Origin of the sequence: Streptomyces sp. NPDC050738, assembly GCF_040654175.1 — a bacterium.
Classification (GTDB): domain Bacteria; phylum Actinomycetota; class Actinomycetes; order Streptomycetales; family Streptomycetaceae; genus Streptomyces.
The window spans coordinates 165,024-221,413 of record NZ_JBFAHN010000012.1 but is presented as its reverse complement, the minus strand read 5'-3'; the positions used below and the strand labels follow the sequence as shown (position 1 = coordinate 221,413).

Here is a 56,390-nt window from a genome sequence, read left to right as displayed (position 1 = left end):
CGACGACCTGGCGGACGGCGGAGCCTGGCTGTACGCGGAGACCGTGCGCCAGATCCACGCGATGACGTCGGAGCGCGAGGCCGGCCGCACCAAGGTCGAGCTCCTCATCCCCGACTTCAACGCGGTCCCCGAGCAGCTCGCCGAGGTCTTCTCCTCGCGCCCCGAGGTGCTGGCCCACAACGTCGAGACGGTGCCGCGCATCTTCAAGCGCATCCGCCCCGGATTCCGTTACGAGCGCTCGCTCGAGGTCATCACCAAGGCCCGCGAGGCCGGTCTCGTCACCAAGTCCAACCTCATCCTGGGGATGGGCGAGGAGCGCGAGGAGATCAGCCAGGCGCTCCAGGACCTGTACGACGCGGGTTGCGAGCTCATCACGATCACGCAGTACCTGCGCCCCTCCGCGCGGCACCACCCCGTCGAGCGCTGGGTGAAGCCGGCCGAGTTCGTGGAGCTCCAGGAGGAGGCCGAGGAGATCGGCTACTCGGGCGTCATGTCGGGCCCGCTGGTCCGTTCCTCGTACCGCGCGGGCCGGCTCTTCCAGCAGGCGATGGACCGCCGCGCGACGCTGGCCGTGTGAATCGGAGCACAAGCAGTTACCGGCCAGTAATGGCCGAGAAGGCGCGGCTCGTCCAGTCCCCGCAGGTGGGGGCGGTGGACGGGCCGCGTCCGGCATTTCCGGGGCCGCATCAAGGTTTCATTTGCGTTTGACCGACCGGACACGCCTTGGTAACACCAATCAGTGACCCTAGGTTCACGTACAGCTGCACCCCCGCTGTATCCGCCGCCGTCCCGAGGGGGGACCCCACTCATGCAGGCCGCGACTTCGTCCGTCAGCGCCACCGCCATCCCGTCCGTGACCGACGCGCTCCGCGCCGTCGAGTCGCTTCTGCTGAGCCGCGGCCAGCGCACCGCGCGCCGCAACGCCTGGACTTCCGTGCTCGAAGACCGCCGCCGGGCCAAGGATCGGACCGAGGCGCAGCACGTTCTGGAGGCTGTGGCCACCCGGACGTCGTAGTCCACGTCGTAGGCCGCGTAAACTTCTGGCCATGGCGAGGAAGGCAACAGCAGACGCAGAGTCTGAGAACCCCGGGCGACTCAAGCAGATCGCCCTGACCTACAAGATGACCCGCAAGGCGGACCCGAAGGTCGGTCTTGTCGTCGGGGGCTTGGGCATCGTCGTTTTCGGCGTCCTCCTCGGCATCGGCTTCTTGATCGGTCACCCCATCTACCTGGGCATCCTGGGCTTCCTGCTGGCCTTCCTCGCGATGGCGATCGTCTTCGGACGCCGCGCCGAGCGAGCGGCCTTCGGGCAGATGGAGGGCCAGCCGGGCGCGGCGGCCGCAGTGCTCCAGAACGTGGGCCGCGGCTGGACGACGACCCCGGCGGTCGCGATGAACCGCAGCCAGGACGTGGTGCACCGCGCGGTCGGCAAGGCCGGCATCGTGCTGGTGGCCGAGGGCAACCCGAACCGGGTCAAGAGCCTGCTGGCGGCCGAGAAGAAGAAGATGGCGCGCATCGTGGTGGACGTCCCCGTGCACGACATCATCGTCGGGAACGAAGACGGTCTCGTGCCGCTGAAGAAGGTTCGCACGACGATGCTCAAGCTCCCCCGCGTACTGACCGGCGCGCAGGTCACTTCGGCCAACGACCGTCTGCGTGCCATGGGTGATCTCATGTCCCGGATGCCGATCCCGAAGGGCCCGATGCCCCGTAACGGGAAGATGCCTCGGGGCAACTGACCGCACTGAACGCTGCCGACCCCATGCTCCCCGTCATGCTCATGACGGGGAGCATTTCGCTTACGTGGACGGGGACGGTCTCGCACTGCGCAAGGCCGCGCACCACTGCGGCCCACACCCCGTTCCGGTTCCAGCGCTTCCAGTACTGGTGGAAGAAACCACCGCGCAGCCTGTCCAGCGCAGGCCACGAGATGCCCGTCGCCGCCTTGTGAAGCATGGCTTCGACGATCTGCCGGGACCCCAACGCGCCTTGCACGGTCACCAACGGCTCGACCGCATTCCATGCCTCGTCCGTGAGAACCGGCACCTCCCGACCGCATTGCCGAAACCACGTCCCCACGGAACACCTGTCGCCGCCCCGGGGCCGTGGCGGAACGTCGTACACATCGATGCGGATGTCGAGGTAGGCAAACAGTTCGGCGCGCTCCTCCCATGTTGTTTCACCCGGCGTGCCCTTCGCCTTCTCCACCAGCTCGTACGCATGCGCCGTCTGCCCGATGTCCAGTGGCTCATCCTGTTGCCACACCGCCAATTCACCGCGCAGGATCACCATCCTCGCGAGATCGTCGGCCAACAGACGCGCTGCGCTCTCCAGCACAGCAACAGCAGGCGGTCGCACTACGCCCGGGAGATCACGCAGTCGGTCAATCTCCGTGGAGGTGCTGTCGACTGCCTTGCGCTGCTCCAGAATCCGGCGGTCGAGGACCGCAAGACGATCCGGCCCCTGCCGTTGTGTGTCTGCCTGTCGCACTTCAACGCTCACTCCGTCGGCGGCGACATCCGCAAGAGCGGCGCAGATCCGTTCCCACGCCCACTCGTCGACGGCGTTCGCCCGGATCGACCCGCAGTCGCACCTCGGGGCTCCGGTGAACTGTCCGGTCTTGCCCGAGCAGCGGTATTCCGGGTGCCCGCCTTCCGGTGTCCCACCCCTGTACCAGCCGCCGCAAGGCGCCCGAAGGCGCCCGGTCAGTGGATATACCTTCGAGGAGGGGCTCTTCCTGCGGCTACGCGTCGCGACGACTGCGCGCAGCTCGGCAATCTGTTCCGCACTGAAGACCGGGACAAGGTGCAGGACCACGGTGTCCCCGTGCAGCGGCTGCCCGTCGTGCCCGAGCTGCGTACCCCGACCTCCGTTTCTGCCCGGATCGCGGAATACGTAGCGTCCCTCCAGGAAGTCGCTCCCCAGGAGTCGCTTCCGCAGATTCTCGTACGCCCACGGCCCCCCGGACCTGTTCAGAAAGCCCTCGCCGTTCAGCGCGACACATGCCCGCCGTATGTTGCCGCCGTGCTCGACCACCAGCTCACGGGCGCGCCGAAGCACCACGGCCTCGTGAGTCGTCGAGCACTCTCCGTCACGCATCACGACACAGAGCGGGCCACCGTCGCACTCATCGACGACCAACACAGAACCTGTTGCGCTGCCCGGCATCTCCGCGATTCGATATCCGTAACGCAAGGCGCCTCCAGGGTGTCCGCCCTCGAGAGCCTTGGCCTGAAGGCCGCCCTGAGTGCGCCTCCTGACGGCCGCCCATTCCGTTTCGGCGAAATCTGCCTGCTTCAGCAGGCTGTCGGCCGGATCATCGCTGGCGACGACCACGAGGACACCCAGATCCTCCAGGGCCCAGACCGCTTGCCAGAACTCCCGGCCTGCCCGTCCGACAGCCCGCCCCTCCGAGACGACGACCATGTCGAATGGGCACGGCACCGTTTCCGCCTGTTTCAGGAGCTGCGCGAAACCGGGACGCCGCCCTGCGGGCGTACGGCCGCTGAAAGCTAGATCTACGAACTCTCCGACCTGCGCCCAACCGCGTTCCTCAATGAACTCGCTGGTTCGCGCCCGCTGGTACGGAATCCCGAAGCCGTCGATCTGCTGCGGCCTGGACACCCGTAGATAAGAGACGGCCCGTGGCCGTGCCACCGGATCGTCTCCCGCCGTCGCGGGCACAGCGCTACCCTCACCCATGTCAGTCCCTTCAAGACTGGCCAGACCCCGGGACGTTGATAGCGCCGCCGGGGTCATCCATGTAGTGAACGCAAAGTAACCGTGGGCTACGTAGATGCAGGGTGAGTAACTGAGGGGTTCATCAATCCGAGTGGAGTGAACATCGACAAGCTGTACAAGGGCGCTTTGCCGAGTTAATGAACACCGGCCTGCGGACGCCGGGCCGTGGTGACGTTCAGATCCGCACCTGGACGGCGCGCGCGAGCCGGTCGTGCAGGCCGCGCCCGTCCCGGTCCCAGATCAGGGCGGGTACGGCGAGGCAGAGCAGCACGGAGCGCACGAGGGCCCAGCCTGCGCCGAGGCGGCCGCCGTTCTCCGCGACGAGGCGCAGCCCCAGGAGCCGCTTGCCGGGCGTGAAGCCGACCGTCGAGACGGTGAGCACGCTCAGTACGAAGAAGACGAGCAGCGCCCAGTTGCCGGCCGCGTGCTGGTCACCACGTGCGATCAGGCCGTATGCGATCAGCATGCACAGCGCCCAGTCGATGAAGATGGCGCCGAACCGGCGCCCAAGGGGCGCGATGGCGCCCGGGCCCTCCTCGGGCAGCCCGAGGCGCTTGCCCCGGTACCCGAAGTCCCCACCAGCCATGTCCTTGGTGGCCTCGCCCGGCCCGGAGAGCCACGATCCGACTGCTTGCCTGTTGTCCACCCGTCCACGGTACTGCGCCCCCTTTGGCACACTTGCGGGAGGGCCCCGGACGAGCCCGGTCCGGCCAGGGCGGTTAACTTCGCCGAAACAAATGGGTCACGCTTGAGAAATCACGCGTGCCTATGGTCGGGTCCAGCGTGTGCCACCGCACTGGACGCACGCACCACGAGCTGCAACCCCGTCCCGCCCAGGACGGGAGTAGGAGGAGTTGGATGTTCCAGAACGCCGACGACGCGAAGAAGTTCATCGCCGACAACGATGTGAAGTTCGTCGATGTACGGTTCTGCGACCTGCCCGGAGTGATGCAGCACTTCACGATCCCGGCAGCGGCGTTCGACCCGAACGAGGAGCTCGCCTTCGACGGCTCGTCGATCCGCGGATTCCAGGCCATCCACGAGTCCGACATGGCGCTGCGCGCGGACCTCTCGACGGCCCGTGTTGACCCCTTCCGCAAGGACAAGACGGTCAACATCAACTTCTTCATCCACGACCCGATCACGGGCGAGCAGTACAGCCGTGACCCGCGCAACATCGCCAAGAAGGCCGAGGCCTACCTCGCGTCGACCGGTATCGCGGACACCGCGTACTTCGGTCCCGAGGCCGAGTTCTACGTCTTCGACAACGTCCGCTTCGCGACGTCGGCGAACGAGAGCTTCTACCACATCGACTCCGAGGCCGGCGCCTGGAACAGCGGCTCCACGGAGAACAACCGCGGTTACAAGGTCCGCTACAAGGGCGGTTACTTCCCGGCCCCGCCGGTCGACCACTTCGCCGACCTGCGCGCCGAGATCTCCCTCGAGCTGGAGGCCTCCGGCCTGCAGGTCGAGCGCCAGCACCACGAGGTCGGCACGGCCGGCCAGGCGGAGATCAACTACAAGTTCAACACGCTGCTCGCCGCGGCCGACGACCTGATGCTCTTCAAGTACATCGTGAAGAACGTCGCCTGGCGCAACGGCAAGACCGCGACCTTCATGCCGAAGCCGATCTTCGGCGACAACGGCTCGGGCATGCACGTCCACCAGTCGCTGTGGCAGGGCGGCATCCCGCTCTTCTACGACGAGCAGGGTTACGCCGGTCTCTCGGACATGGCGCGCTACTACATCGGCGGCATCCTCAAGCACGCCCCGTCGCTGCTGGCCTTCACCAACCCGACGGTGAACTCCTACCACCGCCTGGTCCCCGGCTTCGAGGCCCCGGTCAACATGGTGTACTCGCAGCGCAACCGCTCGGCGGCGATGCGTATCCCGATCACGGGCTCGAACCCGAAGGCCAAGCGCGTCGAGTTCCGCGCCCCGGACCCGTCGTCCAACCCGTACCTCGCGTTCTCCGCGCTGATGATGGCGGGCCTGGACGGCATCAAGAACAAGATCGAGCCGGCCGAGCCGATCGACAAGGACCTGTACGAGCTGGCTCCCGAGGAGCACGCCAACGTCCAGCAGGTCCCCACCTCGCTCCCGGCCGTCCTGGACGCGCTCGAGGCGGACCACGAGTACCTCCTCGCAGGCGGCGTCTTCACGCCCGACCTGATCGAGACGTGGATCGACTACAAGCGCACGAACGAGATCGCCCCGATCCAGCTGCGCCCGCACCCGCACGAGTTCGAGCTGTACTTCGACCTCTAAAGATCCTCTGACGTAGCGTCAGCAACAGTGAGGCCGCCACTCCCATCGGGGTGGCGGCCTCACTCGTTCAAGGCCTCGGTGAGGGCGCCGAACCGGAAGTCCACGACTGCCGCGTGGATGCGAGCCGCAGTCGGCACCGGGTCACCACTGGGCGATGAGCGGCGTGTCCGGTACATGCTGGCGCCAGGTTTCGACGAGGCGGGCGAGTCGGGTGGGGGCGGCGATGCCGCGCACGGTCGCGATCCTGCCGCCTGTGATGTCGAACGTCACGGCGCCCACGACCTGGTCGCCGACCACGAAGAGGATGGCGGGGGCGCCGTTGACGAGCGCGTAGTGGATGGCGGGCGCGCCGCCGGCGAGCCGCCGTTTCGCGGGCGTGGGTTTGAAACCGCCCCGTGCGACGGCGGCGACGCGCTGCGGGGTGTCGTACCGCAGCAGCTTCTCGGCCAGACCGGCGCCGTCGGAGATCGCGATCACGTCGTCGGTGAGCATCGCCACCAGCCGTTCGGTGCGGCCCGACGTGGCGGCGGCGAGGAATTCCTCGACGATCCGGCGGGCGGATGCCGGGTCGACTTCGCCGTCTCGATGGCGCGCGGCGGTGATCCGGTGCCGGGCCCGGTGGAGGTGCTGCTGGCTCGCGGACTCGGTGATGTCGAGGATCTCGGCCATCTCGGCGTGGCTGTAGGAGAACGCTTCGCGCAGGACGTAGACCGCCCGCTCAAGGGGCGACAGGCGCTCTATGAGAGTGAGCACGGCCAGGGAGACCGATTCGCGTTGCTCGAACGTGTCGGCCGGGCCGAGCATCGGGTCGCCGTCGAGGAGCGGTTCGGGCAGCCAGGCGCCGACGGCGCGTTCGCGGCGGGCTTGTGCCGAGCGGAGCCGGTCGAGGCACAGGTTGGTGACGACCTTGGTCAGCCATGCTTCCGGCACCTTGATCTGCTGCCGGTCGGCGGCCTGCCAGTTCAGGAAAGCATCCTGCACGGCGTCTTCGGCGTCGGTGGCGGAACCGAGGAGGCGGTACGCCAGCGAGGCCAGCCGGTTGCGGCTGGCCTCAAAGCGATCCGTGGCAGTGCTGTCCATGTGGATCACCCTAGGTGGCTACGCAACTGCCTTCACTGCGGGGGCGTTTACGGACGTATCCGGCGCGGCGGCCACGCGGCGCATGCGCGTGGGCATTCCAAGGGTCGGGTGCGAGGTCGCCCACAGGGAGAGCGCGACGAGGCGCACCTTGAGCCGCGCGGACTTCCGGCCGCCCATGTGCTTCGGCTTCGGCTGCCCCTGGTCGTCGACCGACTGCCAGATCGCGTCCTGCCGTCCGAGGCTGATGTGATTGTACGTGTAGGCCAGCTTGGTGTTCGGGATCTTGCGGCCGGTCAGGCGTCCCACGATCGCGGGGATGGCCTGCTGGCTGGTACAGCCGCCCGTTCCGCAGGACATCGGCAGCGGCCGGCCGTTGTCGCCGATGGCGTGGACGCTGTCGCCGATGGCGTAGACGTCCGGGTGCGAGACCGACCGCATGGTGCGGTCGACGACGATCTGACCGCTCTCGGTGACCTCAAGCCCACTGGCGGCGGCGAGGGGGCTGACCGCGAACCCTGCCGTCCACACGGTTGCGTCGGACGCCAGGACGGTGCCGTCGGCACACAGCACCCGCGTCGCTTCGATGGCCTCGGCCTCGGTGTGCTCCAGGACGGTGATGCCCAGCCGGTCGCAGGCCCGGCGCAGGTGGCCCCGGGCTCCTGCGGAGAGCCGGGCGCCCAGCTCGCCGCGGGCGATCAGCGTCACCGACAGACCGGGCCGGGTTTCGGCGATCTCGGTGGCGGTCTCGATGCCGGTCAACCCGTCGCCGACGACCACCACGCACCCGCCGTCGCCCAGGCTGTCCAGGCGCTCGCGCAGCCGCAGCGCCGAGGGCCGGGTGGCGACGTCGAAGGCGTGCTCGGCCGCGCCGGGGAGACCGTCGACGTCGCCGTGGCTGCCGAGCGCGTAGACAAGCGTGTCGTAGCCGAGTTCGCCGCCACCATCGGCGTCGGCCACGGCGACGACCCGGCGCTCGGGGTCGACGGCGGTGACACGGGCCACGCGCAGCCGTATCCCCGTGCCCGCGAACACATCGGCGAGCTTCGGAGCCGTGATCTGCCGGCCGGCCGCCAACTGGTGCAGCCGCATCCGCTCGACGAAGTCCGGCTCGGCGTTGACCACGGTGACCTCGGTGTCCTCCGGGGACAGCCGGCGGGCCAGGTTCCCGGCCGCGTAGGCCCCGGCGTAGCCGGCGCCGAGTACGACGATGCGGTGCTTCATGGGGTGCTCCTGTCGGTTCGCTTGGTCTCGGTGACTTGAGCGGGACAGCACACCGATTGCTGACAGGAACCACATGTGACCTGGGTCACATGACGGCAGGATCACTGAGTGGCACTGACGTGGCGTCAGCAAGCGGATATATCAGGCGACCAGCCGGAGTGGGGCGCGTAGCATCACCGCAGATCAGGCAGGTCGAATACATATATTGCGGGGCACGCATGGGCGGGGACGACGGAACCGGGGTGGCGGCTGCCGTACGGCTGGGTGAAGGGGTGGCGTTGGACGAGGCGCTCGATGTCAGTGATCCTGACGCGTGGCTCGGCCTCGATCTCGGCGTACGGGATCTCGGCTGGTCGCGGCGCGAGTTGCTGCCCACGCGGGCCGAGGTCATCGACGGGCAGGCGACTGGGCTCCTGAGAGGGTTCGCCGCTCGACGGCAGACCCGGGAGCTCGACGACGCCCGGCTCGCGATGGCGCTGTGCCACCCTGACGGGCGGGTGCGGGAGGCGGCCGTGGGCCAGGCAGCGGGGCGGCAGGCCCTGTTGCCGCTCGTCGTCGTCCGATGTGCCGACTGGGTGGCGCCGGTGCGCGAGCGGGCGCGCGAAGTGCTGCGGGCCGGGCTCGACGGCGCGGATGCCACAGGGATCGCGGCGCTGGTCCTGAGGGCTGGACGTCGATACCGCGGGGAGTTCGCGGTCGGACTGTTGCGCGAACTGCTGTGCCGGGCACCGCACGGGCGGCTCGTGCCGCTGCTCACCGACGGGGACCTCTACGTGCGCAGGTTCGCCTATCGCATCGCCGTGGCCGAGGGTCGGCTGTCCCTCCCCGAGCTGGCCCGTACCGCCGCCCGCGACAACGACACGGTCGTCCAGAAGCTGTGCGCCGACGCCTCGCTCGCCGGAGCGTCGGAAGGCGACTACGACGACGTGCTCGTGCCGCTGCTCGGCTCCCGTAATCCTTGGGTGCGGTCGGCCGGTGTGACCGGGCTGCGGCGGGCAGGACAGGCCGGCCGGGCAGAGGGTTTCCTGGTCGACCGCTCGGCGCTGGTGCGGGCTTGCGCGCGCTATGTCGTTCGGCAGGACGGGGTCGATCCGCTTCCGCTGTACCGGGACTGGTGCACGCGCGCCGGCGAGGTGCCGCCGGGGGCACCGGCCGGGCTCGGCGAGTGCGGGGTACGCGCCGATGCCGAGCTCCTGTGGCCGCTGGTCACGCACTCTGTGGCTGCGGTCAGGAAAGGTGCTGTGGTGGGGCTGCGTGCTCGGGACGCGGTGGAGGTGGAACGGCTGCGCGTGCTCCTGGACGATCCGGCACCGGCCGTCGCACGCGAGGCGGCGACCGCGCTGGCCCCGTCAGCAGACCGCCTGGGTACCGACTGGCTGCTCGACCGGCTCGCTCCGGATCGGCCCCGGCACACCCGGCTCGCCGCGTTCAGGCTGCTCGACGTACAAGGTGGAGTGCTCCAACTGCGTTCTGCCGTGGCTCTGTTGAACGACTCGGACGACAAGCTGCGCCGCTGGGCCGAGCAGTCCGTCCAGCGCTGGCAGCCGTCGGCGGACGTGCCGCTCGGGGACGCGGAGGTGGCCGAGCTGCTCGGCCGGTGCGAGCACCTCTTCAGCTCGTACGTGATGAAGCGCCTCAAGCGAGAGGCAGGAATCAGGAGTTGACCGTACGACACGCACTCGGCACCTAGCAGTCGAGTGTGGCGATGTCCGAATCCAGGACCGGATCGGTGGACGTGCCGCCGGGCCGGAACGTGCCGTCTGACCCGTGCCAGTGCAACGTGTACGTTCCGGCGGCGACGGGGCGGTATCCGTCGTCGACCCTCCAAGAGCCCGACTTCCCCCAGGCGATTCCGGTGCGCCCCACGGCGTACACCTCGCCATCGCCGATCACCAGGAAGGATGTCTCCCGCACCACTGCCGTGCAGCCGCCGGGGCCTGCGGGCTGCAGCACCAGGTAGTTCGCGTCGCCCAGGAGGTCGGAGGCTCCGCCGAACGCGACTCCCAGTGCGGCTGCGGCGGCCAGCAGGCCGGGGACGAGCCGGGGCAGGGCTGATCGGCGGTGTGGGGGCGCCAGGGTGGTGGGCGTGCGGTAGAGCGCTGTGTGGACTCTCTTGAAGGTCAGCACCGTGAGGAGCAGCGCCGCGCTTGCCGCCCAGCCCGGGATCACCTGGCCGGCCACGATCAGCAGCAGATCGCTCCAGGACGCGACGGCGGCGAGGAGCAGGGCGGACAGGGCTATGCCCAGGAACGCGTGCTGCTGCGTCACTCCGCCTGTTCGGAGCTGCCCTGTTTTCATCAGCGCACTCTATGGTCACGGCGCTGGTTACCGTTGTGCGCATGACATCGCTCTCGCTTCTGCCGCCCTGCTTCTCTCCGGAGGAGACCGCGGAGCTGGCCGGCCTCTACGCGAGCAACCCGGCTTACTGCCGCGCCTCCGGTGAGTACGACCCGGAGGATGTGCGGGCCGGTGAGGTCGAGGCGGATCTGCGTGCGGAGGCCGGGGGCGAGGGGTGTTCGGTGCTGCTCGCGCGGGATGCGGGTGGGGGGCTCGTGGGGCTGTTGTGTCTGCTCGACCGGCATCCCGTGGACGGACATCCCTGGATCGGGCTGCTGCTGGTGCACGGCAGCCGTCACCGTACGGGGGCCGGGCGGGAGTTGGCCGGTCTCGTCGAGGCGCGGTTCCGTGGGGAGGGGCGGGACGGTCTCCGGCTTGCCGTGCTGGAGAACAATCCGTCCGCTCTGGCCTTCTGGACCTCGCTCGGCTGGTACGAGATCGACCGCCGTCACGACCGGCGGCACGGGCGGGCCTGCATCGTCATGCACAAACCGCTGGTGGCGTGAGCGCCACCCGAATGACCTTGGTCGCGTGACAGCTTCGGCACGTACGTCGTTGAGGGGGAGCCCTGTGCCGGGGCGCTCGACGCATCGGGGGCCGCCGGCGCTTTCCACGCGATCACCGGAGGCTCCGATGACCACTGCCGCCCATGCGCCCCACCCCGAGCACGCCCATCAGCACGGCACGGGCTGCGGGCACGTTGCCGTACCGCATGACGATCACGTGGACTACGCGCACGACGGGCATCTGCACCGTGTGCACGACGGCCACGTCGATGAGTGCGAGCCCGGCGGGCATGCGGCGCATGAGGATCACGCGCACCAGCACGGGGACGGGTGCGGGCATGTTGCCGTGCCGCACGGGGACCATGTCGACTACGTGCACGACGGGCACCGGCACGCCGGTCATGGCGGGCACTGGGACGATCACTGATCCTTGATCGCGCCGCCCGCCCCCGGTCGCGCCCTGGGTCACACGTACGCGAGCAGCGCGTCCAGGGGGCGTGGGACGCGGCTGAGGCTCAGGGCTTCGACCAGGGCGCGGGCGTACTGGGCCTTTCGGCCGCTGTGCGTGCCCATGAAGCGGCGGAGCTGCTGTTCGGGGGTGCGGTCGCGCTGGGCCGGCTGCTTCTGGAAGGTGCGGAGCTGGCGCAACTCGCCTTCGCGGGCGACGACTTGTTCCACCGCGGCGGCGCCGAGGGCGCGGATCAGTTCGTCCTCCAGGTCCGCGTCGCAGACGAAGAAGCCCTGGGGTTCCACTCCGGCGTCCGCCAGGGCGCGGTTGAAGTAGTGCTCCTCCCCCGCGTCGCAGAGGCCGGCCAGTGCGAGGTCCAGGCCCCTGGGGCCGATGAGGTTCAGGAACCTGCTGATGCTCGTGGCGCCGCCGAGCGGGACGACGGCCACGCCCTCCTCGGCCAGGTTCCGGTCGTGGCGTGCGGCGAGCGCTTCCACTGCGGCATGGTCGCTGACGCCCTCGACGAGTACGACCGTACGCAGTGTCTCGGTGGCGGCCAGTTCCTGTGCGGCCGCGGCTGCCGCCGGGGCGTCCGAGCCTCCGGCCGCCCAGGTAACTGCCGCTCTGCTGAACCGGGTTGTCTGATCCATGCGCCCAAGTCTCGCAGGTCCGGGGCGCATTACCTCGGGAGTAATCGACCCTCCTGCCGCGGCCCGGCAAGCTGAAGTCATCCGGAGTCCGGGCGGCGCACTCCGCCCGGACTCCGGAACCCGACGACTCTGGAGGCTGATCCACCATGTCCGTGTCCGAGACCGCTGTCGCCCGTTACTTCGAGGCCTGGAACGCCAAGGGCGCCGAGAACATCGCCAAGGCCGTGGCCGCCGCCTGGACCGAGGACGGCAGCTACACCGACCCGCTGGCCGAGGTCGTCGGCCAGGAAGGGGTCGCCGCCGTGATCGCCGGGGCCCAGGGGCAGTTCCCGGGTTACGAGTTCCGGCAGACCGGGGCCGTCGACGCCCATCACGGCATCGCCCGCTTCGCATGGGAGCTGGTGTCGCTCGCCGACGGGTCCGCGCCCGTCGCCGGATCCGATGTGATCGCGCTCGCCGATGACGGGCGTATTCGTACGGTGCACGGGTTCCTGGACCGGGTGCCGGCCGTCTGAGCGCTGCGATCGCCCGCCCGTCCGCCCCCGGGATATCGGGGGCGGGCACGGTCCTGGTGGTCCTGCGGCGTCCTGCCGGGGCCCCGGCCCTCGGATAGCCTGGGTGCACGATGAACCGTTTGACGACTGCTTCGGGCGACTTCGCCCTCACCCGCTTCCCCGAGGACCCCCGCGATCAGCTGCGGGCGTGGGATGCCGCCGACGAGTATCTGCTGGAGCATCTCGCAGCGCTCGAACTCGACCCGGCCGCGACGGTCGTCGTGGTGGGTGACCGGTGGGGGGCGCTGGCCACGGCGCTCGGCGCCCGGCGGCCCGTGCAGATCACCGACTCCTTCCTCGGGCAGCAGGCGACCCGGGCGAATCTGGCGCGCGCGGGCGTCGGTGAAGGGGACGTGCGGCTGCTGACCACGCTGGATGCCGTGCCGGAGCGGATCGACGTGCTCGTCGTACGCGTACCGAAGAGCCTGGCGCTCCTGGAGGACCAGCTGCAGCGGCTCGCGCCCTCGCTGCACGCGGACACCGTCGTCGTCGGGGGCGGGATGGTCAAGGAGATCCACACCTCGACGCTGAAGCTTTTCGAGCAGATCGTGGGGCCGACCCGGACCTCGCTCGCCGTGAAGAAGGCCCGGCTGATCTTCACCACTCCGGACCTGGAGATCGCGCAGAGCGGGAGTTCCTGGCCTCGTCGATACGTACTGGACGCGGATGCCGGGGCGGGGGCCGGGCTCACGGCCGTCAACCACGCCGGGATCTTCTGCGCCGACCGTCTCGACATCGGGACCCGCTTCCTGCTGAAGCACCTGCCGGCGCGCAGCGGGAGAGGGCGTCTTCTCGATCTGGGCTGTGGCAACGGGATCGTGGGGACGGCGGCCGCGGCCCGGAATCCCGACGCCGAGGCCCTGTTCGTGGACGAGTCCTTCGCCGCCGTCGCCTCCGCCGAGGAGACCTTCCGGGAGAACCTCGGGGCGCAGCGCAAGGCGGAGTTCCTGGTCGGGGACGGGACGTCATCGATTCCGGCCGATTCGGTGGATCTCGTACTGAACAATCCGCCCTTCCACACGCATCAGTCGATCACCGACCAGAGCGCCCGGCGCATGTTCGGCGGGTCGAAGGCCGTGCTGAGGAGCGGTGGCGAACTTTTCGTCGTCGGCAACCGTCATCTGGGGTACCACCAGATGCTGCGGCGGATCTTCGGGAACTGCGAAGTCGTCGCCGGTGACCCGAAGTTCGTGGTGCTGCGGGCCGAAAAGAAGGGCTAGTCCTTCCTGTCCTCGTTCGGCTCAACGCCGCGCGCCCCGGGGGTGTGCGGTCGGTCGGCGCTGCACGGTGGGGCCATGAGCGCCTTCTCCTCCTCCGTTCAAACCGTGACCGCGCTGTGGAACCGGATGCCGTTCGTCGGGCGGGTGGCGAGTCAGCTCACCGCCGTGAACATCTTCGACTCCGCGACCCGGCTGGCCTCGACGACGTTTCTCTCCGCCGTGCCGGTGCTCTTCGTCATCGGCGCCTTCGCCCCGCAGGCCGTACGGGATCAGCTGGTCAACTCGCTGCGCGTGGTGATGGGGCTCGGCGGCTCGACGATCGAGCAGGTGCAGGGGGTGCTCACCGCCGACAGCGGGCACCTCAAGGACACGTCGGGTGTGGTCGGTGTGCTGGTGACGCTGGCGTCGGCGACCGCGTGCAGCAGGGCGCTGCAACGGGTCTGCGAGCGGTCGTGGCATCTGCGGGCCGCCGGGCTGAAGTTGGTGATCTGGCGCTGGGTGGCCTGGCTGGTGGTGCTGCTCGTGGCGCTCATCGCGCAGGGCGCGCTGCACGACGGCTTCGGTACGGGGGCGGCGCTCGGCATTCCACTGTCGCTGGCGGCGAGCGTGCTGCTCTGGTGGTGGACGCAGCATCTGCTGCTCGGAGGGCGGGTGCCGTGGCTGCCACTGCTGCCGGGAGCCCTCCTCACCGGGGTCGCGGTGGTGGCGGTGACCTGGGGTTCGCGGTTGTACGTACCGCGCACGCTGCAGCGGAGTGTGGACCAATTCGGGCCGCTGGGCGCGGTGTTCACGCTGTTGTCGTGGCTCATCGTGTTCTTCGCCTGCATCACCGTGGGGATCGCACTCGGGTACGTCATCGCGCATGAGCAGCCGTTCGACCGGTGGCTGCGGACTTCTGCGGCCACCGGTCGGACGGAGGAACCGGACGCGGAGTCGGGTCAGCGTCCGTAACGGATCAGGAAGCGGACCATCCGGCATGTGGTGTCGGACGGCGGGTGGATTCCGATACGGGCGGCTGTCGACCGTATTTTGATGTTGGGGGCCTGCTCCGGCTGATAGACCCCGGAGTCGAGCAGGGCTATGGCCAGGCGCATCGCCTTGAGCCTGCGGTTGTGGTTGACGTACCACTCGCGCGGCCTTCCGGCGGGCAGTGGCTTCTTGAGGAGAGGCTCCGTCGTGAGTGTGGCTACGGCCATCGGCTACCTCCGAGCGCTGGTGGTGGAACCCTGGCGAACTCCCTCTATTTTACTGCCCACCACTGACAATCGCCGCTGGCCAGACGGGCTTTGGGCGGTACCGTGAGCCCCATGGAGATCTGGCTTAACCCTGCTTGTTCCAAGTGCCGCGGTGCGGTGGATCTGCTGGACGCGGAAGGGGCTTCGTACACCGTCCGCCGCTATCTGGAAGACGTACCGACGGAGGATGAGATCCGGGCCGTGCTGGGGCGCCTCGGTCTTGAGCCGTGGGACATCACCCGGACCCAGGAGGCCGAGGCGAAGGAGCTCGGGGTCAAGGAGTGGGCGCGCGACGAGGCGGCGCGGGGGCGGTGGATCGCGGCGCTCGCGGCGCATCCGAAGCTGATCCAGCGGCCCATCATCACCGCCGACGACGGGACCGCGGTGGTGGGTCGTACGGAGGAGGCGGTACGGGAGGCGATGGGGCGCGGGTCAGAGGGGAACTGAGTACCAGCGGCGGTGGACCAGCGGCGACCTGCAGGACGCCGGCCGCGGCGACCGCTCCCCCCGCTACCACCAGCGGGCGCGGCAGCGTCAGCGGGCCGAGGCCCACGACGACCGCGAGGGTGCCGGCGCGGAACGGCCCCCAGAGGCGAGGCGCGCGACGACCGCCTCCCTGGTGAAGGGGAGGCGGTCGAGGCTTTGCGGGTCGTGGTCGACGACCGGGTCGGAGATCTCCAGCAGCTGCACGCGCGTACGGTACGCGACGTGCGGCGGTGTCAGCGCTCGTCCGTGCCCGCGACCTTGCCGGTCGCCAGGGCGAGCCGGTTCCAGGTGTTGATCGTGAAGATCAGGGCGAGGACCTGGGCGAGCTCCTGCTCGTCGAAGTGGGCGGCGGCCCGGGTGTAGACGTCGTCCGGAAGCCCGGCGTCCGCGATCAGGGTGACCGCCTCGGTGAGCGCCAGGGCCGCCTGCTCCTTCTCCGTGTAGAAGTGCGGGGCCTCGTGCCACACCTGCGTCATGTGCAGACGGTCCTCGCTCTCCCCTGCCTTGCGGGCGTCGTTGGTGTGCATGTGCAGGCAGTACGCGCAGTGGTTGAGCTGTGAGGAGCGGATCTGGATCAGCTCGACCAGCGCCGGGTCCAGGCCTTCGCGAGCCGCCGCGTCGAAGCCGATGAGGGCGCGGAAGGCCTTGGGGGCCGCCTTGGCGAAGTTGATGCGGGAAGCGGTCTTGACCTGCTGTGTCGTCGTCATGGATGTAAATCTACGGCCTCAGGTGACCCCTCACAGGGTGCAATCAGGCCCCGGAATTCAGGGTCAATTCCGCCTCGGCGAGGATCTCCGTGAGCCGCAGCCCGAAGCGCGCGTCGCACGCGTGCGGCTGTCCGCTCCGTACGGAATCGAGCAGCGCGTCCACCGCCGCCGCGAAGGGCGCTCGCGCCCCGTCCCACTCCGGCAGCGTCACCACGCCCTGCTTGCCGCGCAGTTCCACGCGCATGCCGGCGGCGGCGGGCGGTGCGCTCAGCCCGAGGGTGGCGGTGCTGGACGCGCCGGAGGTGTGGCGCAGGACGAGGTGGACGGTGTCGGCGGGGCCCGGGGCGGCCGTCACCCGGGTGACGTCGCCGAGCACGGGGATGAGTACGGAAAGGGCGTGCGGGCCGACGTCCCACAGGCCGCCCTTCTCCTTGCGCCAGGGCGAGTCGGCGAACGGGCTGTCCGCGCCCTCGGAGAACAGGGCGCCGAGCCACTGGGCGGAGGCGGTGAACCAGCCTCCTGCGGCGGCCTGTCGGTCGATCCATTCGACCGGTCCCGAGGCGAAGCGGATCGTGCAGAAGACAACCGAGGCGACGCCAGCCTTGTCCACGGCGTCGGCCACCGCCCGTGCGCCGTCGACCGTCGTCGCCACCGGCTTGTCGAGGAGGAGATGGCATCCGGCGGCAGCGGCCCGTACGGCGAGCGGCGCCTGGATGTCGGGCGGGAGGGCCACGGCGACGGCGTCGCTCGCCGCGAAGAGGGCGTCCACGTCGTCGTATGCGGTCGTGGAGTGCGCGGCGGCGAGCGCGGCGGCCGCTTCGGGGCGCCGGCCCCATACGCCGCTGAAGGTGACGGCGGGGTGGGCGGCGAGGGCGGGGGCGTGGGTGGCGGCGGCCCAGGGGCCCGTGCCGAGGAGTCCGATGCGCAGCCGCGGGACGGCGGGGGCTTCCTGCTCGATCTCCTCCACGATCTGCTCCACGACCTCGGGCGTGGGTTCCGGCAGCGTGCCGGACGTGGGCTCGGGCAGGGGCTCTGGGGCGGTCTCTGTCGTCATGGACTCCAGTGTGCGCCCGCTCACCTACCACGCGGCATATCGCAGGAAACCTGAGAAACAAGCAGTTCACATTCGGGCAACGATCGGGAAATCACATATTGCGAAGCTTCCCCGCATAGACCTGCTGCACCCGCAAAGGATGGCTTCCGTGACGTTCAAGGCTGAGTACATCTGGATCGACGGCACCGAGCCGACCGCCCGGCTCCGGTCCAAGACGAAGATCATGACCGACGCGTCGGCCGAGCTTCCGATCTGGGGTTTCGACGGTTCCAGCACGAACCAGGCCGAGGGCCACGCATCCGACCGCGTGCTCAAGCCGGTCTTCTCCTGCCCGGACCCGATACGCGGCGGCGAGCACATCCTCGTCATGTGCGAGGTCCTGAACATCGACATGACGCCGCACGAGTCCAACACCCGTGCGCTGCTGACCCCGGTCGCCGAGCAGTTCGCGGCCCAGGAGCCGATCTTCGGCATCGAGCAGGAGTACACCTTCTTCGACGGTGCCCGGCCGCTCGGCTTCCCCGTCGGCGGCTTCCCGGCCGCACAGGGCGGTTACTACTGCGGTGTCGGTTCGGACGAGATCTTCGGCCGCGACATCGTGGAGAAGCACCTCGACAACTGTCTCGCCGCGGGTCTGGGCATCTCCGGCATCAACGCCGAAGTCATGCCGGGCCAGTGGGAGTTCCAGGTCGGCCCGCTCTCCCCGCTGGAGGTCTCCGACCAGCTGTGGATCGCCCGCTGGCTGCTCTACCGCACCGCCGAGGACTTCAATGTCTCCGCGACCCTCGACCCCAAGCCGGTCAAGGGCGACTGGAACGGCGCGGGCGCGCACACCAACTTCTCCACCAAGGCGATGCGCGAGGGTTACGACGCGATCATCACCGCCGCCGAGTCGCTCGGCGAGGGCTCGAAGCCGATGGACCACGTCAAGCACTACGGCGCGGGCATCGACGAGCGCCTGACCGGTCTGCACGAGACCGCCCCGTGGAACGAGTACAGCTACGGCGTCTCCGACCGCGGCGCCTCGGTCCGTATCCCGTGGCAGGTCGAGCAGGACCAGAAGGGCTACATCGAGGACCGCCGCCCGAACGCCAACGTCGACCCGTACGTCGTCACGCGGCTGATCGTCGACACCTGCTGCGCGGCCCTGGAGAAGGCCGACCAGGTCTGACCCGACCGCACCACCCCGCGAACCGCGCCGAGGGCGCCCACTGTCACGGTGGGCGCCCTCGGCGTATTCCAGGGCGCGTTGTCAGTGCTGCGTGCCACGCTGGGGTCATGTTGGCGATCAGTGTGACGACCGAGCCCGGCGAGACGTACGAGCGGATTTCCGCGCCCCGGCTCAGTGAGCTGGTGGGGCGGATCGGCCCCGAGGGCGACCAGTTCCTCGTGGTGGAGCGGATACCGCAGGCTCCGGACGTCTTCGTCCAGGTGTGGCACGAGACCGGCGGGGACTATCAGTTGGAGCACCGGTCGGGTGGTCCCGATGCCCACTTCCAGTCCATGGTCGCCACGGCGGATCTGGTCGCCGAGGTCATGGCCAGCTGGGCGCGGGACGTGGAGGGGTGGGATGCGGGCGTCGTCTGGAAGCGCCTGGACCTCGCGGTGCCCGAGATCGAGGACGGGGTGCGCGTACAAGTCGAGGAGCATGTACGGGAGTTGCTGGCCGTCGGGTACCACACCCGCGCGGAGCTCGCCGAGGCGGCCGAGGAGTGGCTGGTCGTGGGGGATCACCGCCCGGTGTCCAAGCAGCAGGCCTGGGCGCTGGTGCACCGGCTCTGGCAGGAGCGCCTGGAGGAACAGGCGGGCTGGGAGGGCGAGACGGATCCCGAGCGGGTCGAGGCCGTCTTCGCGGCACTTGAGGAGGACGGCATCACCGGCCGGGCGCACTTCACCTGCTGCCGCAGTTGTGGTCTCAGCGAGATATGGGGGGCGGGCCGCGAGGACGCCCGCGGATTCGTCTTCTTCCACTCGCAGGGTGCCGGGCACGCGGCGGCCGGGCACGGTCTGACGCTGATGTACGGAGGCTTCGACGGTTCGGCCGAGACCACGGCGGCCGTGGGGCGTGAGGTGGCGGCAGCCCTTGCCGGTGCGGATCTGCCCGTGGAGTGGAACGGCTCTCCGGACGAGTCGATCACGGTGGCGCCGCTGGACTGGCGCAAGCGGCTGGCGGGCTGACCCTGCGCGTCACCGGCGGGCACGGAGGGGCGCACGTCGGCACCTGATGCGCCCCCTTCGCTGCTGCCGGTGTCCAGGATCCGTATCAGCCTGTGAGAGCGGGGGCCCGGCCGGGCAACGCGTCTGCTTCAATGGGGACATGGCCGGATACCCGAACGACACCGCGACAGGTCGCAGCGACCTCGAGCCGTTCTGGCCCTCTCGTCAGCATCACGACTTCGACCGGGTGTGTTGCCGCGCGACGAAAGCGCCGGCCCTCTAAAGCCTCCCTCGTCGAACCACCGTCGAAGGCCTTCGGCCCGCGCGCACGACGTACGTCCACCAGACGACCTCTCCGCGCGAAAGAGCTGACCTCTCATGGCGAACACCCGATCGCTCCCTGTTTCCACCGCTGCGACCGCCACCCCCATCCCCCTCAACCGGCACCGGCTCCGCGCCGTCGACCGGGACGAGGTCGCCCCGCCCATCGATCCCGCGGCGTTCCTGCCGCCTCTGCCGCCCGGCGCCACCTGGCTGCCCGCGCCGCAGCACACCCTGCCCGTCCTGCCCGGACAGCCGCCGATGATCGGCTACCTGGTGCTCGTACCCGCCGATCAGCAGTCCGCGCCCGAAGCGGTGCAGGCCGCCGACGATCTGCCCGTACGGATCGACTCGGCGCAGCGCATCGCCCAGGTCGACGGGCGTCCGCTGGAGCTGACGTATCTGGAGTTCGAGCTGCTCGCCCATCTCGTCGCCCATCCGCACCGGGTGCACACCCGCGACCAGCTGGTGACCACCGTGTGGGGTTACGGGCACGTCGGGGACGGGCGGACCGTGGACGTCCACGTGGCGCGGCTGCGCCGCAAGCTGGGTGCCGCGCACCGGCACTCGATCCAGACGGTACGCAGGGTGGGGTACAAGTACGCCCCGTGATCCCCGCGGGGTGTTGCTGGATACACCCTGGTCCGGGGGACGGACCCAGTGACGTGACTGATCCTCTGCGGCAACACTGGAGCATGGCTCCAGGACGGGGCCGCAGAGGATGGGACGTACAACATGAATGCGACGAGGGCACGCGACGCGGCAGTGGCCGGCGCACAGGGTCTTGCGCTGGCACTGCTCGCGCTGGCCGGTTCGATCACGCTCTTCGTGCTCTCGGTGGTCTCCATCGCGCTGATCCCGATCGGGGTGGGCGTCTTCACCACCCCCGCCGTGCTCTCCCTGGTCCGCGCGCACGCCGCTCAGCGCCGGCTGCTCGCCGACCGGTGGGCGGGCGTGCGGATCCCGGCTCCGTACCGCCCCTTTCCCAAGGACATGCGCACCGGCATCACCGGTCAGGTCGAGCGGTGCACGCTGATGCTCAAGGACGGGGCGACCTGGCGTGACCTGCGGTGGCTCCTGGTCGACATGACCGCGGGTACGGCCACCGCGATCCTGGCGCCCGGGCTCTTCGCCGAAGGGGTCTTCGGCGTGGTGCTCGCGGCCGGGCTGTGGAGTGTGCTGTACGACGCGAGCGACGGCGACTGGTGGTACCAGTTCATCCCCATCCAGGGCTGGGGCACCGCCTTCCTCGCCGGGCTTCTCGGACTCGTCTACTTCGCCCTGGCCCTGTACGTGAACCGGTCCCTGGTCACCACCCACTTCCGCGTCACCCGCGCCCTGCTGGCCCCCGACGGCCGCGCCGAGCTCGTCGAGCGCGTCGACCGTCTCACCGAGACCCGGCACGACGCACTGGACAGCTCCGCCGCCGAACTGCGCCGTATCGAGAGGGACTTGCACGACGGGGCGCAGGCCAGGCTCGTCGCGATGGGCATGAATCTGGGCACCATCGAGGCCCTCGTCGAGAAGGACCCCGCCCAGGCCAAGAAGATGCTGGCCATGGCACGGGAGTCGTCGGCGGAGGCGCTGACCGAGCTGCGCGATCTCGTACGCGGCATCCACCCGCCGGTGCTCGCCGAGCGCGGTCTCGGCGATGCGGTACGGGCCCTGGCGCTGCGGCTGCCGGTCTCCACCGAGGTCGACGTGGAACAGATGGCCGGGCGTGCCGGGGCGCCGGTCGAGTCGGCCGCGTACTTCGCCGTGAGCGAGGTGCTCACCAATGCGGTCAAGCACTCCGGCGCGGACCGGATCTGGGTGGACATGCACCACGCCGAGGGGATGCTGCGGATCGCCGTCACCGACAACGGAAGCGGCGGTGCGAGCATGGCCGGTGGCAGCGGGCTGAGCGGGATCGAACGCCGACTCGGTACATTCGACGGCGTACTGGCCGTCAGCAGCCCCGCGGGCGGTCCGACCATGGTGACCATGGAGATCCCTTGCGAGTTGTCCTAGCCGAAGATCTCTTCCTGCTGCGCGACGGCCTGGTCCGGATGCTCGAAGCGTACGACTTCGAGATCGCCGCGGCAGTGGAGACCGGGCCCGAACTGACCAGAGCCCTCGCGGAGTTGGAGCCGGACGTCGCCGTCGTCGACGTCCGGCTCCCGCCGTCGCACACCGACGAGGGGCTGCAGTGCGCGCTGGCCGCCCGCAAGGCGCGGCCCGGGCTGCCCGTGCTCGTGCTCTCCCAGCATGTGGAGCAGCTGTACGCGCGTGAGCTGCTCGCCGACGGGAACGGCGGCGTCGGCTATCTGCTGAAGGACCGGGTCTTCGACGCGGACCAGTTCATCGACGCGGTACGACGGGTCGCGGCCGGGGGTACGGCCATGGACCCCACCGTCATCCAGCAGCTGCTCTCGCGGCGCGCCGCCGACAAGCCGGTGGGCAGCCTCACCCCGCGCGAGCGCGAGGTGATGGAACTGATGGCGCAGGGCCGCTCCAACGCCGCCATCGCGGGCCAACTGGTCGTCACCGAGCGGGCGGTGGCGAAGCACACCTCCAACATCTTCGTGAAGCTGGGCCTGGAGGTCCACGACGACGACAACCGCCGGGTGCTCGCGGTCCTCGCCTACCTCGACCGGGACGACCGGGGCTGATTGCCTGTTTCGTCGCGGTACATCCGATGTGCGGATGCAGATTTCCACGAATTTCCCCGGACGCTGAACGAACCGCATTCCCCGTCCGTATGGAACGTCGCGCTTCACCCCCGCCGGGATCCCCCATACCCGGATACGAAGCTGAGGAGTTCCATGGGACGCACATCGCGAAAACGATCGACGCTGGCGAACCGGGCGATTGTCGCCTCGGCCGCACTGCTCCTGGGCGGAGGCGGGCTCGCCGGGCTGAATGTGTACGCCTCTGCCGGAGAAACCACTTCGGCCCAGCCGGAATCCGGTCAGAGCTCGAACACATGGCAGCAGATGTCGACCATCAACTGCCCCGATGTGGGCAATCGGTTACCCGAGGTCCCTGATGGGTCCCGTCAGGAAGTGGACACACAACTGGCCACACTCGACAGCCAGATCACCGAGGCGTACAAGCGGTTCGCGGATTCCAGGGACCGGATATCCCAGGACCCCGATCTTGCGCAGAGCTCACTTCTCGGCCCGCTGAAGGACGAACGCCTGGACAGCATCGACCGGATCGCCAATGCCATCGGCGCGAATACCGAGCGGCCCGAGGGACTCGACAGCCTCGCTCCCTGCACCCTGCGCGCCGACGACAACCAGGACGGCAGCCGGCGAGGCGGTCAAGGCGGCGGGAACGGCAACTCCGCATCCCCCTCGCCGTCCTCATCCGCGTCCTCGCCCTCGTCCGGTACGGACAACGGCCAGGTCAAGCAGGGCAACGGCCCCGAGGCCGCCGACTTCGTCGCCATCAGGTCCGTACGCCCCAACGTCAGCACGCCCCGCAGCCGGCGCTCCGGATCGGCCGGCACCTTCACGTCCAACTGCGGCCGCAATCAGAACGGAAAGTTCAATCCGGACAATGTCATCGTCGCTCCCGGTGTGAGCAATGGCGCACACCATATGCACGATTACGTCGGAAACCAGGCGACGGATGCCTTCGCCAGTGACCAGAAACTGGCCGACGGACAGACCAGTTGCCGGAATCAGGGCGACAAGTCCACTTATTACTGGCCTGTCCTGCGCCTGCAGAACGGTCAGGACGCAAAGGATGTGAACACCCCCGGCGGCGGCCAGGACCAGAACACCGGGATCATCCAGACCCCTGCCCAGGTCACCCTGAACTGGGTGGGAAATCCCGTGGCCAAGGTCGTCGCCATGCCGCGTTTTCTGCGGATCATCACGGGCGACGCGAAGGCCTTCACCAATGGTGATGCCAACGCCAATGCCTCCTGGTCCTGCACCGGATTCGAGAACCGCCAGCTCAAGGACAAGTACCCGATCTGCCCCCGGGGCAGCAAAGTGGTCCGCACCTTCCATTTCCAGAGCTGCTGGGACGGCCAGAACACCGACAGTGCGAATCACCGCACCCATGTGGCCTTTGCCGACCGCAACGGTGCGTGCCAGAACGGCTTCAAGGCCATCCCGCAGCTGGTGCAGCGCATCGTGTACGCGGTCCCGCCGGGACCCGGGTTCGCCGTGGACTCCTTCCCCGAGCAGCTCCACAAGCCCGTCACCGATCACGGCGACTTCATCAACGTCTTCAGCGACCAGCTGATGAAGAAGGTGGTCGGCTGCATCAACACGGGCCGTCGGTGCACCTGACCACACCGGGCCGGCTCCGGCCGGCCCCCTGAACCTGCGCGGTCAGCTCGCGTGGTGACCGGAATGCCCGGGCTCGCTCCCCCCACTGCCGCTACTCCCCGAGTGGTGCTGCGAGCCCGCTTCCACCGTCCCGCCGAGCCGGCCGCGCAGCGCTGTCACCACCTTGTCCTCGCCGACCGCGACCCATTTGCGGCCGACCAGGTACGTGCCGCCGTAGTCCTTGGCCCCGTTGATCCACTCGCGCTGGCCACGGTCGGTCGCGAAGGTCGCCAGGACGTAACGCCCGTCCGGTGTCGTGCAGTTGGCCTGCCGCAGCTCCGCCGCGTCGGTGGCGATCTCAGGGGCGCACTTGGCCTTCGCGGCCAGCTGCTCCAGGCTGCCGGTCGCGGTCTTCGGTACGTCGGGGGAGTCGGAGCAGCCCGCCATCAGACCCAGGCTCAGGCCCATGGCCACGGCTGCCACCGCCGTTACCGCTTGGGTACGCATCCGCCCATCGTGCCGCCCGCGGCCCCTTCCGCGCGGGCGAACCCATCACCTCGTACGCACCATTGCCCGTCCCCCTCCTCGTCATTAACGTGCGCTGCGCACGCACCTGTTGTCACACAAGCGGTCACACGAGGAGCGCCCATGCCAGAGCTGTCCAGACGTACGCTGCTGAGCACCGCCGGGGCGATCGGGGCCGGTGCGGCGCTCGGCGTCCACACCCCCGCATCGGCCGCCGAGACCTCCGTATCCGCCGCCACCGCCCCTGACCTGGGGCCCGCCCGCGCCGCCCTGCAGCGCCTCCTCCCCCGCCACGCCGGCCAGTTCCGTCTGACGGCCCTCACCGGCGGCGCCGACCGCTTCCGCGTCTCCGGTGCGCACGGCCGTATCGAGGTCGCCGCGACCTCCGCGGCCACCGCCCTGACGGGCGTCAACTGGTACCTCAAGTACACCTGTCACGCCCATATCTCCTGGAACTCCGAGCAGCTGGACCTCCCCTCCCGGCTGCCCGCGCCCCGCCGCCCCGTCGAGCGCTCGGCGACCGTGCCGCACCGGTTCGCGTTCAACGACACTCATGACGGATACACCGCTCCGTACGCCGACTGGGCGCGCTGGGAGCACATGATCGACGTGCTCGCCCTGCACGGCTGCAACGAAGTCCTGGTGACAGCGGGCCAAGAGGCCGTCTATCACCGGCTGTTGCAGGACTTCGGCTACTCCGACACCGAGGCCAGGACCTGGCTCCCGGCCCCCTCGCACCAGCCGTGGTGGCTGCTGCAGAACATGAGCGGCTACGGTGGCCCGCTCTCCCCCGCCCTCATCGACCGCCGCGCCGACCTCGGCCGCCGCATCGCCGACCGCATGCGCGAGATGGGCATGCACCCGGTCTTCCCCGGCTACTTCGGGACGGTCCCTGACGGTTTCGTGGCCCGCAACCCAGGAGCCCGCGTCGTCCCGCAGGGCACCTGGAACGGGCTGCACCGCCCTGACTGGCTCGATCCGCGCACCCCCGTGTTCCCCGAGGTCGCCGCGGCCTTCTACCGCCACCAGGGCGAACTCTTCGGCGAGGCGGGCCACTTCAAGATGGACCTGCTGCACGAGGGCGGCACCGCGGGGGACGTCCCCGTACCCGATGCGGCACGCGCCGTGGAGACCTCCCTGCAGACCGCACGCCCCGGCGCGACCTGGGTGATCCTCGGCTGGCAGGCCAATCCGCGCCCCGAGCTGCTCGCGGCGATCGACACGAAGCGCATCCTCATCGTCGACGGCCTCTCCGACCTCGACACGGTCACCGACCGCGAGAGCGACTGGGGCGGAGCACCGTACGCCTTCGGGACCATCCCCAACTTCGGCGGCCGCACCACGATCGGCGCCAACTCCGACCGCTGGACGGAGCGGTTCACCGCCTGGCGCGACAAGCCGGGCAGCGCCTGTGTGGGCACGGCGTACATGCCGGAGGCCGCCGAGCGCGACCCCGCCGCCTTCGAGCTCTTCAGCGAGCTCGCCTGGCGCGAGGAGAAGACCGACAGGGCCGACTGGTTCCGTACGTACCCGACCCTTCGCTACGGCGGCGACGACCACGCCGCACAGGCCGCCTTCACCGCGCTCGCGACCTCCGCCTACCGGCTCACCTCCGCCGACGGCCGTCCGGTCGACTCGCTCTTCTCGCGCCGCCCCAGCATCGGCTCGTCCGTCAACTTCGCCTTCGATCCTGCCCAGTTCGACACCGCCTTCGCCTCGCTCCTCGACGTACGAAGCTCGCTGCGCGACTCGGACGCGTACCGCTACGACCTCACCGACCTCGCCCGCCAGGCCGTCGCCAACCGCTCGCGCACCCTGATGGGACAGCTGCGCGCCGCCTACGCGACGAAGGACCTCGCCAACTTCCGCCCCCTCGCGGCCCTCTGGCTGAAGCTGATCCGTCTGGCCGACGACATGTCAGGCTGCCACCGCGCGTTCCTCCTCGGACCGTGGCTGGAGGACGCCAAACGCCTCGCGACCAGCCCGGAGGAGACCATCCAGCTGGAGTGGACGGCCCGCACCCTCATCACCACCTGGGCCGACCGCACCGCCGCCGACGACCTCAGCAACTACGCCAACCGCGACTGGAACGGCCTGCTGCGCGACGTCCATCTGCCGCAGTGGCAGGCGTACTTGGACGAACTGGAGGCGGCGCTCACCGAGGGCAGGGCGGCCAGGGCCTTCGACTGGTACCCGGACGAGGAGGCCTGGACCCACAAGACGGACCCGTATCCGGTACGGGCCACGGGCGACGCCCACCGCACCGCCCAGCGCGTCCACGACACCCTCGCCGCCGCCCCCTACCAGGGCGCCACCACCGTCACCGCCGACCCCGTCGCCTTCACCCCGGGCTCCACGGGCACCGTCACCGCCTCCTTCCGCAACCTCAACGGGCTGCGCGCGACGGGACGCGTCGACCTGACCCTCACCGGTCTCGCCGCGAACCCTCCGGGCGCCGCCACCCTGAAAAGCGTCGGCCCGGGTGCGACCGGCACCGTGTCCTGGCAGGTCACAGCCCCGTCCGACCCGCTCACCGACCCGCTGCGCCCGATGCCGTACAGCCTGCGCACCGACTTCGGGCCGCGCGGCGAGGACCGGGTGGCGGTCACCCAGCAGAGCGCGGTGTACCTGGCGACACCCCTGGAGGCGGGCTGGTCCATGTACACCAGCAATCAGGCCGTCTTCGGGCAGCTCGGCGACCGGATCGCGGTGAACGGCAGCGGGCAGGACCTGTGGAAGGGGACCTCGCAGTTCGGGACGGCCTTCAGGCCGGGCGTGATGCGCGACGGTGTGAGCGTCGTGGTGCGCGTCGACTCCCAGGAGAACACCGGGAGTTGGGCACGGTGCGGCCTCATGGTCCGCAACGCCCTCGGGACCGCCGGCTCCCCCGCCTTCCTGAATCTCGCCGCCACTCCCGGCCAGGGCGTCGTCATGTCGTACGACACCAACGGCGACGGCACCCTCGACACGTACAAGCGCATCACCGGCATCAAGGCCCCGGTGCTGCTGCGGCTGACGCGCGCGGCCGGTGCGTACACCGGTGAGTGCTCGACCGACGCCGGCGCCACCTGGCGGAAGATCGCGACGGTGACCATGCCGCGCACCGCCGAGGTGCAGGACGCGGGGATCTTCATGAGCGCGTGCAACGGCGGCAGCGGCGTGCGCGGCACGGTGGAATTCAGCGGATGGGCCATCATGGGCGGGTGATCGCCCTCACCCCCGCCTATGTCGGGGGCGTGCAGCTCGGTGCGTACGCCGTGCACCGCCTGCTGCGCGCCCCCGCGCGCGAGCGCCTGCTGCACGCCTGCTCGACCAACGCGGAGAACCTGGACGCAGGCCGCTGGTCGACCCTTGTCACCAGTGCGCTGATGGTCGAGGAGCCGATGGAGCTGCCGTACGCGCTGCTGCTCCTGGCCGTTCTCGGCTATGCGGAGTACGCGTACGGCGCCTGGTGGGCGGCCGGTGTCTTTGCGCTCGGGCACGCGGGCGCGACCCTGCTGGTGTACGGGGGCCTGCGCGCCCGCCGGCCCCCTGCCGCGACCCGCACCGCGGTGGACGTGGGCGCCAGTTATGGGTTCAACGCGGTGCTCGGCGCGCTGACCGGGGCGCTCCCGGCCGGTCCGCTGCGCGCCGCCGCACGCGGGGCTCTCCTCGCGATCGGGGCCCGGCCGCTGCTCGGGCGGGGGCGGACCTTCACGGACGCGGGGCACTTCGCGGCGCTGGCGCTGGGCATGGGAGTCTCCCTGGTGGACTACCGTTCGACCGGAAACCGGTAGAAAGCACCAGGAGTCAGCCGCCATGAACGCGATCGCAGCCACCACCGTCGCCAACCTCCGTGATCTGGGCGGCCTCCCGCTCTCCGGCGGCCGCACCGTCCGCGCGGGCCTCGTGCTGCGCTCCGGCCAGCTGGACCGCCTCGACCCGGCCGCCGACCCAGCCGTGGCCGCACTCGGTCTGCGTACGGTCGTCGACTTCCGCACCGAGGCGGAGCGCGCCGACCACCCCGACCTGGTGCCGTCCGACGTCCGCCTGGTCGTCGCCGACGCGCTCGCCGACACGATCAGCGCCCGCGACAAGCCGGCCGCGGCCCAGCTCAAGCACATCCTCTCCGACCCCGCCGTCGCGGAACGCGAGCTGGGCGGCGGCAAGGCGCAGGCGGTCTTCGCGGACACCTACCGCGCGCTGGTCTCCTCCGAATCCGCGAAGGCCGCGTACCGCACGCTCCTCACCGAGCTGGCCGCCGACGACGCGGGCCCGCTGCTCTTCCACTGCACGGCGGGCAAGGACCGCACCGGCTGGGCGGCGACCGTGATCCTCGGACTGCTCGGCGCGGACGAGCAGACGATCCTGACCGAGTACCTGGCGGTCAATCCGGCGGTCCGCCAGGCCTTCGCCCCCTTCATCGACGGCTTCGTCGCGCGGGGCGGCGACCCGGAGATCGCCCTCGCCATCATCGGTGTGGTGCCCGAGTATCTGGCCGCCGCGCTCGAAGAGGTGGACGTGCGCTACGGCTCGCTGGAGAAGTACGTACGCGAAGGCCTCGGCGTGGACGACGAGTCGGTCGAGCGCATCCGTATCCGGCTCACCGCGGGCGCCTGACGCCTCCCCCTCAACTGCCGTTCCGCGGCTGCGGGGTGACCATCGCACGATTCGCTCGTTCAGCTGAACGTGCCCACGAAGCAGGCTGCCCCCGCCGCCGTCCCCTCGTCCCCGCCGTCCGTCGATGTCGAGCAGGCCGAGGCCGCGCTCGTCGAGCACTATCCGCGGCTGGTGCGCATCGCGTACCTCGTGCTGCCGCCGTCGCTCGGCCGCAACCGCCGGGTCCTCACCGCGCACTCCCTCGCGCAGCGCTCGCTGCCGCGCGGGCGCGGTGCGGGCCCTGAGGCGATCCCGGCGCCTCGGCGGCCGGACGGGACGGATCCGGGCTATGCGTACGTACGCGGCCGGGTCCTGAAGTCCGCGCTGGAGGCGGGCATCCCGCTCGTCCGCAAGGCCTGGCCCAAGCGTGCGCAGCTGCCCCCGCTGCTTCCGCAGGTGTGGGGTCTGCGGCTCTTCCCGCGCTCGGGCGGCGCGGACGAACTGGCCCTGGACCAGCGGCTGTCCACGCTCTCGGGGCCTGCCAGGGCCGCTTATGTGCTGCGCGGTCTGGAGAAGCTGGACGACACCCAGGTGCACCGCGCCCTCACGGAGGCGGGGGTCGCGGGGGCGGACGCGCAGGCCGCGCTGGCCACGGCGGACGGTGTGCTTCCGCAGTACGAACTGCTCGCCTCGCCCGAGTTCGACCCCTGTTCGCTGCAGGCCCGCCCGACCGATCTGATGCGCCGCCGCCAGCACGGCAGGGCGGCGCTCGTGGCGGGGGCCGCGCTGCTGGTGTGCGGGGCGCTGCTGACCCTGCCCGGGGGTGGCTGGGGCCCCGACGGGGCCGCGGCGCCTTCGTACGCGCAGAACCCGGCCGCCGAACAGGCTCTGGACCCGGGGAAGTTGACCCGGGTCGCGCCCGCCGCCTGGCAGGCGTCGTCCCGTACCGACTTCTCCGTCTGGCCCGCCCGCGGCGACCGCGCAGACGACACCGGACTGCTGCGGCGCGCGCTCGCGGTGTGGGCGCGGCCCGGCAGCGCGGTGCGGGTCTCGGCGACCCCGGGCACCGCGTCGGGGCCCGCGATGGGCCCGCCCCAGCTCCTGTTCGCGGGCACGGTCGACCAGGCGGCTGTCGTCCTGCTCTACGACGGGCTGCGCGTCGTGCGCTACGCCGAGGCCGCGGACGGAGACTCCTCGGGCGCCGCGCTCGACTTCGCGCGGGTGGACGGCGCGGACGCGGCGGCGGCCAACGCCCTGGTGGTGGGCCGCACCGACGGCAACGTCCGTTATCTCACGGCCCCTTGGGTCCGTGAGGCGGCCGTACGCGACCTGCTCGACCCGGCTGCGGGCTCGCACCGTGTGCGCCGCACGAAGGACGGCGTGACGGACCCCGTGCCGAGCCCGGCGCAGGCCGGCAGCTGCACCTCCTGGGACGCCCTGGAGCTGCGCGACGACGTCTCGGACCGACTGATGACGGACCTCGGCGAGCTCACCCCGGCGCGTCTGACCTCCGGCACCCCGAGCGCCCCGCATGACGTCAAGGGACCTGCGGAGCTGGCGAGTTGGGCCCGTACGGCCTGCCTGCTGCCCGGGGTGCGCTCGCACGGGGTGCGGTCGGTGAACTCCTGGAGCTACGCCCGCCAGGTGCTCCCCGAGGACAACGGCACCGCGTCCTGGGTCTGCACCAGGGCCGAGACCTGGCGCGGCACGGGGAGCAGGGCGCTCGCCCAGTTCCAGCCCCCGTCCCCGAAGCCGGGCGCGCCTGGCGCGATCGCGGCCCGCTCCGAGTCCACGCCCGCCTGCGGGGTGCGCAGCCCCCGGGTGCTCGCTGGAGTGCTCTGGAAGTCGCGCGGCGGACAGTGGTACGTACTGGCCGCGGGCAGCTCCCAGTTCGCCTCGCTGGCCACGACGGGCGGGGCCGAGGGCAGCGCCTCGGGCCGCTTTCTGGCCGTACGGGCGCGGCAGGGCGTACAGGCGGAGCTGAACGGCAGGCTGCGGGACGGGACGCGGGTCGGAGCGCTGCGGTGAAAAAACCGGCGTCCAGGGGGTGCCCTTCACCCCGTACCGGTCAGTACATTGACGCCATGTCTAATACGCAGCCGGACGTGGTGGCGTCGGAGCACACCCCGCTGAAGCCCCGCAATGTCTCCTTCTCCTGGGACGAGACGCCTCTGCACTGGGTGCCGGGGGACGCCTTCACGACCCACACGATCAACGTTCTGCATCTGCTGCTGCCCGCCGGCGAGCGCTGGTTCGTGCACGTCTACAAGCAGGTCCTCCCGCTCATCACGGACGACCGGCTGCGCGAGGACGTCATGGGGTTCATCGGCCAGGAGGCGATGCACTCCCAGGCGCACGACGACGTGCTCCCCCACCTCAAGGCGCTCGGCCTCGACCCGACGCCGTACACCGCCCAGGTCGACTGGTTCTTCGAGAAGCTGCTCGGCGACCGGACGCTCCCGCCGGGCAAGGCCCGTGACTGGTGGCTCCTGGAACGCGTCGCGATCATCGCCGCGATCGAGCACTACACGGCGTTCCTCGGCGACTGGGTGCTCAACGCCGACGCCCTCGACCGGCGCGGCGCGGACCCCACCATGCTGGATCTGCTGCGCTGGCACGGCGCCGAGGAGGTCGAGCACCGCTCGGTGGCCTTCGACCTCTTCATGCATGTGGACGGCGGCTACCGGCGCCGGGCCCGCACCTGGGCGACGGCCTTCACCGCGCTGATCTTCCTCTGGCAGCGCGGCACCCGCTTCTTCATGGAGAACGACCCGACGCTGCACGACGGGAAGGCCACGTTCACCGCGCTGCGGCACCGCGGCCGTGTCGGCATGCTGCCCTCCACCGGTGCGATGGTGCGCTCCATCCCCCGCTATCTGAGCCGGAGTTACCACCCCTCGCAGGAGGCCAGCACCGCCCAGGCCGTGGCGTATCTCGCCTCGTCCCCCGCCGCGAAGGGAACCCACTGACATGCCGCGCATCCGTCACGTCGTCCTCATAGCCGGGGCGGCGCTGCTGGCCCGGCGCGCCCTGAGCCGCCGTGTCTCGGGCTCCCCGCTGTGGCCGATGCCCGCCCTCGACGAACCCATCTCGGGCTACAGCGCGCGCCGCCGCAGTCTCTCCGCCACCATCACCGAGCGCACATCACCGGCGGAGGGTGTGGTCCAACTACGTCTGGAGGGCGATGACTTGCCCGCGTGGACTCCAGGCGCCCACATCGACGTGGTGCTCCCCTCGGGTCTGATCCGCCAGTACTCCCTGTGCGGCGACCCCGCCGAGCGGGGCGCGTACACGATCGCCACCCGCCGTATCGAGGATGGCCGGGGCGGCTCCCGCGAGGTCCACGACGTGCTCGACGAGGCGGACGTGGTGGAGATCCGCGGCCCGCGCAACCGCTTCCCGCTGGTCGAGGCGGAGTCGTACGTCTTCGTGGCCGGCGGGATCGGGATCACGCCGATCCTGCCGATGCTGCGGCAGCTGCACGCGGCGGGTGCGGACTGGACGCTGCTGTACTGCGGCCGCTCACGCTCCTCGATGCCCTTTCTCGACGAGGTCGAGAAGCTGGGCGCACCGGACCGGGTCGAGGTCGTCGCCGAGGACGAACTGGGCTTCCCCGAGCTGGATTTCACGACAGCGGCCGAGGGCACCGCGTTCTACTGCTGCGGCCCCGAAGGCCTCATGACGGCGGTCGCCGAAGCCGTCCCGGCGACGGCCTCCCTCCACCTGGAGCGCTTCGCGCCCGGCGCGGCGACCACCGGAGGCGCCTTCGAGGTGGAGCTGCACCGCAGCGGCCGTACGATCACGGTCGCCCCCGGCACCACGGTGCTGGCCGCGGTCCGCGCGGAGCTGCCGAACGTCTCGTACTCCTGCGAACAGGGCTTCTGCGGCACCTGCCAGCAGCGGGTCCTGGAGGGCGACATCGACCACCGCGACGAGCTGCTCACCGACTCCGAGCGCGACGACTCGATGCTGATCTGCGTGTCGCGCTGCACCGGGGACCGCCTGGTGCTGGACCTCTAGCCGGGCGCCTTCAGACCTTGGGCAGTACGCAGACCGAGTCGAGCCCGAGGACGTGGTTGAGCCGCCCGAACGCCAGCCAGGAGCCGATACTCATGCTCAGTTCGACGATCTCGACCTGGCTGTAGTGGGCGGTCATCCGCTCCCAGAACGCGTCGTCGAGATTGTGGTGGTCCAGCGCGTACCGCTCGGCGTACTCGGCGGCCAGCCGGGTGCGGTCGTCGAAGACGCTGGTGGTGCGCCACTCGGTGACCGCTTCGGGGAAGGTGTCCTCGACCTTCTCGCCGTCCTTCTCGGTCCGCCAGTCGAGGCAGAAGACGCACCCGTTGATCTGCGCGATACGCAGCCTGGCGGCCTCGAACTCGCGCAGGCCGAGGGTGGTGTGCGCGTACACGGCGAGCGAGAAGTTGGCGGCGGCCATGCCGATGCCGGGGACCATGTCGCCCCAGACGTACGGGATGGGCTCTTCGCCCTCGGGTATCTCGATGATCATGACGCGTGCTTCCTTCCGAGCCTGCCGGCTGCGGGGCGCAGCGGGACGTCGAGTGCGTCGTACAGTCCGGGCTTCGCGTCCGCGAGCCAGTCGATGGCGCCGACGAGACGCCCGACGGCGGTGGCGTTGCCGCCCGCGGACCTGTTCTCGCCCTCGTCGGTGGCCTCGACGGTGACCTCGATACGCGGCCGCCCCTCGATGACGACACGGTGTGCGCCGTCGCCGCCGCCGGGCGGGAGCGGCCAGTCGGGGGCGCAGGAGGGGTGGATACGGGTGACGTGCTCGATGACGATGCGGGGCTCGCCCCCGACGATCCCCTGCACCTCGAACCGCACGGCGCCCTGGGTGCCGGCCTCGAAGGTGCCCATGGTCCGGGTCTCGACGGTGGTGTCGAGGGGCCGCCGGGCCATGGTCTCGCGTATCTCGTCGACTTCGACGCCCAGGGCCCTCGCCATCAGCCGGATCTGGCCGCCCCAGACCATGGTGGGGATGGACTCCATGAGCATCAGCGGCTGGTAGTCCATGGGGTGCCCCATGCCGATGAGATCGCGGACGGAGTCCGCCTGGTCGTACGTGGAGTAGTCGAAGATCTCCTGGCAGCGCACCGCGTCGATGACCGTCCCGAGCCCGCTGACGAGCAGCGGCAGTACGTCATTGCCCCAGCCCGGGTCGACGCCGGAGACGAAGAGCGATCCGCCGCCCTCGGCGACTGCGGCGAGGACGGGATCCCTGAACTCGGGGGGCGCGCTGGGCGGGTCGTAGAGCGCGTAGAGCGCAGGGGTCACGACGACGGCCCCGGCCCCCACGGCCCGTACGACGTCGTTGAGCGCCTCTTCGGGCCGGATGTCCCCGGAGGCGGCGTAGACGACGGCGCGCGGCCGCGCGGCGAACACCGCGTCGATGTCGTCGGTGGCCGCGACACCCAACTCGCTCTCCAGCCCCGCGAGTTCACCGGCGTCACGCCCGACCTTGTCGGCATTGTGGACGATCACTGCGGCGAGCGTCAGCGCCGGATGGGCCGCTACGGCACGAATGGCCGCGCGACCGACGTTCCCCGTACCCCAGACCACGGTGGAAATCATGCGCGGAGGGTAGCGAGCGCACCTTGAGGTTCCTAGAGCCGTGACGGTACGAATCCGCCGGGCCCGCGGCGGCGGTTCACCCCGCCGCACTCGCGTGCGTCTCGGACCGGGTGTGGAGCAGGCGGGCGAGTTCCCCCAGGGGCGTGCCGTAGCTGGTCGTGTCGTTGCCGCTGACGTTCACGGCGACGACGGTTCCCCCGCCGGTGGAGGGGTCGAGATCGGTGACGTACGGACCGCCGCTCGATCCCACGCCCATGTGGCAGGGGATCGCGAGCATGGCCGGGACTTCCGGATCCTGGACACCGGTGCCCGCGCATTGGAGGAGTCGAGAGGTGTACGGATAGCCGAACTCATCGATACGGACGCCCTGTTCGGGCTTGAAGGTGACTCTCTGGGCGCCGGCCACCTCCGACACGCTCCGGCCATCAGAGGCGGGGTTCATCTCCAGCATCGCGATGTCGCTGCCGTCCTCCTGCCACTCCTTCGCCATGTGCACCCGGCGTACGACGAAGCCACCCAACGGGGCCTTCCCGTCCCGGTATCCGGGCACGAAGTAGAGGTTCTGGTCCCAGGTCGCCTTCTGTGCGGGTTCGCCCTCCGTCGATGTCCTGACGCAGTGGCCTGCGGTGACCACGGTGTTCCTGCCCACCACTGTGGCAGTGCAGGCGCCGAGGTTCCCATCGGCGCTCTTCGCGTACAGCCGCCCGACGGACCTGGCCATCGCCCCGCCCTTGGACCAGGCAGCGGGCTTGAAGCTCGTGGTCCCGTCGTATTCTGCGATGTCCGCGATCCCGCCCTGCTTCCAGAACTGCTCCACACGCTTGCGCTCGTCGGCCGTGGCGGCCGCGTTGCGGGTGACGGTCTCCGGCATGGGAGCCGCCGTCGATCCGGACACCGACTCCTGCGCCGGCCGACGCGGTTCGGCTCCTTGCCCCGCCGTGCCCACCCCGCAGCCCGCGGTCGCCACCAGCAGCACCCCTGCTGCTGCCGTACGTCTCCACAGCTGTCCCGATCTCATTCGCCCACCCCTGGATCACCATCGCCGTTGCAAGATCCGCAGAGAGTACGCCGGCGCTGGGACGGGGGCGTCTTCGCCCAGTCGGTAGGCTGTTGGCATGACCACCGGGGTACGCCGCAGGATGGGCGTCGAAGAGCGCAGGCAGCAGCTGATCAGTGTGGCGTTGGAGCTGTTCAGCCATCGCTCCCCCGATGACGTCTCGATCGACGAGATAGCCGCGGCCGCCGGGATCTCGCGGCCGCTGGTCTATCACTACTTCCCGGGCAAGCAGTCGCTGTACGAGGCCGCGCTGCGACGGGCCGCCGACGAGCTCGCCGAGCGGTTCGTGGAGAGCCGTGAGGGGCCGCTGGGGGCGCGGCTGTTGCGGGTCATGGGGCGGTTCTTCGACTTTGTGGAGGAGCACGGGCCCGGGTTCTCCGCCCTGATGCGCGGGGGTCCCGCCGTCGGTTCGTCCACCACCAACGCCATGATCGACGAGGTGCGGAACGCCGCGTATCTGCAGATCCTTTCCCATCTGGAGACGCAGGAGCCGCCCGCCCGGCTGCAGTTGGTCGTGCGGTCGTGGGTCTCCCTCGCCGAGTCCACCGCTCTCATCTGGCTCGACGGGCGGCGGATTCCGCGCGGCGAGCTGGAGTTGCAGCTGGTGCACGACTTCGCGGCGCTGGCCGCCGTGAGTGCCGCGTACGACGACGAGATGGCCGGCATCGTGCTGCGGATCCTGGGCGAAGAGCCCGCGGACGGGCCCTTCGGTGATCTGCTCGGGCGCCTCGCGCAGCTGGGTGGCGGGATGATCCCGGCTCAGCGCAGCCGGTCCTAGCGGGCGGCGGCGCCCACGTCGTAGAGGACGGTGACGTCCTTGAAGCCCAGGGAGTGGAGCAGGCCCTGGAGCATCGTGGTGGTGTTCTTCTCGGCGCGTGCGGCCAGGCCGCTGTCCTTTGCCGCCTCGCCGATGTGCTTGGCCGCCAGGGACTGGACGGCGCGTTCGCTGTTGGGGTTGTCGGAGAAGAAGTCGCCGAGACGGTCGAGCAGACCGCGCTGCTTGGAGACCGCGTACGAGCGGTCCGGGTCCAGGGCCGGCTTGTCGAGGGTCGCGTGGGGCAGGTGGAGCGTCGCCTCGGTGCGGTCCTTGTTGGTGACGACGTTGCCCTTGGCCACCTTGCCCAGGTCCACCGCCGCGCCGACGCTGCCCGCGCCCACGTACAGCGTGCGCGAACCCTTGACCGCGTCGGGGAGGAACTTCGCGTCCTTCTCCAGGTCGACGACGACCTGGAAATTGCCGGACGCCGCCTCGTAACGGCTCATGTCCTGGATCGACTTGAGGAGTGCGGGACCGGTCCTGTCCTGTGTCTCCTCGCCGAATACGTCTGCCCAGCCGGGCAGGAAGTCGAGCCGGGACGCCGTGAAGAGCAGGGCGAACAGCACGACGAAAATCATCGGCACCTTGATCCACCAGGACCGCCGGGGAGGTGTGCGCTCCTGCTTCGCCTGCGGCTGCGGTTCGGTCAGAGTCATGAGGTCCGGGTTCCCCCGGACTCCATGACCACTCGGCGAAGTGGGCTCAGTTCTTCCGGTACGAGGCGTCCAGGTCGCTCACCTCGGCGGAGATGTGCAGCGTGAGGTCCGTGGGCTTGATGTGCTGCTGTACGAGGCCGATGACGGCCTCCGTGAGGCTCGCCTTGGCCTCGTCGGTGCGGCCCGGCAGCAGCCCGATGCCGACGTGGACGATCGCGTCCTTGCCCTCGCCGTCGCCGGCCGTGAACTCCTGCACGGGACGGAAGCGCGTCTTGCACGCAGGGGTGCGGGCGGCGACCTTCTCGACGACGACCGGGTGCAGGGCGAGTGCGAATCCGCGGCGGTCGAAGGACGCGTCGAGCGTGTCGGAGTAGTCGACGGTGATCTGCGGCATGGGAGCTCCTCGTTGTACGGCTGTCAGTGGTCACCTTTACGGTGATCGATATGAATGCACAACTGACCTTCCGGATGGCGGACAGCCCCGCCGACGCAGAGACGCTGGTGGAGCTGTTCGAGGGGGCAGCCCGGTGGATGCGCGAGAGCGGCATCGACCAGTGGAAGTCCGGCGACAAGAGCGCCGAGCATTTTCTGCTGCGGATGAAGGAGGGCGAGGTCTGGTTCGCGGAGACCGCGGAGGGCCGTGTCGCGGGCGCCTGCGAGCTGTGGTGGGACGACGTGGAGGCCTGGGGTGAACAGCCTCCGGTGGCCGGCTATGTGCACCGGCTGATGGTCGACCGGGAGGTCGCGGGGGCGGGGACCGGGGCGGCGTTGCTCGCGCACGCGGAGCGGCGGATCGCGGAGGCGGGGCGTCCGTTCGTACGGCTGGACTGTGTGACGTCCAATCCCCGCCTGCGTACGTACTACGAGTCGGCCGGATACCGCGTGGTCGGGGAGTTCCCCGGCAAGGTCAGGGCGCGGGACGGGCTTGTCTACGGCGTGACCTTGCTGGAGAAGGAGGCCTCATCGGGCTGAGTCCGGGTCTTGAGGCGCAGGGCCAGCAGCGCCACATCGTCCTCGCGGTGGCCGAAGCGGTCGAGGAGAGCGTCGCTGAGTTCCTCGACGCCCTCGGGGGCCGCGGCCGCCGCCGTCCGCAGGTCCTCCAGGGATACGGCCAGGTCGGTGCCCCTGGTCTCGATGAGCCCGTCCGTGATCATGAGCAGCCGGTCGCCGGGCGCGAGAGACGCCTCGGTGGGCGGCGGGTGGTCGAGGCCGAGGCCGAGCAGGGGTCCCGCGCAGTCGATGTAGTGCGGTTCGCCCTGGCCGGCGCCGGGGACGATCAGAGGCTGGATGTGGCCTCCGTTGGCGACGAGCGCACGGCCGGTGCACGGCTCGATGAGGGCCAGGCAGACCGTGGCCGTTGCCTCGGGGTGGTAGCGCTGGAGCATCCGGTCCAGCCGGGTGACCAGGGAGACAGGGTCCTGTTCGTCCACCACGTACGCCCGGAGCGCATGGCGGAGTTCGACCATGACCGTGGCCGCTTCGAGGTTGTGGCCGACGACGTCGCCGACCCCGACGAGCAGCCCGGCGGGGGTGGAGAGCGCCGCGTAGAAGTCGCCGCCGATCTCGGCCTTCCTGGTGGCAGGCTCGTAGCGCAACGCCAGCTCGGCGTCGACCAGTTCGGGAACGGCCCGGGGAAGGAAGCTGTGCTGGAGGGTGAGCGCGGTGCGCCGCTCCTCGGCGTACAGGTGCAGGGATTCGGCCGCCGTCGTGGTGGCGTGCGCGAGTTGGCCGAGGAGGGTGTCGGTGCCCGCGTCGTGGGAGGGGTACTGGGGCACGGCGAAGCAGACCGGTGGATGGTCGATCCGGCTGCGGGCGAGCAGGAGCCGGACCGTCCCCAATCCGTCGGGGAAGTAGCCGGGCGGCCAGGGAGGGACGGGGGCGAGGAGTTTCCGTACGCCCGCGCGCCCCGCCATGGCGCGTTGCATCACACGGGCGACCGCCTCCTGCGCACCGGGGACGGGAAGGTGCGCGCTGAGCAGCGGTGAGCCGGTGCAGAGTTCGCCGTCGGTGCCGAAGACAAAGGCGGCGGCGGGCCCCTCGGTGATCTCCGTGACCGCGGCCGCGGCCAGGTCCGCCAGCTCCTGGGCCGAGCGCGCCGCGTGCACGCTCGCCATGACGTAGGCGAACCGGCCGAGCCGCTCGGCCTGGGCGACGGCTTCCAGCCTGGCCCGCGAACCGCGCAGCACGGCACGGACGACGGCCTGGATCTCGGCCGGCTCCACCGGGACCGTGAGGTATGCCTCGCCTCCCGCGTCGAGGCCCCGGCTGCGGTTGCCCGAGTCGACCGCGGCCGCCGAGAAGTGCACCACGGGGATCGGGGCGATCCCCGGGTGCGCCTTCATCCGGCGGCACAGTTCGAGGCCGTCCATATCGGGCAGCCCGATGTCCAGGAGCGCCACATCCGGCAGGGCACCTGATCTGAACCTGGCGTCCAGCTCGATGAGGGCCTCGCCGGCGCTGACGGCGGGCAGGACGCGATGTCCGGCGCGGTGGAGCACCGCGCCCATCGCCAAACGGTTGGCGTCGACGTCGTCGACGACCAGGACTGTCGTACCGTCCGCCGCAGCGTTCATGTCCCGATACCTCTCGGGGTGCCCGGACCCCGCCGTGATGAGCTGGTCATCACCGTAGCGTCCGGGCCGCGTCAGCGTCGTGCGAAGACGGCGACGGTCCGCGCAGGAACGGTAAAGCTTCCCGAATTCCTTTCGTACGAGGCCGATTTGACGGTACTGTCCGCGCCCGCGGCCTGGACGGGATGCAGCGCGTACGCCGTCCCGGCCAGTGCGGCGACCTTCTGGGTCCGCGCGGACGGGGCCGCGTTGATGACGACGACCAGGTCACCCAGGCGCATGGTGATGACGCCCGGGGTCTCGTCCTTGCCGGAGAGCGGGAAGGAGAGCGCGGACTGCACCTGGGCGGTGGTGGAGAGGTCGAAGGCCGGGTCGGTGGTGCGGATCTTCAGCAGATCCTGGTACGCCGCGGTGGTCGGGGTGATGGTGGAGCAGTCGGCGGGCTTGATGCCGGTCAACAGGGGCTTGGCGTAAGGCCATTTGGCCTCGTTGTCGGCGGCGGGCGGAAGCCCGCGTCCGAAGCCGTTGCCGCTGCGGCAGTCCCAGTGGATGGCGTTGAACCAGTCACCGCTGTCGAAGGAGTTGCGGTCGAGCGACTTGGAGCGCAGCAGGTCGGTGCCCGCCTGGGAGAGCGAGGGCCCCTGGGAGAGGGCCGCGGTCGCCATGGCGAGTACCTGCATACGGGCCCGGTCGGCGGCCGGGGTCGCGGCGGGCAGTTTGTAGGCGAGGGCGTCGTAGAGGGATTCGTTGTCGTGGGCGTCCGCGTAGGAGAGCGCGTCGCCGGGGGCGGCCGCGTATCCGGCGGGGGCGCCGTTGTAGTCGACGTCGGAGCCCTTGACGGTGCGGCCCGAGGTGTCGGTGAAGGTGTAGCCGGCGAGGTTGCCGGTGAGGCCGATCTTGATCAGGTCCTGGTAGTGCAGGAGGCGGGCCTTCTGCTCGGCCGACGTACCGTTGGCGGTCGAGGAGTTGGGGTCGGTGTAGAGGCCGCTGGCGAATCCCTGGACGCCGGGGTCGGCGTCGAAGGGGCTGCCGCCGCGGATCGCGTCGCGGGCGCGGTCGGAGAAGGTCGCGATGCCGGTTCCGGCCATGTTCTTCTGGGTGGCCTGGACGAAGCGGGCGTCGTCGGCGACCTCGCCGAAGTTCCAGCCCTCTCCGTAGAGGATGATCTTCTTCCCGTCCACGCCGTCCTTGGCGGGGGTCAGCGCGTCGAGCGCCTTGCGTACGGCCAGGATGTTGGCCTTGGGGTGGTGGCCCATCAGGTCGAAGCGGAACCCGTCGACCTTGTACTCCTTGGCCCAGGTGACGATCGAGTCGACGACGAGCCTGCCCATCATGGCGTTCTCGGGCGCGGTGTTGGCGCAGCAGGTGGAGGTCGCCACGGAACCGTCGGCGAGGAGGCGCTGGTAGTAGCCGGGCACGATCCGGTCGAGTACGGACTTGCCGTCCTGGCCGGCGGCGACCGTGTGGTTGTAGACGACGTCCATGACGGTGCGCAGCCCCGCGCCGTTGATGCCCTGGACCATCTGCCGGAATTCGACCGTGCGCCGGGTGCCCTCGGGGTCCGAGGCGTACGAACCCTCGGGGACGGTGTAGTGCAGCGGGTCGTAGCCCCAGTTGTACGCGTCCTTGGCGGCGGCCACTGCCACGCACTCCTGCTGCTTCCCGGAGTCGGGTGCGTAGACCTTGAGATCACATGAGGGGGTCTGCTGGTCGGACTTCTTCTCGGGGATGGTGCCGATGTCGAAGGCCGGGAGGAGGTGGACGTAGGAGGTGCCGGACTGCGCGAGCTGCTTGAGGTGCTTCATGCCGTCGGAGCTGGTGTCGGTGAAGGCCAGATACTCACCGGGGTGCCGGGAGGTGGGGTCCGCGACGGAGAAGTCGCGGATCTGCAGCTCCTGGATCGCGGCGTCCTTGAGCGGTACGGCGGCCGGCTTCTTCAGGGTCGACCAGCCGGACGGGGCAAGGGACTTGGCGTCCAGGTCCGCGATGATGCTCTGCTTGGAGTCGGTGGTCAGGGCGACCGAATAGGGGTCGGTGACCTGGTTGGTGACGATCTTACGGACGGTCGGGGCCCAGACCTTCACCTCGTAGAGATACTTGCTTCCCAGCCAGGACTTCTTGCCGGTGACCGACCAGTTGCCGGTCGCCGCGTCGCGCCGCATGGCGACGCGCTTGCCGTCCAGGAGCAGGCAGACGCTCTGTGCGGTGGGTGCCCAGACCCGGAGGGTGGGGGCGCCCGTGTGGCCGAAGGTCGTGCCGAGTGCGGCGTCGTTGGCGTACAGATCGTCGAGTACGCCCGCGATCTGCACCCCCGTCGCGGACAGGACCGCACCGTTCGCCGCACGCTGGGAGAGCACCAACTGGCCGCGCAGGGCGTCCTTGACGCGGCTGCGGTCCCCTACGTCGACGGTGAAGGCGGTGTACTTGGCGAGCTGCGGGAACTTCGCCTTCTGCGCGTCGGTGAGCGCACCCTTGTTCAGCCGCAGCCACTGCGCCGCGCCCGTCAGGGTCCCGTCGGTGACGGCGATCGAGCCGTCCTGCGAGGAGAGGAGCTGGGTGGATGCGGCGGCGTCGCTGCCCTGGAACGCGACGGTGTCCGCGTCGATCCAGACCGCCTTGGAGGTGGTCAGGTCGAGTGCGGCGGCGCTCCCGGCCGGCTGCGGCAGGAGGTACTTCTCCGTGGCGTTCAACAGCCACACCTCGTTGCCGTTGGCCTTGAGGTCCAGGGACTGGTCGGTGGGCAGGTCCTTCGCGTCACCGTTGTGGATGATGTAGCTGAGGGACGTGGCACCTGCGGCGAGGGGCACCTCATACACCGCACCGTAGGAGTCGATGCTCGTCGGCTCAAGGGGCTTGGACCAGTCGGTGGGGGCTGCCGCGCCCGTCCAGGTGTGGAGTCCCCAGCCGTCGTACGTGCCGTCGGCGCGGTGGTAGTGGACGACGGCCTTGGCGGTGTCCTGCGCCGGGTAGTCGGGGCGGGTGGTGGTGACCGTCTCCTTGCCCTGCTCCAGCCAGACCTCGCCGGATTTAGTGACGTCGATGGAACGGTCGGTCGAGACGTCCTTGGTGCCGTCCTTGTCGATGACCAGGAAGTTCACCGTGGAGGCGCCGGGCTTGAGCTTGACGTACGCGAAGGATCCGTACGCGTCACGGCCGGTGAAGCCGTGCCCCTCGGGCCAGGTGGTCGCCTCGCCGTCGGCGAGGTCGCCCCAGGCGTAGAGCCGCCAGTCGGTGTAGTCACCGGCGGGGCGCTTGTAGTGGACGATCGCGTAGTCGCGCTGGGTGGCGGTCGGCGTCTCGGCGGCGGGGGTCGCTCCCGCGACGGTCTCGGCCGTGGCGGAGGCCGTGCGGCCTGCCCGGTCGACGACAACCGCCTTGTAGCGCAGGGCGGTTCCGGCGGCCGTGTCCACCGACTGGGTGACCTTGTACGGGGCGTGGTCGGCGGAGCCGAGGGTCTGCCAGCGGCCGTTGCCGACCTGGGCGGCGAAGACGACGCGCTGCAGCCCGCTGCCCGTGACATCGGCGGAGACCTCGACCGTGCCGGTGGCTCCGGCGGCGGGGGCGGTCAGGGTGAGGGAGGGCTTGGCGGCGGCGGTCGCGACGGGGGCGTCCGCCTTGTAGACGACCGAGGACAGGGCGGGGACGGTGAGGGTCGTCTTCGCGTCGGCGCCGGTGGTGACGGCGGTCTTCGTGCCGTACAGGGCGCGGTAGTGCGCGGATGCGACGGAGGCCGGGACCTGGACGGTCTTGGCCTCGGTGGCGTTGTTGACCGCCACGAGGTAGTCGGCGCCGCTCCTGGCGTCCGTACGGGAGAAGGCGTACACCGAGTCCTTGGCGTACCGCTCCGTCTGCACGCCGCCCGTGAGCGCGGGGTTGGCCTTGCGCAGCGCGGAGAGAGCGGCGATCTCCTTGTAGAGCACCGCACTTGAGTCGTACGCGTCCGAGGCCGCGGTGCGGGCCGTGCCCAGCTCGTCGTCGTCCAGGTAGTCGGCGGTCTTCGAGGCGAACATCGGCTGGCGGGCGTCCTTGTCGCCGCCCGATCCGGTGAAGCCCTGCTCGTCGCCGTAGTAGACGACCGCGTTGCCGCGCGACAGGAACATCAGCTGGTTGGCGAGCTTGTCGCGCTGCACCAGCTCCGCGTCGCCCGCCTTCGGGTTGTCGGCCTTGAGGAAGTACCCGAGGCGGCCCATGTCGTGGTTGCCGGTGAAGGTGACCTGCTCGTACGCGTTCGCCTTGTCGGTGGTGTACCGGTAGTCCTGCGCGAAGACGTCCGCGAGCTTCGAGGCGGGCGCGCCCTGCGATGCGTACTGGCGGGCCGCGTCCTGGAAGGGGAAGTCGAGGGTCGCGTCGAGGCGGCCCTGGGTGACGTACGGGGAAGTGATCTTCGGGTCGGCGGAGTAGACCTCGCCGAACATGAAGAAGTCACTGCGGCCCCGCTGGGCGGCGTACGCGTCCAGCGCGGTCGCCCACTGCGTCCAGAAGTCCATGTCGACGTGCTTGACCGTGTCGATCCGGAAGCCGTCGATGTCGAAGTCCTTGACCCACTTCTCGTAGATCTTCTCCATGCCCTGCACGACCTCTGGACGCTCGGTCCACAGGTCGTCGAGGCCGCCGAAGTCGCCCTGGTCGGCGGATTCTCCGGCGTAGGTGGAGTTGCCCCGGTTGTGGTACATCGTCGGGTCGTTGAGCCAGGACGGCTTCTTCACGTTCTTCTCGGCGGCGGGGACCGTCGGGGAGTACGGGAAGGAGGACGCGTCGACGGCGGGGAACTTCTTCGTGCCGTCCGAGTAGTCCGAGTCGTCGAAGGGCACCCCGTCCTTCGTCACATACGGGAAGGCGCCCTTGGAGAGGTAGTCGTAGGACTTCTCCTCGTAGTCGACGACATCGGCGGTGTGGTTGGTGATGACGTCGAAGAAGACCTTCATGCCCTTGTCGTGGGCCTTGTCGATCAGTTTCTCCAGGTCGGCGTTGGTGCCGAAGTGCGGGTCGACCTGGGTGAAGTCGGTGATCCAGTAGCCGTGATAGCCGGCCGAGGCGTCGGCCCCGGCGCCCTGCACGGCCTTGTTCTTGAAGATCGGCGCCATCCAGATGGAGGTGGTGCCGAGCCCCTTGATGTAGTCGAGCTTCTGCGTCAGGCCCTTCAGGTCACCGCCCTGGTAGAACCCCTTGTCCGTGGGGTCGTACCCGGTCTGCAGACGCGAACCGGTCAGCCCACCGCGGTCGTTGGAGGAGTCCCCGTTGGCGAAACGGTCCGGCATGACGAAGTAGAACTGCTCTTTCGTCAGGTCGTTGCGCGCCGGTACGGAGGCGAGCGCGCCGTCGGAAGGCGGTGCGGGTGCCTTCGCCGCGGCGGCGACCGGCAGCGCCGGCACGAGCGCCGCGCACAGGGCGGCGGCGACGGCGACAGCCGTTCTTCGCAGGGATTTCACGGGGACTCCTCGGTGATGCGGAAGAGACAGACAGAAGGGAGGGGTTCAGCTGCGCCAGGTGTCGCTCAGGGCGACTTTCCCGCTCGCCGGGACGACGGCGGTGCGATTGGCGCCGCTCTCCCAGGTGACGGAGCCCGCGGCGTTCTTGCGGATGTACTTGTACGAGAAGGACGTGCCGGCGGGCAGCGCGACATCGAGCTTCCACACGGGGTAGCTCGCCGGGTCGAGCTTGAGGGCGCTGCCGGTGTTCCAGCTGCCCAGCGCCGACTGGTCTCCCGTGACGTAGATGTTCTCGCCGAGGACGGTGGTGGCGTTCACGGCGAAGGACGCGCCCGAGGCGGTGGTGTCGCCGCCACCCGGGTTGCCGCCCGAACCCGACCCACAGGTACGGGCGTTGACCTGAAGCGCGAGCGCCGTGTTGGCAGCGAGCGTGGCGGTGAACTGACCCGAGCCGTTGACCGTCACCGCGGTGTTGTTCTGCACGTTGCAGTAGTCACCGGCGGCCAGGGACGTCTGGAAGGTGCGGGTCAGCGCGGACGACTCGTGGTTGATGGCGACGTACGCCTTGGATCCCCGCCCGAAGGCGATGGCGTCCCCGCCGTTGTCCCACCAGTCGGTGACGGCCTGCCCGCGCGCGGCGTTGCGGAAGCCGACCATCGAGGCGATCTCGGTCCAGGCGTGCTGGCACTTCCACCCGTCGCTGTAACAGGCGTTGACCGTGCCGCCGTTGGGCGGACCCGCGTCCTTGTCGGTCCACTCGTAACCCGAGTTGATGTCGGGCGACCCATAGGGGTAGGCCAGCATGAAGACATTCGCCAGGGTGTAGTTGGCGCCGTCCTTGTAGTTGAGGGTGTCGCCGCCGCGCTCGGTGTCGTGGTTGTCGACGAAGACGGCGGAGGTGCCGCTCGGCATGAAGCTCCAGCCCTCGCCGAAGTTCTTCAGATAGGCCAGGTTCTGGTTGTTGAAGACGTCCTTCAGGCTCCGCCCGTACCGGAATTCCTGCACGTCACCGGTGCCGGTGTACTCGCTCGGCGACACGGCCTCGCCGGCCCCGTAGATCGCCTCCTGCTTCCAGTACACACCGCTGTTCGTCAGGCGCGACTTGATGTTGGCGAGGTCGGCCTCGGGCATGTGCTTGGCGGCGTCGATCCTGAATCCGTCGACGCCGAGCGAGAGCAGGTCGTTCAGATAGCCCGCTATCTTCCCGCGGACGTACTCCTCACCGGTGTCCAGGTCAGCGAGACCGACGAGCTCGCAGTTCTGTACGTTCGCCCGGTCCTGGTAGTTGGAGATCGCCGCGGTGCAGTCGTCCATGTCGGCCGCCGAGTAGACCCCGGGGTAGTTGTACTTGCTGTACGAAGTCCCGCCCGTCCCGGTGCCCGACCCCGACGTCATGTGATTGATGACCGAGTCCGCGACGACCTTCACGCCCGCCGCATGGCAGGCGGCGACCATGGTGGCGAAGCTCGTACGGTCGCCGAGCCGGCCCGCGATCTTGTAGCTGACGGGCTGGTACGAGGTCCACCACTGGCTCCCCTGAATGTGCTCCTGGGGCGGTGAGACCTGGACGAACCCGTAGCCGGCCGGTCCGAGTTGATCGGTGCACGCCTTCGCGACCGAGTCGAACTTCCATTCAAAAAGGACGGCTGTGACGTCCTTGTCGCCGGTGGGGGCGGCGTGTGCGGGCGCCGAGCCGGCGACCACGGACAGCGCGGCGGACGCGGTGAGGGCCAGCGCGGCGGCGAGGGATCTGCGAGGGGCACTGCTTGCCATGTTTCCTCCTGCACGTGGGGGGAGGCAGCTATGAATGTTCTTGCTGCAAGACTGCAAGCTCTTGCTGCGAGGCAGACCGTACGAGCCCCTCAAGTCACGGTCAACCCTTTGGGCATGACGGGTTTACCCGGGGGAAACAAAGAGTTTTCCGCGCAGGAAAGACCTTCCGCAAGAGATTGCAGAGATGTTAGGTTCAGCTCACGCGTGAGAGACCCGGGGCCACCTCCCCGCCACCGCCCAGCCTGGGCAGGCCCCGGGTCTCCCGTCATCTCAGAGAGCGCTCAAAAGCCGTGCGGGCGCGGGCAGTTCGAAGCCGCTGCGTCCACCAGGGCCTGCGCCGGTCAACGCGCCTGGGCCGTCGAGCCCCGCACCACCAGCTCCGGCTGGAAGACGAACTCCGTGCGCTGTACGGGGTTTCCGCCGATCTCCTCCAGGAGCGCGCCGACCGCCGCGGTCGCCATCGCCTGGACGGGCTGGCGCACCGTCGTCAGCGGCGGGTCGGTGAACGCGATCAGCTGCGAGTCGTCGAAGCCCACGACCGAGAGGTCGCCGGGGACATCAAGTCCCCTTTCCCTGGCGGCCCTTATGACCCCGAGGGCCATCATGTCGCTGCCGCAGACGATGCCCGTGCATCCCTGGTCGAGGAGCGCACCGGCGGCCACCTGACCGCCCTCGACGCTGAAGAGGGTGCTCTGCACGAGACCCGACTGCCCCTCCCCCACCGCCTCCAGGAACCCCTCCTGCTTGCGGCGCGACGGTACGTACCGCAGGGGTCCGACCGCGAGCCCGAGCCGCTGGTGGCCCAGGTCGGTGAGATGGCGTACGGCCATCCGCATCGCCGCGTGGTCGTCCGGCGATACGAAGGGGGCGCTGATGCGCTCGTTGTAGCCGTTGATCAGGACGAACGGCACGCCGCGCTCGGTGAGCGAGGCGTACCGCGAGGGGTCCGACGAGGTGTCCGCGTGCAGGCCCGACAGGAAGACGATCCCGCCGACCCCGCGCTCCACCAGCTGCTCCACCAGCTCGTCCTCGGTCGCACCGCCGGGCATCTGGGTGCACAGGACCGGGGTGTACCCGTGCCCGGCAAGCACCTGCTCCACGACCTGCGCGAACGCCGGGAAGATCGGGTTGGTGAGCTCGGGCGTCACCAGCCCGATCAGTCCCGCACTGCGCTGCCGCAGCCGCACCGGGCGCTCGTACCCCAGCACGTCGAGCGCCGCGAGCACCCGCTGGCGCGTGGTGTCCGCGACGCCCGGCTTGCCGTTCAGGACCCGGCTGACCGTCGCCTCGCTGACCGAGGCCTGCGCGGCGATGTGCGAGAGCCGGGGTGCGAGGGTCACACCGCCCACCACACCGTGGTGTCCGCCGGAAGTACGAACTCCTCGCCCTCGGCGGTGACTTCGGTGCTGGCGAGCAGCATCCGGCCGGGCGAGGGCAGACGTACGGCCGCGCCCGTCGTGTTGACGGTGCAGACGAACCCTTCGCGGGCGAAGACCAGCACGCCCTCGGGGGCGTCGCGCCACTCGACCGCCTCGCCCGCGCCGAGTCCCGGCTGCTCGCGGCGCACGGCGAGCGCGCTGCGGTAGAGCTCCAGCGTGGAGTCCGGGTCGCCGGTCTGCGCCTCGACGGAGAGGCCGGCCCACGACGCGGGCTGCGGGAGCCAGCTGCCGCCGCTGCCGAAGCCGTACGAGGACCCTTCGGCGGTCCACGGGATCGGCACCCTGCAGCCGTCGCGGAAGCCGTCCTGGCCCTGTGCCCGGAAGTACGACGGGTCCTGGCGGACCTCGTCGGGCAGGTCGGTGACGTCGGGCAGGCCGAGCTCCTCGCCCTGGTAGACGTACGCGGACCCGGGCAGCGCCAGCATCAGCAGCGTCGCCGCGCGGGCGCGCCGCAGACCGAGCTCGCGGTCTCCCGGGGTGCGGATCTGGGTGCCGGCGGGCGGGTTGGCGAAGCGCGTCGCGTGCCGGGTGACGTCGTGGTTGGAGAGGACCCAGGTGGCGGGGGCGCCGACCGGCTTCATCGCGGCGAGCGAGGTGTCGATGCACTCGCGGAGCTTCGCGGCGTCCCAGGGGGTGCCCAGGTACTGGAAGTTGAAGGCCTGGTGCAGCTCGTCGGGGCGCACGTAGTTGGCGGTGCGCTCGACGGTCGGGGTCCATGCCTCGGCCACGGCGATGCGCTCGCCCGGGTACTCGTCGAGGATCGTGCGCCAGGAGCGGTAGATCTCGTGGACGCCGTCCTGGTCGAAGAACGGCAGGCCATCGTCACTGCTGCCGAGCAGTTTCAGCTGGTCGTGGGAGCCGAGGCTCGGCAGCCCCTCCGCCTTGACCAGGCCGTGGGCGACGTCGATACGGAATCCGTCGACGCCCATGTCGAGCCAGAAGCGCAGGATCGAGCGGAACTCGTCCGCGACGGCGGGGTGTTCCCAGTTGAGGTCGGGCTGCTCGGGCGCGAAGAGGTGGAGGTACCACTGGCCGTCGGCGACGCGCGTCCAGGCGGGCCCGCCGAAGATGGACTCCCAGTCGTTGGGCGGGAGTTCACCGTTCGCGCCGAGTCCCTCGCGGAAGTGGTAGCGGGCGCGCAGCGGGGATCCGGGGCCGTCCGCGATGGCGCGCTTGAACCACTCGTACTGGTCCGAGGTGTGGTTGGGCACGACGTCGACGATGATGCGCAGGCCCAGGTCGTGGGCGTCGCGGATCATCGCGTCGGCGTCGAGCAGCGTGCCGAACATCGGGTCGATGGCCCGGTAGTCGGCGACGTCGTAGCCGGCGTCGGCCTGCGGCGACGCGTAGAAGGGGGACAGCCAGACGGCGTCGACGCCGAGGTCGCGCAGGTAAGGAAGCCTGCTGCGTACGCCTTCGAGGTCGCCCATGCCGTCGCCGTTGGCGTCGGCGAAGCTGCGCGGATAGACCTGGTAGATCACCGCGTCCCGCCACCAGCCGGTGAGGTTTCCGGCGGAGGAGTGGTCGGTGGGAGCAGCGAGGTGCTGGGTCATGACATCCCTGTGGGTCTGGGTGAAAGGGGTACGGAAGGAACGCGTGCGGGAGGTGCGGGCCGGGCTCAGCCCTTGGTGCCGCCCGCCGTCAGGCCTGTCACCAGGTGCTTCTGCACCAGGTAGAAGACGGCGGAGACGGGGATGGCGATGAGCACAGCGGTGGCCGCCATGAGGTTCCACTGCGCGTCGTGCTCGCTGACGAAGCTGGAGAGGCCGACGGCCAGGGTGTACTTGCCGTCGTCGAGCATGAAGGTGGAGGCGAAGGCGTACTCGCCCCACGCGGTGAGGCAGGTGTAGAAGGCGGCGACCGCCAGGCCCGGACGGGCCAGCGGCAGGATGAGCCGCCAGAAGGTGCCGAAGGGGGTCAGTCCGTCGACGCGGCCGGCCTCGTCGATCTCGTACGGGATCGTGTCGAAGTACCCCTTGAGCAGCCAGGCGCAGTACGGCACGGCGGTCGAGCAGTAGACCAGGATCAGGGCGCCGTAGGTGTCGATGAGGCCCAGGTCGGCGAGGATCACGTACATCGGCACGATGAGGACGGCGACCGGGAACATCTGGGTGACGAGCAGCACCCACATCAGCTTCTTGTAGCCGGGGAAGCGCATCCGGGAGACGGCATAGCCGGTGCTGGCCGCGATGAAGACGCCGATCACGCAGGTGGCGCCGGCGACGAGTGCGGTGTTGCCGAGCCAGGTGAAGAACTGGGTGTGCTCCATGACGAACGAGTAGTTCGAGAAGGACACCTTGGAGAGGATGCGGCCCGGGTGGAGGTAGTCGTCCTTGTCGGGGCCGAGCGAGAGGTAGACCAGCCAGCCGATCGGGAAGACCGCGATGATGCTCGCGATCGACAGGGCGAAATGGGAGAGGACCCTGGTCCTGGTGGTCATCGTGCCGCGGCGCTGCGGGCGGCGGCCGGGGGTGGAGCCGGGGGCGGGCTGCTGCGCCGCCGGGGTCTCGGTGCTGGTGGTCGTCGTCATGTCGTCGTTCCTGCCTTCAAGTCCGGGGTGGAGGGGTCAGCCGATGGCCTGCTCGTTGCGAGCGAGCCAGCGGCGGTAGAAGGCGGTGAAGACGATCAGGATCGAGAGCAGGAGCACGCCGTACGTCGCCGACTGGGCGTAGTCGCGCGGCTGTTGGCCGAAGCCCAGGCGGTAGGCCCAGGTGACGAGGATCTGGGCGTCGGGGGCGTTGTTGCCGAACAGCAGGAAGATGATGTTGAACTGGTTGAACGTCCAGATGATGCCGAGCAGGACGACGGTCGAGCTGACCGAGCGCAGTCCGGGCACGGTGACGTTGCGGAAGCGCTGCCAGGCACTCGCACCGTCCATCTCGGCCGCTTCGTACAGCTCGGAGGGGATCGACTGGAGGCCGCCGAGCAGCGAGACCATCATGAAGGGCACGCCGACCCACACATTGACCAGGATCGCGGCGATGCGCTGGAAGAGGGTGTCCTCCAGCCAGGCGGGCTGCGGCAGATGGAGCGCGCCGAGCACGGAGTTCACGACTCCGGAGTCGGCGAGCATGATGCGCCAGGCGAAGACGGTGACGAAGGTCGGCACCGCCCAGGGCAGGATCAGCATCATCCGGTAGAAGGTGCGGCCGCGCAGCTTCTGGTTGAGCAGCAGGGCCAGGCCGAGCCCGATGACGTAGTGCAGGACCACGCAGGACGCGGTCCAGACGACGGTCCAGATGAAGTGGGACCAGAAGCGGTCCCAGGCGGTGGGGCCCCAGAGGATGTCCGCGTAGTTGTGGAATCCGATGAAGTCGTAGGTGGCCGCGATGTGGTTGACGCCGATGGTGCGGGCGGAGTTCATGCTGTCGGCGTCGGTGAGGGTGAGATAGAGGCCCTGGATCAGGGGGTATCCCACGAGCACGCCGAGGACGATCACCACGGGGGCGGTCATCGCGTAGGCGTACCAGTGCTTCTGCAGGGAGTGCTTGAAGCGCTCCAGCAGCCCGCGCCGCTTGCGGGCCGCGCCGTCGACGGCAACGGTCATCGTGACACCTTTTCCAGGGTTCTGCGGTTCAACTGGCGTGGTACGTACGGGAGCCGCCGGGCCCGTGTCGCTCATGGGCCCGGCGGCTGCTGCCTCACTTGCTGAAGTCGGGCACCAGCTTGGCGATGGCGTCCTGGAGCTTCTTCAGACCGTCCTGGACGGACTCCTTGCCGGTGGCGATCTTCGGCAGTTCGGCGTCCATCGGGGTGAACATCGAGGAGTACTCGGCCAGTTCGGGGCGCGGCTGGGCGGCGGCGAGCACGCTCTGGTAGCCGGCGATGCCCGGGTTGGCCTTGACGGCGGCGGTGTAGGCGTCCGTGCGCGTCGGGAGCGTGGAGTTCTTCAGCGCCACGGTCTCCTGGCTCTTCGCCGAGGTCATGAAGTTGATGAACTTCAGCGAGGCGGCCTGGTGGGCCTTGTCGGAGCCGGCGTACGCGGAGAGGTTGTGGCCTCCGGTCGGGGCGCCCGCCTTGCCCGTGGAACCGGCCGGGACGGTGGCGATGCCGAGGTTGGACTTGTCGGAGAACGCCGAGCCCTTGTAGAAGTTCGTGATCTCCCACGGGCCCTGGATGATCGAGGCGACCTTGCCGTTGACGAAGGCGTCCTGGATGTGGGCGTAGGCGTCCGCGGTGGCGTCGGCCTTGTGCAGGCCCTTGCCGTCGAAGGTGGTCTTCCAGGTGTCGAAGGCCTTGACCGCGGGTGCCCCGGCGATGGTGACCTTCTTGCCCGCGGCGTCGACCTTGTCGGTGCCCTCGCCGTAGAGGAACGGCTGGGCGTAGTAACCGGCGGTGGAGCCCCAGTAGCCGTCGACACCCGCCTTGTCCTGGACCTTGGCGGCGTCGGCCTTCAGCTCGTCCCACGTGGTGGGGGCCGCGGTGATGCCGGCCTTGGCGAAGAGCGCCTTGTTGTAGACGAGGGCGAGGGTGTCGGTGACCAGCGGGACACCGTAGGTCTTGCCGTCGAACTGCGCCTGCTTGACCAGGTTGGGCTGGAACTGCGCCTGGTCCTTCAGCGCCTCCGTGCCGTCGAGGGGGAGGAAGTACCCCTTCTTGGCGAAGGCGGGGGTCCAGCCGACCTCGGAGCGCAGCACGTCCGGGGCGCCCTTGGCGCCTGCGGCGGTGTCGAACTTGTTCTGCGCCTGGTCGAACGGAACGTTGACGTACTTGACCTTGACGTCCTTGTTCGCCTTCTCGAACTCGCTGATCAAGGCCTTGTACACCGGGGCCTCGTTCGTCGCGTTCGACGTGTCCCACCAGGTGATGGTGACCGGGCCGTCCGACTTGCCGCTGCCGCTGTCGTCTCCGCCGCAGGCTGTTGCCGCGAGCGCCAGGGTCGCGACCAGGGCGGTGGCCGCTATGCCACGTCGCATGTGAACTCCTTCAACAGGTGCCGCTCCATCACGGCGCCGGGTTGCGAGGAACGTAACAAGGTTGAAAGAAGACCGAAAGACTTTGCGGCAGATTTCTGCAAGAGGCCGTCTTCGTTACCTCAGCGTGTCCCACCGGTTGCCGTTCCGGCCCTTGTCACACAGGGGTTAATGGCTTTCCACCTGCTGCCGCGCGCCTCGCAACGACTACCGCAAGGTCTTGCAAGGCTGTTACTTTCGATCAGCAACGGCGTTGATCCCGTACAAGCAAGCCCCAGGAAAGGGACTGTCCATGCCGCAGCAGCTCCGCCCCTCCGCCGCCACACCCACCCGCACCGGATGGTGGCGCGATGCCGTCATCTACCAGGTGTACGTGCGGTCCTTCGCGGACAGCGACGGCGACGGCATCGGCGATCTCCGCGGCATCCGCGACCGGCTGCCGCATCTGGCCGGACTCGGCGTGGACGCCCTGTGGATCACCCCCTTCTACGCCTCCCCCCAGGCGGACGGCGGCTACGACGTCGCGGACTACCGGACCGTCGACCCGCTCTTCGGTGACCTGGGCGATGCGGACGACCTCCTGCGCAGGGCCCACGAACTCGATCTCCGGGTGATCGTGGACATCGTCCCGAACCACACCTCCGACCAGCACGCCTGGTTCCGAGCCGCGCTCGCGGACCGGGACGGGGGTCCGGCCCGCGAGCGCTACCACTTCAGGCCCGGCAGGGGCCAGGACGGCGAACTCCCGCCCAACGACTGGGAGTCGGTCTTCGGCGGGCCCGCCTGGACGCGCACCGCCGACGGCTCCTGGTATCTGCACCTCTTCGCCCCCGAGCAGCCCGACCTCAACTGGGACCACCCCGAGGTCCGCGCCGAGTTCGAGTCCGTCCTGCGCTTCTGGCTCGACCTGGGCGTCGACGGCTTCCGTATCGACGTCGCACACGGCATGGTCAAGGCGGCCGGCCTCCCCGACGTCGGCTCCCGCGACCAGGCGCGCCTCATCGGAGGCAAGGAGCTCCCGTTCTTCGACCAGGACGGCGTCCACGAGATCCACCGCTCCTGGCGGCAACTGCTCGACGGTTACGAGGGCGAGCGCATCGGCGTCGCCGAGGCCTGGGCCCACACCCCCGAGCGCCTCGCCCGCTACGTGCGCCCCGACGAACTCCACCAGGCCTTCAACTTCGCCTTCCTCAAGTGTCCTTGGGACGCCGCCGAGATGCGCCGCGTCATCGACAGCTCCCTCGCCGCGGCGGGCGCGGTCGGCGCCCCCACCACCTGGGTCCTCTCCAACCACGACGTCGTACGCCACACCACCCGCCACGGCTCCCCCGACCGGGCCCGCGCCGCCGCCCTGCTGATGCTGGCGCTGCCGGGATCCGCGTACGTCTACCAGGGCGAGGAGCTCGGACTGCCCGAGGTCACCGACCTCCCCGACGAGCTCCGCCAGGACCCGTCCTTCTTCCGCAGCGAGGGCCAGGAGGGGCTGCGCGACGGGTGCAGGGTCCCGATCCCCTGGACGCAGGAGGGGCCGAGTTACGGCTTCGGGCCCGCGGGAAGCTGGCTCCCCCAGCCCGCCTCGTTCTCCGAGCTCAGCGTCGAGGCCCAGTCCGGCGACCCCCGCTCCACCCTGGAGCTCTACCGCAGCGCACTCGCCCTGCGCCGGAAACTCGACGGCCTCGGAGACGGCGGGATGGAGTGGCGCGATGCCCCCGAGGGCGTCCTCTCCTTCGCCCGCCCCGGCCTCCTCTGCACCTTCAACACCACACCCCACGCGGCCCAACTCCCCGTCCCCGGACGGCTGCTCCTCTCCTCCTCCGACCTCGAATTCGCAGGCGGCGATGTCCGCATTCCCGGCGAATCCTGCACCTGGTGGGCAATCTGACATGCGACCGGTACAGTCCAACCCTGTGACCGCACGGCTAGCCGACATCGCTGCCCAGGCGGGGGTCAGCGAAGCAACGGTGAGCCGGGTCCTCAACGGCAAGCCCGGTGTTGCCGCGACCACCCGTGAATCCGTACTCGCCGCTCTCGACGTCCTGGGTTACGAGCGCCCCGTCCGCCTGCGCCAGCGCAGCGCGGGTCTGGTCGGGCTGATAACTCCCGAGCTCGAGAACCCGATCTTCCCGGCCCTGGCCCAGGTCATCGGCCAGGCTCTGACCCGTCAGGGCTACACCCCGGTTCTCGCCACCCAGACCCCCGGCGGCTCCACCGAGGACGAGCTCACCGAGATGCTCGTGGACCGCGGCGTCTCGGGCATCATCTTCGTCTCCGGACTGCACGCGGACACCACCGCCGATATGCGGCGCTACGAGCAGCTGCGTGCGCAGGGCGTGCCGTACGTCCTGGTCAACGGCTTCTCGCCGAAAGTGCAGGCGCCCTTCATCTCCCCCGACGACCGGGCGGCGATGCGCCTGGCCGTCACCCATCTGGCCTCGCTGGGCCACACCCGGATCGGTCTTGCGCTCGGCCCGCGCCGCTTCGTGCCCGTACTGCGCAAGATAGAGGGCTTCCAGGCGGCGATGCAGGACCGCTTCTCCCTCTCCCCCACCGAGAGCGAAAAGCTCATCCAGCACTCCCTCTACACCCTGGAGGGCGGTCAGGCCGCCGCCGGCTCGCTCATCTCGGACGGCTGTACGGCGGTGGTCTGCGCCAGCGACATGATGGCACTCGGTGCCATCCGCGCCGCCCGTCAGCTCGGCTTCGAGGTCCCCCGTGACATCTCGGTCGTCGGCTTCGACGACTCGCCGCTCATAGCCTTCACCGACCCGCCGCTGACCACCATCAGGCAGCC

51 protein-coding genes (2 of these 51 cut by a window edge) are annotated in these 56,390 nt (G+C 69.8%); 27 read left to right on the top strand and 24 right to left on the bottom strand.

Annotation, left to right across the window (positions count from 1 at the left end; all coding sequences use genetic code 11):
- The 3 genes from lipA to AB0H78_RS27960 all read left to right on the top strand — a co-directional run.
- On the top strand, nt 1-577 hold the 3' portion of the coding sequence (gene lipA / locus AB0H78_RS27970) for a lipoyl synthase (RefSeq protein WP_363237380.1). The gene continues 377 nt to the left of window position 1, outside the view; the window shows 577 of its 954 coding nt (coding positions 378-954); the start codon falls outside the window, past its left edge; it ends in the stop codon at nt 575-577.
- 231 nt (nt 578-808) lie between these two features.
- Entirely contained in the window at nt 809-1,015 is a 207-nt protein-coding gene (locus tag AB0H78_RS27965) for a hypothetical protein (RefSeq protein WP_363237379.1), read from the top strand.
- A gap of 31 nt (nt 1,016-1,046) precedes the next feature.
- A complete protein-coding gene (locus tag AB0H78_RS27960) occupies nt 1,047-1,739 on the top strand; it encodes a DUF4191 domain-containing protein (RefSeq protein ID WP_363237378.1) in 693 nt (230 codons plus the stop codon).
- On the opposite strand, the gene AB0H78_RS27955 is transcribed toward AB0H78_RS27960, so the two are convergent.
- Both AB0H78_RS27955 and AB0H78_RS27950 read right to left on the bottom strand, forming a co-directional pair.
- On the bottom strand, nt 1,672-3,702 hold the full coding sequence (locus AB0H78_RS27955) for a recombinase family protein (protein ID WP_363237377.1): 2,031 nt from the start codon (nt 3,700-3,702) through the stop codon (nt 1,672-1,674). The two genes, AB0H78_RS27960 and AB0H78_RS27955, sit on opposite strands and share 68 nt — an antisense overlap.
- Nucleotides 3,703-3,916: 214 nt before the next feature.
- Nucleotides 3,917-4,387, bottom strand: coding sequence for an RDD family protein (locus tag AB0H78_RS27950; protein WP_363237376.1), 471 nt, complete (start codon nt 4,385-4,387; stop codon nt 3,917-3,919).
- Between the two features lie 212 nt (nt 4,388-4,599).
- Here AB0H78_RS27950 and glnA point away from each other — a divergent pair, with 212 nt between their 5' ends.
- Entirely contained in the window at nt 4,600-6,009 is a 1,410-nt protein-coding gene (gene glnA / locus AB0H78_RS27945) for a type I glutamate--ammonia ligase (protein WP_363237374.1), read from the top strand.
- 141 nt (nt 6,010-6,150) lie between these two features.
- On the opposite strand, the gene AB0H78_RS27940 is transcribed toward glnA, so the two are convergent.
- The gene (locus AB0H78_RS27940) at nt 6,151-7,089 is read right to left on the bottom strand and encodes a sigma-70 family RNA polymerase sigma factor (RefSeq protein WP_363237373.1); all 939 of its coding nucleotides are present in this window, start codon (nt 7,087-7,089) and stop codon (nt 6,151-6,153) included.
- Nucleotides 7,090-7,107: 18 nt separating this feature from the next.
- A complete protein-coding gene (locus tag AB0H78_RS27935) occupies nt 7,108-8,310 on the bottom strand; it encodes an FAD-dependent oxidoreductase (protein WP_363237372.1) in 1,203 nt (400 codons plus the stop codon).
- Nucleotides 8,311-8,528: 218 nt separating this feature from the next.
- Here AB0H78_RS27935 and AB0H78_RS27930 point away from each other — a divergent pair, with 218 nt between their 5' ends.
- A complete protein-coding gene (locus AB0H78_RS27930; protein WP_363237371.1) occupies nt 8,529-9,974 on the top strand; it encodes a hypothetical protein in 1,446 nt (481 codons plus the stop codon).
- A 22-nt stretch (nt 9,975-9,996) separates the two neighbouring features.
- Here the strand turns inward: AB0H78_RS27930 and AB0H78_RS27925 are convergent, their stop codons facing one another.
- Nucleotides 9,997-10,608: a hypothetical protein gene (locus AB0H78_RS27925; protein ID WP_363237370.1), complete on the bottom strand. Its 612-nt coding sequence runs from the start codon at nt 10,606-10,608 to the stop codon at nt 9,997-9,999.
- 41 nt (nt 10,609-10,649) lie between these two features.
- Here AB0H78_RS27925 and AB0H78_RS27920 point away from each other — a divergent pair, with 41 nt between their 5' ends.
- Together AB0H78_RS27920 and AB0H78_RS27915 are read left to right on the top strand one after the other, a co-directional pair.
- Complete coding sequence (locus AB0H78_RS27920) at nt 10,650-11,153, top strand: GNAT family N-acetyltransferase (RefSeq protein ID WP_363237369.1); 504 nt, start codon at nt 10,650-10,652, stop codon at nt 11,151-11,153.
- Nucleotides 11,154-11,280: 127 nt separating this feature from the next.
- Nucleotides 11,281-11,580 (top strand): hypothetical protein, encoded by a 300-nt coding sequence (locus AB0H78_RS27915; RefSeq protein WP_363237368.1) that lies wholly within the window; start codon nt 11,281-11,283, stop codon nt 11,578-11,580.
- 38 nt (nt 11,581-11,618) lie between these two features.
- On the opposite strand, the gene AB0H78_RS27910 is transcribed toward AB0H78_RS27915, so the two are convergent.
- Nucleotides 11,619-12,251: an ATP-dependent endonuclease gene (locus tag AB0H78_RS27910; protein ID WP_363237367.1), complete on the bottom strand. Its 633-nt coding sequence runs from the start codon at nt 12,249-12,251 to the stop codon at nt 11,619-11,621.
- Nucleotides 12,252-12,397: 146 nt separating this feature from the next.
- On the opposite strand from AB0H78_RS27910, the gene AB0H78_RS27905 reads away from it, so the two are divergent.
- From AB0H78_RS27905 to AB0H78_RS27895, 3 genes are all read left to right on the top strand, one after another.
- Nucleotides 12,398-12,766 (top strand): nuclear transport factor 2 family protein, encoded by a 369-nt coding sequence (locus AB0H78_RS27905; RefSeq protein WP_363237366.1) that lies wholly within the window; start codon nt 12,398-12,400, stop codon nt 12,764-12,766.
- 110 nt (nt 12,767-12,876) lie between these two features.
- On the top strand, nt 12,877-14,025 hold the full coding sequence (locus tag AB0H78_RS27900) for a methyltransferase (protein WP_363237365.1): 1,149 nt from the start codon (nt 12,877-12,879) through the stop codon (nt 14,023-14,025).
- Between the two features lie 75 nt (nt 14,026-14,100).
- Complete coding sequence (locus AB0H78_RS27895) at nt 14,101-14,976, top strand: YhjD/YihY/BrkB family envelope integrity protein (protein ID WP_363237364.1); 876 nt, start codon at nt 14,101-14,103, stop codon at nt 14,974-14,976.
- Here AB0H78_RS27895 and AB0H78_RS27890 read toward each other — a convergent pair.
- On the bottom strand, nt 14,964-15,221 hold the full coding sequence (locus AB0H78_RS27890) for a hypothetical protein (RefSeq protein WP_363237363.1): 258 nt from the start codon (nt 15,219-15,221) through the stop codon (nt 14,964-14,966). The two genes, AB0H78_RS27895 and AB0H78_RS27890, sit on opposite strands and share 13 nt — an antisense overlap.
- Before the next feature lie 111 nt (nt 15,222-15,332).
- Here AB0H78_RS27890 and AB0H78_RS27885 point away from each other — a divergent pair, with 111 nt between their 5' ends.
- Nucleotides 15,333-15,707, top strand: coding sequence for an arsenate reductase family protein (locus AB0H78_RS27885; RefSeq protein ID WP_363237362.1), 375 nt, complete (start codon nt 15,333-15,335; stop codon nt 15,705-15,707).
- Nucleotides 15,708-15,794: 87 nt separating this feature from the next.
- On the opposite strand, the gene AB0H78_RS27880 is transcribed toward AB0H78_RS27885, so the two are convergent.
- The 3 genes from AB0H78_RS27880 to AB0H78_RS27870 are packed head-to-tail and all read right to left on the bottom strand — an operon-like array spanning nt 15,795 to nt 17,507.
- A complete protein-coding gene (locus tag AB0H78_RS27880) occupies nt 15,795-15,950 on the bottom strand; it encodes a hypothetical protein (protein WP_363237361.1) in 156 nt (51 codons plus the stop codon).
- A gap of 29 nt (nt 15,951-15,979) precedes the next feature.
- Entirely contained in the window at nt 15,980-16,453 is a 474-nt protein-coding gene (locus AB0H78_RS27875) for a carboxymuconolactone decarboxylase family protein (protein ID WP_363237360.1), read from the bottom strand.
- Between the two features lie 43 nt (nt 16,454-16,496).
- Complete coding sequence (locus AB0H78_RS27870) at nt 16,497-17,507, bottom strand: Gfo/Idh/MocA family oxidoreductase (RefSeq protein ID WP_363237359.1); 1,011 nt, start codon at nt 17,505-17,507, stop codon at nt 16,497-16,499.
- Between the two features lie 148 nt (nt 17,508-17,655).
- On the opposite strand from AB0H78_RS27870, the gene glnII reads away from it, so the two are divergent.
- The 6 genes from glnII (at nt 17,656) to AB0H78_RS27840 (ending at nt 24,271) form a co-directional block, all read left to right on the top strand.
- On the top strand, nt 17,656-18,678 hold the full coding sequence (glnII, locus tag AB0H78_RS27865; RefSeq protein WP_363237358.1) for a glutamine synthetase: 1,023 nt from the start codon (nt 17,656-17,658) through the stop codon (nt 18,676-18,678).
- Between the two features lie 107 nt (nt 18,679-18,785).
- Nucleotides 18,786-19,685 carry a hypothetical protein gene (locus AB0H78_RS27860; RefSeq protein ID WP_363237357.1) on the top strand — a complete coding sequence of 300 codons (900 nt, stop codon included), beginning with the start codon at nt 18,786-18,788 and terminating at the stop codon, nt 19,683-19,685.
- A gap of 357 nt (nt 19,686-20,042) precedes the next feature.
- A complete protein-coding gene (locus AB0H78_RS27855; RefSeq protein ID WP_363237356.1) occupies nt 20,043-20,597 on the top strand; it encodes a winged helix-turn-helix domain-containing protein in 555 nt (184 codons plus the stop codon).
- A gap of 123 nt (nt 20,598-20,720) precedes the next feature.
- Complete coding sequence (locus AB0H78_RS27850) at nt 20,721-21,995, top strand: sensor domain-containing protein (protein ID WP_363237355.1); 1,275 nt, start codon at nt 20,721-20,723, stop codon at nt 21,993-21,995.
- Nucleotides 21,980-22,636 carry a response regulator transcription factor gene (locus AB0H78_RS27845; protein ID WP_363237354.1) on the top strand — a complete coding sequence of 219 codons (657 nt, stop codon included), beginning with the start codon at nt 21,980-21,982 and terminating at the stop codon, nt 22,634-22,636. Before AB0H78_RS27850 ends, AB0H78_RS27845 begins: the two co-directional genes overlap by 16 nt.
- A 153-nt stretch (nt 22,637-22,789) precedes the next feature.
- The gene (locus tag AB0H78_RS27840; protein ID WP_363237352.1) at nt 22,790-24,271 is read left to right on the top strand and encodes a DUF1996 domain-containing protein; all 1,482 of its coding nucleotides are present in this window, start codon (nt 22,790-22,792) and stop codon (nt 24,269-24,271) included.
- 42 nt (nt 24,272-24,313) lie between these two features.
- Here the strand turns inward: AB0H78_RS27840 and AB0H78_RS27835 are convergent, their stop codons facing one another.
- Nucleotides 24,314-24,718 (bottom strand): hypothetical protein, encoded by a 405-nt coding sequence (locus AB0H78_RS27835; protein ID WP_363237422.1) that lies wholly within the window; start codon nt 24,716-24,718, stop codon nt 24,314-24,316.
- Between the two features lie 180 nt (nt 24,719-24,898).
- On the opposite strand from AB0H78_RS27835, the gene AB0H78_RS27830 reads away from it, so the two are divergent.
- The 6 genes from AB0H78_RS27830 (at nt 24,899) to AB0H78_RS27805 (ending at nt 33,373) form a co-directional block, all read left to right on the top strand.
- Nucleotides 24,899-27,982, top strand: a complete 3,084-nt coding sequence (locus AB0H78_RS27830; RefSeq protein ID WP_363237351.1) for an alpha-N-acetylglucosaminidase TIM-barrel domain-containing protein — start codon at nt 24,899-24,901, stop codon at nt 27,980-27,982.
- Complete coding sequence (locus tag AB0H78_RS27825) at nt 27,979-28,551, top strand: rhomboid-like protein (protein ID WP_363237350.1); 573 nt, start codon at nt 27,979-27,981, stop codon at nt 28,549-28,551. The genes AB0H78_RS27830 and AB0H78_RS27825 overlap by 4 nt, the downstream gene beginning before the upstream one ends.
- A gap of 22 nt (nt 28,552-28,573) precedes the next feature.
- On the top strand, nt 28,574-29,374 hold the full coding sequence (locus tag AB0H78_RS27820; protein WP_363237349.1) for a tyrosine-protein phosphatase: 801 nt from the start codon (nt 28,574-28,576) through the stop codon (nt 29,372-29,374).
- Between the two features lie 69 nt (nt 29,375-29,443).
- Nucleotides 29,444-31,381 carry a hypothetical protein gene (locus AB0H78_RS27815; RefSeq protein ID WP_363237348.1) on the top strand — a complete coding sequence of 646 codons (1,938 nt, stop codon included), beginning with the start codon at nt 29,444-29,446 and terminating at the stop codon, nt 31,379-31,381.
- Between the two features lie 56 nt (nt 31,382-31,437).
- Complete coding sequence (locus AB0H78_RS27810; RefSeq protein WP_363237347.1) at nt 31,438-32,322, top strand: metal-dependent hydrolase; 885 nt, start codon at nt 31,438-31,440, stop codon at nt 32,320-32,322.
- A 1-nt stretch (nt 32,323) separates the two neighbouring features.
- Nucleotides 32,324-33,373, top strand: coding sequence for a PDR/VanB family oxidoreductase (locus AB0H78_RS27805; protein WP_363237346.1), 1,050 nt, complete (start codon nt 32,324-32,326; stop codon nt 33,371-33,373).
- Between the two features lie 10 nt (nt 33,374-33,383).
- On the opposite strand, the gene AB0H78_RS27800 is transcribed toward AB0H78_RS27805, so the two are convergent.
- The 3 genes from AB0H78_RS27800 to AB0H78_RS27790 form a co-directional block, all read right to left on the bottom strand.
- Nucleotides 33,384-33,863, bottom strand: a complete 480-nt coding sequence (locus AB0H78_RS27800; protein ID WP_363237345.1) for a carboxymuconolactone decarboxylase family protein — start codon at nt 33,861-33,863, stop codon at nt 33,384-33,386.
- Entirely contained in the window at nt 33,860-34,945 is a 1,086-nt protein-coding gene (locus AB0H78_RS27795) for a dihydrodipicolinate reductase (RefSeq protein WP_363237344.1), read from the bottom strand. Before AB0H78_RS27795 ends, AB0H78_RS27800 begins: the two co-directional genes overlap by 4 nt.
- 76 nt (nt 34,946-35,021) lie before the next feature.
- Complete coding sequence (locus AB0H78_RS27790) at nt 35,022-35,963, bottom strand: trypsin-like serine protease (protein WP_363237343.1); 942 nt, start codon at nt 35,961-35,963, stop codon at nt 35,022-35,024.
- Nucleotides 35,964-36,060: 97 nt separating this feature from the next.
- Here AB0H78_RS27790 and AB0H78_RS27785 point away from each other — a divergent pair, with 97 nt between their 5' ends.
- Nucleotides 36,061-36,780, top strand: a complete 720-nt coding sequence (locus AB0H78_RS27785; RefSeq protein ID WP_363237342.1) for a TetR/AcrR family transcriptional regulator — start codon at nt 36,061-36,063, stop codon at nt 36,778-36,780.
- On the opposite strand, the gene AB0H78_RS27780 is transcribed toward AB0H78_RS27785, so the two are convergent.
- Together AB0H78_RS27780 and AB0H78_RS27775 are read right to left on the bottom strand one after the other, a co-directional pair.
- A complete protein-coding gene (locus AB0H78_RS27780) occupies nt 36,777-37,397 on the bottom strand; it encodes a DUF4230 domain-containing protein (protein ID WP_363237421.1) in 621 nt (206 codons plus the stop codon). The two genes, AB0H78_RS27785 and AB0H78_RS27780, sit on opposite strands and share 4 nt — an antisense overlap.
- Before the next feature lie 124 nt (nt 37,398-37,521).
- Nucleotides 37,522-37,869, bottom strand: coding sequence for an isomerase (locus AB0H78_RS27775; RefSeq protein WP_363237341.1), 348 nt, complete (start codon nt 37,867-37,869; stop codon nt 37,522-37,524).
- Between the two features lie 50 nt (nt 37,870-37,919).
- On the opposite strand from AB0H78_RS27775, the gene AB0H78_RS27770 reads away from it, so the two are divergent.
- A complete protein-coding gene (locus tag AB0H78_RS27770; protein WP_363237340.1) occupies nt 37,920-38,447 on the top strand; it encodes a GNAT family N-acetyltransferase in 528 nt (175 codons plus the stop codon).
- Here the strand turns inward: AB0H78_RS27770 and AB0H78_RS27765 are convergent.
- The 8 genes from AB0H78_RS27765 to AB0H78_RS27730 all read right to left on the bottom strand — a co-directional run bounded on the left by AB0H78_RS27765 (nt 38,405) and on the right by AB0H78_RS27730 (nt 53,602).
- Complete coding sequence (locus tag AB0H78_RS27765; protein WP_363237339.1) at nt 38,405-40,048, bottom strand: fused response regulator/phosphatase; 1,644 nt, start codon at nt 40,046-40,048, stop codon at nt 38,405-38,407. The two genes, AB0H78_RS27770 and AB0H78_RS27765, sit on opposite strands and share 43 nt — an antisense overlap.
- 71 nt (nt 40,049-40,119) lie before the next feature.
- Nucleotides 40,120-45,474, bottom strand: coding sequence for a pullulanase-type alpha-1,6-glucosidase (pulA, locus tag AB0H78_RS27760; protein WP_363237338.1), 5,355 nt, complete (start codon nt 45,472-45,474; stop codon nt 40,120-40,122).
- Between the two features lie 45 nt (nt 45,475-45,519).
- Entirely contained in the window at nt 45,520-47,247 is a 1,728-nt protein-coding gene (locus AB0H78_RS27755; RefSeq protein WP_363237337.1) for a carbohydrate-binding module family 20 domain-containing protein, read from the bottom strand.
- A 341-nt stretch (nt 47,248-47,588) separates the two neighbouring features.
- Nucleotides 47,589-48,587 (bottom strand): LacI family DNA-binding transcriptional regulator, encoded by a 999-nt coding sequence (locus AB0H78_RS27750; RefSeq protein ID WP_363237336.1) that lies wholly within the window; start codon nt 48,585-48,587, stop codon nt 47,589-47,591.
- The gene (locus AB0H78_RS27745; protein WP_363237335.1) at nt 48,584-50,239 is read right to left on the bottom strand and encodes a glycoside hydrolase family 13 protein; all 1,656 of its coding nucleotides are present in this window, start codon (nt 50,237-50,239) and stop codon (nt 48,584-48,586) included. Before AB0H78_RS27745 ends, AB0H78_RS27750 begins: the two co-directional genes overlap by 4 nt.
- 65 nt (nt 50,240-50,304) lie before the next feature.
- Complete coding sequence (locus AB0H78_RS27740) at nt 50,305-51,216, bottom strand: sugar ABC transporter permease (protein ID WP_363237334.1); 912 nt, start codon at nt 51,214-51,216, stop codon at nt 50,305-50,307.
- 36 nt (nt 51,217-51,252) lie between these two features.
- Complete coding sequence (locus tag AB0H78_RS27735) at nt 51,253-52,233, bottom strand: sugar ABC transporter permease (protein ID WP_363237333.1); 981 nt, start codon at nt 52,231-52,233, stop codon at nt 51,253-51,255.
- A 94-nt stretch (nt 52,234-52,327) separates the two neighbouring features.
- The gene (locus AB0H78_RS27730) at nt 52,328-53,602 is read right to left on the bottom strand and encodes an extracellular solute-binding protein (protein WP_363237332.1); all 1,275 of its coding nucleotides are present in this window, start codon (nt 53,600-53,602) and stop codon (nt 52,328-52,330) included.
- A gap of 289 nt (nt 53,603-53,891) precedes the next feature.
- Here AB0H78_RS27730 and AB0H78_RS27725 point away from each other — a divergent pair, with 289 nt between their 5' ends.
- Nucleotides 53,892-55,481, top strand: coding sequence for a glycoside hydrolase family 13 protein (locus tag AB0H78_RS27725; protein WP_363237331.1), 1,590 nt, complete (start codon nt 53,892-53,894; stop codon nt 55,479-55,481).
- 25 nt (nt 55,482-55,506) lie between these two features.
- Nucleotides 55,507-56,390 carry the 5' portion of a LacI family DNA-binding transcriptional regulator gene (locus AB0H78_RS27720; protein ID WP_363237330.1) on the top strand. 151 nt of this gene lie beyond the right edge of the window, so 884 of the gene's 1,035 nt are visible here — the first part of the coding sequence; its start codon is at nt 55,507-55,509; its stop codon lies beyond the right edge, outside the window.

Bases quoted from the DNA above. Each gene is read 5' to 3' on its own strand.
- AB0H78_RS27860 (WP_363237357.1), top strand. From the start codon at position 18,786: ATGTTGGCGATCAGTGTGACGACCGAGCCCGGCGAGACGTACGAGCGG.
- AB0H78_RS27770 (WP_363237340.1), top strand. From the start codon at position 37,920: ATGAATGCACAACTGACCTTCCGGATGGCGGACAGCCCCGCCGACGCA.
- AB0H78_RS27920 (WP_363237369.1), top strand. From the start codon at position 10,650: ATGACATCGCTCTCGCTTCTGCCGCCCTGCTTCTCTCCGGAGGAGACC.
- AB0H78_RS27940 (WP_363237373.1), bottom strand. From the start codon at position 7,089: ATGGACAGCACTGCCACGGATCGCTTTGAGGCCAGCCGCAACCGGCTG.
- AB0H78_RS27875 (WP_363237360.1), bottom strand. From the start codon at position 16,453: ATGACGACGACACAGCAGGTCAAGACCGCTTCCCGCATCAACTTCGCC.
- AB0H78_RS27850 (WP_363237355.1), top strand. From the start codon at position 20,721: ATGAATGCGACGAGGGCACGCGACGCGGCAGTGGCCGGCGCACAGGGT.
- AB0H78_RS27795 (WP_363237344.1), bottom strand. From the start codon at position 34,945: ATGATTTCCACCGTGGTCTGGGGTACGGGGAACGTCGGTCGCGCGGCC.
- AB0H78_RS27790 (WP_363237343.1), bottom strand. From the start codon at position 35,963: ATGAGATCGGGACAGCTGTGGAGACGTACGGCAGCAGCAGGGGTGCTG.
- AB0H78_RS27900 (WP_363237365.1), top strand. From the start codon at position 12,877: ATGAACCGTTTGACGACTGCTTCGGGCGACTTCGCCCTCACCCGCTTC.
- AB0H78_RS27745 (WP_363237335.1), bottom strand. From the start codon at position 50,239: ATGACCCAGCACCTCGCTGCTCCCACCGACCACTCCTCCGCCGGAAAC.
- AB0H78_RS27775 (WP_363237341.1), bottom strand. From the start codon at position 37,869: ATGCCGCAGATCACCGTCGACTACTCCGACACGCTCGACGCGTCCTTC.
- AB0H78_RS27910 (WP_363237367.1), bottom strand. From the start codon at position 12,251: ATGGATCAGACAACCCGGTTCAGCAGAGCGGCAGTTACCTGGGCGGCC.
- AB0H78_RS27935 (WP_363237372.1), bottom strand. From the start codon at position 8,310: ATGAAGCACCGCATCGTCGTACTCGGCGCCGGCTACGCCGGGGCCTAC.
- AB0H78_RS27915 (WP_363237368.1), top strand. From the start codon at position 11,281: ATGACCACTGCCGCCCATGCGCCCCACCCCGAGCACGCCCATCAGCAC.
- AB0H78_RS27830 (WP_363237351.1), top strand. From the start codon at position 24,899: ATGCCAGAGCTGTCCAGACGTACGCTGCTGAGCACCGCCGGGGCGATC.
- AB0H78_RS27925 (WP_363237370.1), bottom strand. From the start codon at position 10,608: ATGAAAACAGGGCAGCTCCGAACAGGCGGAGTGACGCAGCAGCACGCG.
- AB0H78_RS27755 (WP_363237337.1), bottom strand. From the start codon at position 47,247: ATGGCAAGCAGTGCCCCTCGCAGATCCCTCGCCGCCGCGCTGGCCCTC.
- AB0H78_RS27765 (WP_363237339.1), bottom strand. From the start codon at position 40,048: ATGAACGCTGCGGCGGACGGTACGACAGTCCTGGTCGTCGACGACGTC.
- AB0H78_RS27820 (WP_363237349.1), top strand. From the start codon at position 28,574: ATGAACGCGATCGCAGCCACCACCGTCGCCAACCTCCGTGATCTGGGC.
- AB0H78_RS27835 (WP_363237422.1), bottom strand. From the start codon at position 24,718: ATGGGCCTGAGCCTGGGTCTGATGGCGGGCTGCTCCGACTCCCCCGAC.
- AB0H78_RS27885 (WP_363237362.1), top strand. From the start codon at position 15,333: ATGGAGATCTGGCTTAACCCTGCTTGTTCCAAGTGCCGCGGTGCGGTG.
- AB0H78_RS27855 (WP_363237356.1), top strand. From the start codon at position 20,043: ATGGCGAACACCCGATCGCTCCCTGTTTCCACCGCTGCGACCGCCACC.
- AB0H78_RS27785 (WP_363237342.1), top strand. From the start codon at position 36,061: ATGACCACCGGGGTACGCCGCAGGATGGGCGTCGAAGAGCGCAGGCAG.
- AB0H78_RS27870 (WP_363237359.1), bottom strand. From the start codon at position 17,507: ATGACGACAGAGACCGCCCCAGAGCCCCTGCCCGAGCCCACGTCCGGC.
- AB0H78_RS27955 (WP_363237377.1), bottom strand. From the start codon at position 3,702: ATGGGTGAGGGTAGCGCTGTGCCCGCGACGGCGGGAGACGATCCGGTG.
- AB0H78_RS27735 (WP_363237333.1), bottom strand. From the start codon at position 52,233: ATGACCGTTGCCGTCGACGGCGCGGCCCGCAAGCGGCGCGGGCTGCTG.
- AB0H78_RS27780 (WP_363237421.1), bottom strand. From the start codon at position 37,397: ATGATTTTCGTCGTGCTGTTCGCCCTGCTCTTCACGGCGTCCCGGCTC.
- glnA (WP_363237374.1), top strand. From the start codon at position 4,600: ATGTTCCAGAACGCCGACGACGCGAAGAAGTTCATCGCCGACAACGAT.
- AB0H78_RS27890 (WP_363237363.1), bottom strand. From the start codon at position 15,221: ATGGCCGTAGCCACACTCACGACGGAGCCTCTCCTCAAGAAGCCACTG.
- AB0H78_RS27930 (WP_363237371.1), top strand. From the start codon at position 8,529: ATGGGCGGGGACGACGGAACCGGGGTGGCGGCTGCCGTACGGCTGGGT.
- AB0H78_RS27965 (WP_363237379.1), top strand. From the start codon at position 809: ATGCAGGCCGCGACTTCGTCCGTCAGCGCCACCGCCATCCCGTCCGTG.
- AB0H78_RS27740 (WP_363237334.1), bottom strand. From the start codon at position 51,216: ATGACGACGACCACCAGCACCGAGACCCCGGCGGCGCAGCAGCCCGCC.
- AB0H78_RS27810 (WP_363237347.1), top strand. From the start codon at position 31,438: ATGTCTAATACGCAGCCGGACGTGGTGGCGTCGGAGCACACCCCGCTG.
- AB0H78_RS27800 (WP_363237345.1), bottom strand. From the start codon at position 33,863: ATGATCATCGAGATACCCGAGGGCGAAGAGCCCATCCCGTACGTCTGG.
- AB0H78_RS27805 (WP_363237346.1), top strand. From the start codon at position 32,324: ATGCCGCGCATCCGTCACGTCGTCCTCATAGCCGGGGCGGCGCTGCTG.
- AB0H78_RS27730 (WP_363237332.1), bottom strand. From the start codon at position 53,602: ATGCGACGTGGCATAGCGGCCACCGCCCTGGTCGCGACCCTGGCGCTC.
- AB0H78_RS27840 (WP_363237352.1), top strand. From the start codon at position 22,790: ATGGGACGCACATCGCGAAAACGATCGACGCTGGCGAACCGGGCGATT.
- AB0H78_RS27960 (WP_363237378.1), top strand. From the start codon at position 1,047: ATGGCGAGGAAGGCAACAGCAGACGCAGAGTCTGAGAACCCCGGGCGA.
- AB0H78_RS27725 (WP_363237331.1), top strand. From the start codon at position 53,892: ATGCCGCAGCAGCTCCGCCCCTCCGCCGCCACACCCACCCGCACCGGA.
- AB0H78_RS27895 (WP_363237364.1), top strand. From the start codon at position 14,101: ATGAGCGCCTTCTCCTCCTCCGTTCAAACCGTGACCGCGCTGTGGAAC.
- AB0H78_RS27905 (WP_363237366.1), top strand. From the start codon at position 12,398: ATGTCCGTGTCCGAGACCGCTGTCGCCCGTTACTTCGAGGCCTGGAAC.